The sequence below is a fragment of the Pseudomonas sp. GV047 genome (assembly GCF_003058245.1).
In the GTDB taxonomy this organism is placed as follows: domain Bacteria; phylum Pseudomonadota; class Gammaproteobacteria; order Pseudomonadales; family Pseudomonadaceae; genus Aquipseudomonas; species Aquipseudomonas marginalis.
Window position 1 is genome coordinate 346030 of record NZ_QCWA01000003.1, and the last position, 57671, is coordinate 403700.

At 61.9% G+C, this 57671-nt stretch carries 47 protein-coding genes and 2 pseudogenes (2 of these 49 only partly in view); 18 read left to right on the forward strand and 31 right to left on the reverse strand.

The genetic code is table 11. The annotated features are described in order from the left end of the window. From ubiE to C8K58_RS09970, 12 genes and pseudogenes are all read left to right on the forward strand, one after another. Nucleotides 1-184: the final stretch of a bifunctional demethylmenaquinone methyltransferase/2-methoxy-6-polyprenyl-1,4-benzoquinol methylase UbiE gene (gene ubiE / locus C8K58_RS09920; protein WP_003171186.1), read on the forward strand. Its footprint begins 587 nt before the window's first position; only the last 184 of its 771 coding nucleotides appear in the window; its start codon lies beyond the left edge, outside the window; it ends in the stop codon at nt 182-184. Next, entirely contained in the window at nt 184-807 is a 624-nt protein-coding gene (locus C8K58_RS09925) for an SCP2 domain-containing protein (protein WP_027605030.1), read from the forward strand. The genes ubiE and C8K58_RS09925 overlap by 1 nt, the downstream gene beginning before the upstream one ends. Then, nucleotides 804-2408 (forward strand): ubiquinone biosynthesis regulatory protein kinase UbiB, encoded by a 1605-nt coding sequence (ubiB, locus tag C8K58_RS09930; protein WP_027605031.1) that lies wholly within the window; start codon nt 804-806, stop codon nt 2406-2408. The genes C8K58_RS09925 and ubiB overlap by 4 nt, the downstream gene beginning before the upstream one ends. 41 nt (nt 2409-2449) lie before the next feature. Further along, nucleotides 2450-2842, forward strand: a complete 393-nt coding sequence (gene hisI, locus C8K58_RS09935; protein WP_012721796.1) for a phosphoribosyl-AMP cyclohydrolase — start codon at nt 2450-2452, stop codon at nt 2840-2842. Nucleotides 2843-2844: 2 nt separating this feature from the next. After that, nucleotides 2845-3177, forward strand: a complete 333-nt coding sequence (locus C8K58_RS09940; RefSeq protein WP_027605032.1) for a phosphoribosyl-ATP diphosphatase — start codon at nt 2845-2847, stop codon at nt 3175-3177. Between the two features lie 26 nt (nt 3178-3203). Beyond that, on the forward strand, nt 3204-3482 hold the full coding sequence (locus tag C8K58_RS09945; protein WP_108573666.1) for a twin-arginine translocase TatA/TatE family subunit: 279 nt from the start codon (nt 3204-3206) through the stop codon (nt 3480-3482). 10 nt (nt 3483-3492) lie between these two features. Continuing rightward, nucleotides 3493-3909: a Sec-independent protein translocase protein TatB gene (tatB, locus tag C8K58_RS09950; protein ID WP_098480521.1), complete on the forward strand. Its 417-nt coding sequence runs from the start codon at nt 3493-3495 to the stop codon at nt 3907-3909. Next, a complete protein-coding gene (gene tatC, locus C8K58_RS09955; protein ID WP_027605034.1) occupies nt 3906-4697 on the forward strand; it encodes a twin-arginine translocase subunit TatC in 792 nt (263 codons plus the stop codon). Before tatB ends, tatC begins: the two co-directional genes overlap by 4 nt. Continuing rightward, nucleotides 4694-5401, forward strand: a complete 708-nt coding sequence (locus C8K58_RS09960) for a 16S rRNA (uracil(1498)-N(3))-methyltransferase (protein WP_092358737.1) — start codon at nt 4694-4696, stop codon at nt 5399-5401. Before tatC ends, C8K58_RS09960 begins: the two co-directional genes overlap by 4 nt. A gap of 278 nt (nt 5402-5679) precedes the next feature. Beyond that, nucleotides 5680-6648 (forward strand): annotated as a pseudogene (locus C8K58_RS33065) (methyl-accepting chemotaxis protein); the annotation flags it as partial. Between the two features lie 144 nt (nt 6649-6792). Continuing rightward, a complete protein-coding gene (locus C8K58_RS33070; RefSeq protein WP_371921651.1) occupies nt 6793-7506 on the forward strand; it encodes a methyl-accepting chemotaxis protein in 714 nt (237 codons plus the stop codon). Between the two features lie 165 nt (nt 7507-7671). Further along, a complete protein-coding gene (locus C8K58_RS09970) occupies nt 7672-9579 on the forward strand; it encodes a methyl-accepting chemotaxis protein (protein WP_027605037.1) in 1908 nt (635 codons plus the stop codon). Nucleotides 9580-9591: 12 nt separating this feature from the next. Here C8K58_RS09970 and C8K58_RS09975 read toward each other — a convergent pair whose 3' ends face one another. From C8K58_RS09975 to hutC, 22 genes and pseudogenes are all read right to left on the reverse strand, one after another. Next, nucleotides 9592-10326, reverse strand: a complete 735-nt coding sequence (locus C8K58_RS09975) for an amino acid ABC transporter ATP-binding protein (protein WP_027605038.1) — start codon at nt 10324-10326, stop codon at nt 9592-9594. Then, nucleotides 10319-11278, reverse strand: coding sequence for an amino acid ABC transporter permease (locus C8K58_RS09980; protein WP_065925730.1), 960 nt, complete (start codon nt 11276-11278; stop codon nt 10319-10321). The genes C8K58_RS09975 and C8K58_RS09980 overlap by 8 nt, the downstream gene beginning before the upstream one ends. Before the next feature lie 94 nt (nt 11279-11372). Continuing rightward, nucleotides 11373-12170: a transporter substrate-binding domain-containing protein gene (locus C8K58_RS09985; RefSeq protein ID WP_108573668.1), complete on the reverse strand. Its 798-nt coding sequence runs from the start codon at nt 12168-12170 to the stop codon at nt 11373-11375. Between the two features lie 210 nt (nt 12171-12380). Further along, nucleotides 12381-13190: a transporter substrate-binding domain-containing protein gene (locus C8K58_RS09990; RefSeq protein ID WP_027605041.1), complete on the reverse strand. Its 810-nt coding sequence runs from the start codon at nt 13188-13190 to the stop codon at nt 12381-12383. A 175-nt stretch (nt 13191-13365) separates the two neighbouring features. Next, a pseudogene (gene mdoH / locus C8K58_RS09995) lies at nt 13366-15938 on the reverse strand (glucans biosynthesis glucosyltransferase MdoH); the annotation flags it as partial. Then, on the reverse strand, nt 15931-17610 hold the full coding sequence (locus C8K58_RS10000) for a glucan biosynthesis protein G (RefSeq protein ID WP_222935589.1): 1680 nt from the start codon (nt 17608-17610) through the stop codon (nt 15931-15933). The gene C8K58_RS10000 and the pseudogene mdoH, both read right to left, overlap by 8 nt. A 323-nt stretch (nt 17611-17933) precedes the next feature. Further along, nucleotides 17934-18371: a D-aminoacyl-tRNA deacylase gene (dtd, locus tag C8K58_RS10005; RefSeq protein WP_027605044.1), complete on the reverse strand. Its 438-nt coding sequence runs from the start codon at nt 18369-18371 to the stop codon at nt 17934-17936. After that, a complete protein-coding gene (gene pip, locus C8K58_RS10010; protein WP_027605045.1) occupies nt 18368-19339 on the reverse strand; it encodes a prolyl aminopeptidase in 972 nt (323 codons plus the stop codon). Before pip ends, dtd begins: the two co-directional genes overlap by 4 nt. Nucleotides 19340-19442: 103 nt before the next feature. After that, nucleotides 19443-20372, reverse strand: a complete 930-nt coding sequence (locus C8K58_RS10015; RefSeq protein ID WP_027605046.1) for an alpha/beta hydrolase — start codon at nt 20370-20372, stop codon at nt 19443-19445. Between the two features lie 337 nt (nt 20373-20709). After that, entirely contained in the window at nt 20710-21657 is a 948-nt protein-coding gene (locus C8K58_RS10020) for a choline ABC transporter substrate-binding protein (RefSeq protein WP_108573669.1), read from the reverse strand. 131 nt (nt 21658-21788) lie between these two features. Next, nucleotides 21789-22589, reverse strand: a complete 801-nt coding sequence (hutG, locus tag C8K58_RS10025) for an N-formylglutamate deformylase (RefSeq protein ID WP_027605048.1) — start codon at nt 22587-22589, stop codon at nt 21789-21791. A gap of 11 nt (nt 22590-22600) precedes the next feature. Then, a complete protein-coding gene (gene hutI / locus C8K58_RS10030) occupies nt 22601-23806 on the reverse strand; it encodes an imidazolonepropionase (RefSeq protein ID WP_108573670.1) in 1206 nt (401 codons plus the stop codon). Between the two features lie 15 nt (nt 23807-23821). Continuing rightward, a complete protein-coding gene (locus C8K58_RS10035; protein WP_027605050.1) occupies nt 23822-25231 on the reverse strand; it encodes an amino acid permease in 1410 nt (469 codons plus the stop codon). Between the two features lie 160 nt (nt 25232-25391). Then, nucleotides 25392-26930: a histidine ammonia-lyase gene (hutH, locus tag C8K58_RS10040; protein WP_092358727.1), complete on the reverse strand. Its 1539-nt coding sequence runs from the start codon at nt 26928-26930 to the stop codon at nt 25392-25394. A 33-nt stretch (nt 26931-26963) separates the two neighbouring features. Next, nucleotides 26964-28472: a histidine ammonia-lyase gene (gene hutH, locus C8K58_RS10045; RefSeq protein ID WP_108573671.1), complete on the reverse strand. Its 1509-nt coding sequence runs from the start codon at nt 28470-28472 to the stop codon at nt 26964-26966. Between the two features lie 117 nt (nt 28473-28589). Further along, complete coding sequence (locus C8K58_RS10050) at nt 28590-29414, reverse strand: glycine betaine/L-proline ABC transporter ATP-binding protein (protein ID WP_108573672.1); 825 nt, start codon at nt 29412-29414, stop codon at nt 28590-28592. After that, the gene (locus C8K58_RS10055; protein WP_027605053.1) at nt 29411-30262 is read right to left on the reverse strand and encodes a proline/glycine betaine ABC transporter permease; all 852 of its coding nucleotides are present in this window, start codon (nt 30260-30262) and stop codon (nt 29411-29413) included. Before C8K58_RS10055 ends, C8K58_RS10050 begins: the two co-directional genes overlap by 4 nt. Nucleotides 30263-30333: 71 nt before the next feature. Beyond that, nucleotides 30334-31299, reverse strand: coding sequence for an ABC transporter substrate-binding protein (locus tag C8K58_RS10060; protein ID WP_027605054.1), 966 nt, complete (start codon nt 31297-31299; stop codon nt 30334-30336). A 70-nt stretch (nt 31300-31369) separates the two neighbouring features. Then, the gene (locus tag C8K58_RS10065) at nt 31370-32818 is read right to left on the reverse strand and encodes a cytosine permease (RefSeq protein ID WP_108573673.1); all 1449 of its coding nucleotides are present in this window, start codon (nt 32816-32818) and stop codon (nt 31370-31372) included. A 69-nt stretch (nt 32819-32887) separates the two neighbouring features. Beyond that, on the reverse strand, nt 32888-34558 hold the full coding sequence (gene hutU / locus C8K58_RS10070; RefSeq protein WP_108573674.1) for a urocanate hydratase: 1671 nt from the start codon (nt 34556-34558) through the stop codon (nt 32888-32890). 406 nt (nt 34559-34964) lie between these two features. Beyond that, entirely contained in the window at nt 34965-35525 is a 561-nt protein-coding gene (locus C8K58_RS10075; protein WP_027605057.1) for a HutD family protein, read from the reverse strand. Beyond that, on the reverse strand, nt 35522-36232 hold the full coding sequence (hutC, locus tag C8K58_RS10080) for a histidine utilization repressor (RefSeq protein WP_223841674.1): 711 nt from the start codon (nt 36230-36232) through the stop codon (nt 35522-35524). Before hutC ends, C8K58_RS10075 begins: the two co-directional genes overlap by 4 nt. 147 nt (nt 36233-36379) lie before the next feature. Between hutC and C8K58_RS10085 the strand changes: the two genes are divergently transcribed. Continuing rightward, on the forward strand, nt 36380-37744 hold the full coding sequence (locus tag C8K58_RS10085) for a formimidoylglutamate deiminase (protein WP_027605059.1): 1365 nt from the start codon (nt 36380-36382) through the stop codon (nt 37742-37744). 54 nt (nt 37745-37798) lie between these two features. Here C8K58_RS10085 and C8K58_RS10090 read toward each other — a convergent pair whose 3' ends face one another. The 6 genes from C8K58_RS10090 to C8K58_RS10115 all read right to left on the reverse strand — a co-directional run bounded on the left by C8K58_RS10090 (nt 37799) and on the right by C8K58_RS10115 (nt 47424). Next, nucleotides 37799-38368 (reverse strand): lipocalin family protein, encoded by a 570-nt coding sequence (locus tag C8K58_RS10090; protein ID WP_027605060.1) that lies wholly within the window; start codon nt 38366-38368, stop codon nt 37799-37801. Between the two features lie 30 nt (nt 38369-38398). Next, nucleotides 38399-38653 carry a hypothetical protein gene (locus C8K58_RS10095; RefSeq protein ID WP_027605061.1) on the reverse strand — a complete coding sequence of 85 codons (255 nt, stop codon included), beginning with the start codon at nt 38651-38653 and terminating at the stop codon, nt 38399-38401. 176 nt (nt 38654-38829) lie between these two features. Next, nucleotides 38830-39840 carry a class 1 fructose-bisphosphatase gene (locus C8K58_RS10100; protein ID WP_027605062.1) on the reverse strand — a complete coding sequence of 337 codons (1011 nt, stop codon included), beginning with the start codon at nt 39838-39840 and terminating at the stop codon, nt 38830-38832. A gap of 108 nt (nt 39841-39948) precedes the next feature. Continuing rightward, on the reverse strand, nt 39949-41301 hold the full coding sequence (locus tag C8K58_RS10105) for a DUF3999 domain-containing protein (protein ID WP_108573723.1): 1353 nt from the start codon (nt 41299-41301) through the stop codon (nt 39949-39951). After that, on the reverse strand, nt 41301-44816 hold the full coding sequence (locus C8K58_RS10110) for a DUF2339 domain-containing protein (protein ID WP_108573675.1): 3516 nt from the start codon (nt 44814-44816) through the stop codon (nt 41301-41303). Before C8K58_RS10110 ends, C8K58_RS10105 begins: the two co-directional genes overlap by 1 nt. A 157-nt stretch (nt 44817-44973) precedes the next feature. Further along, on the reverse strand, nt 44974-47424 hold the full coding sequence (locus C8K58_RS10115; protein ID WP_027605065.1) for a glycogen/starch/alpha-glucan phosphorylase: 2451 nt from the start codon (nt 47422-47424) through the stop codon (nt 44974-44976). A 240-nt stretch (nt 47425-47664) separates the two neighbouring features. On the opposite strand from C8K58_RS10115, the gene C8K58_RS10120 reads away from it, so the two are divergent. Beyond that, nucleotides 47665-48099, forward strand: coding sequence for a YkgJ family cysteine cluster protein (locus tag C8K58_RS10120; protein WP_024072902.1), 435 nt, complete (start codon nt 47665-47667; stop codon nt 48097-48099). Nucleotides 48100-48292: 193 nt separating this feature from the next. Here the strand turns inward: C8K58_RS10120 and typA are convergent, their stop codons facing one another. Both typA and thiI read right to left on the reverse strand, forming a co-directional pair. Further along, entirely contained in the window at nt 48293-50113 is a 1821-nt protein-coding gene (gene typA / locus C8K58_RS10125; RefSeq protein ID WP_098480533.1) for a translational GTPase TypA, read from the reverse strand. Nucleotides 50114-50252: 139 nt separating this feature from the next. After that, nucleotides 50253-51707, reverse strand: coding sequence for a tRNA uracil 4-sulfurtransferase ThiI (gene thiI, locus C8K58_RS10130; RefSeq protein ID WP_065940748.1), 1455 nt, complete (start codon nt 51705-51707; stop codon nt 50253-50255). A gap of 334 nt (nt 51708-52041) precedes the next feature. On the opposite strand from thiI, the gene glnA reads away from it, so the two are divergent. The 4 genes from glnA (at nt 52042) to ntrC (ending at nt 56891) form a co-directional block, all read left to right on the forward strand. Next, nucleotides 52042-53448, forward strand: a complete 1407-nt coding sequence (glnA, locus tag C8K58_RS10140) for a glutamate--ammonia ligase (RefSeq protein WP_024072899.1) — start codon at nt 52042-52044, stop codon at nt 53446-53448. An 85-nt stretch (nt 53449-53533) separates the two neighbouring features. Then, entirely contained in the window at nt 53534-54070 is a 537-nt protein-coding gene (locus C8K58_RS10145) for a chorismate mutase (RefSeq protein ID WP_027605068.1), read from the forward strand. Between the two features lie 302 nt (nt 54071-54372). Continuing rightward, a complete protein-coding gene (gene glnL, locus C8K58_RS10150) occupies nt 54373-55458 on the forward strand; it encodes a nitrogen regulation protein NR(II) (protein ID WP_024072896.1) in 1086 nt (361 codons plus the stop codon). Next, nucleotides 55455-56891 carry a nitrogen regulation protein NR(I) gene (ntrC, locus tag C8K58_RS10155; RefSeq protein WP_027605069.1) on the forward strand — a complete coding sequence of 479 codons (1437 nt, stop codon included), beginning with the start codon at nt 55455-55457 and terminating at the stop codon, nt 56889-56891. The genes glnL and ntrC overlap by 4 nt, the downstream gene beginning before the upstream one ends. A gap of 529 nt (nt 56892-57420) precedes the next feature. On the opposite strand, the gene C8K58_RS10165 is transcribed toward ntrC, so the two are convergent. Beyond that, nucleotides 57421-57671, reverse strand: the 3' portion of a protein-coding gene (locus tag C8K58_RS10165; protein ID WP_092358719.1) for a hypothetical protein. Its footprint extends 190 nt past the window's final position; only the last 251 of its 441 coding nucleotides appear in the window; its start codon lies off the right edge, out of view; its stop codon occupies nt 57421-57423.

A 57671-nucleotide genomic window follows, 5' to 3' on the forward strand; every position in this document is an offset into this window, starting at 1 on the left:
GCCGTTGATGGGCAAGCTGATCACCAATGACGCCGAAAGCTACCGCTACCTGGCCGAATCGATCCGCATGCACCCCGACCAGGAAACCCTGAAGTCGATGATGGTAGAAGCCGGTTTCGACCGCGTGACCTACCACAACATGACTTCGGGCATTGTCGCCCTGCACCGTGGCATCAAGCCCTGATGCTGCTCAAAGGCCTTCTCGCCAGCGTCGAACACGGGATCAACCGTGTACTGCGCCTGGACAGCACCGCCCTGGCACGGCTCGCGCACTTGAACGGCAAGGTCATCGCCGTGGACTGCAGCAGCCCCGCCCTGCAGCTGTTTATCCTGCCCAGCGATGAAGGCCTGCTGCTCGCCACTCAATGGGCTGCCGAAGCCGACTGCACCCTGCGTGCACCCGCCTCCAGCCTATTGCACCTGGCGCTGAGCCGCAACAAGACCGCCATCCTCCACGGCCCCGAAGTGCACCTGGAAGGCGACAGTGCGGTCCTGATGGACCTGGCCGCCGTGCTGCAGGACCTGGAACTGGACTGGGAATACGAGCTGTCCCGCTGGATCGGCCCCGTCGCCACCCAACTGATCAGCGGGCACCTGCGCAGTCGCACGCGCTGGTACCAGCAGGGGTTCGCCAGCCTCAACCAGAACCTTGCCGAATACTTGAGCGAAGAATCGCGCACCCTGGTCGGCGAACGAGAAGCGCAAGCGCGCTTTCGTGAGCTCGACAAGGCCAAAATCGACCTGGAACGCCTCGAGGCCCGCTTCGAGCGCCTGAGCCGTTCCCTTGATCCAAGCGATAACGCATGAAGCTGCTCGCCGTCCGCCGTTTGTTCCGTATCCAGCGCGTCGTAATCCGCTACCGCCTCGATGACCTGCTGTTCGCCCTGCCCTTGCCATGGTTCCTGCTGGCGGTGCGCTATGTGCTGCCTTGGCGCTGGTTCCCGCGCAAACAGCTGGAGTTGAGTCGAGGCGCGCGCCTGCGCCTGGCGTTGCAGGACCTGGGGCCGATTTTTATCAAGTTCGGGCAGATCCTCTCCACGCGCCGCGACCTGCTGCCCGAAGACATCGCCGACGAACTGATGCTGCTGCAGGATCGCGTGCCGCCGTTCGATTCCCAGCAGTCGATGAAGCTGATCGAAGAGCAACTGGGCAAGAAGATCAGCGAGGTGTTCAGCCGCTTCGACGTCGAACCGCTGGCCTCGGCCTCGGTGGCGCAAGTGCACGCCGCGCAGTTGAAGAGCGGCGAAGAAGTGGTGGTGAAGGTGATTCGCCCGGGCCTCAAGCCGATCATCGGCCAGGACCTGGCGTGGCTGTTTATCCTGGCCCGCGCCGCCGAACGTTTCTCTGCCGATGCGCGCCTGCTGCACCCGGTGGACGTGGTCGCCGACTACGAAAAAACCATCTACGACGAACTCGACCTGCTGCGCGAAGCGGCCAACGCCAGCCAGCTCAAGCGCAACTTCGAAGGCTCGCCGCTGCTGTACGTGCCGCAGGTGTACTGGGACTGGTGCCGCCCGAAAGTGCTGGTGATGGAGCGCATCTACGGCGTGCAGGTCACCGACCTCGCGACCCTGGCCGACCAGCGCACCGACATGAAGATGCTTGCCGAGCGCGGCGTGGAGATCTTCTTCACCCAGGTGTTCCGCGACAGTTTCTTCCACGCCGACATGCACCCCGGCAATATCTTCGTCAGCACCGTCAACCCGTGGAGCCCGCAGTACATTGCGATCGACTGCGGCATCGTCGGCAGCCTGACCCCGGAAGACCAGGACTACCTGGCGCGCAACCTGTTCGCCTTCTTCAAGCGCGACTACCGCCGCGTGGCGCAGTTGCACATCGATTCGGGCTGGGTGCCGGCGGAAACCAAGCTCAATGAATTCGAAGCGGCGATCCGCACCGTGTGCGAGCCGATCTTTGAAAAACCCCTGAAAGATATCTCCTTCGGCCAGGTGCTGATGCGCCTGTTCCAGACCGCGCGGCGCTTCAATATGGAAGTGCAGCCGCAACTGGTGCTGCTGCAAAAAACCCTGCTCAACATCGAAGGCCTGGGCCGTCAGCTGTACCCGGACCTCGACCTGTGGAACACCGCCCAGCCGTTCCTGGAACGCTGGATGCGCGAGCGGGTCAGCCCGAAAACCCTGCTGGGCAACCTGCACAGCCAGTTCGAACAGCTGCCGCACCTGGCCAACATGACCCGCGACCTGCTGGAGCGCATGTCCCAGCCCCATGCCAAAGACCCCGCACCGCCCTGGCAGAAGCGCAAGGACGACTGGTTCCTGCGCCTGCTGGGGGCCGCGCACCTGGTCGGTGGCGTGATGCTGGCCATTGGCGGGCCGCTGAACCAACTGGGCCACTGGCCGGCCGGCATCATGGTCGCCGTGGGTGTTTATCTGATCGTGCGTCGATAGCCAATCCGGTTATACACTGTCGCAAATTGCCGGAGCCGAAAATGAAAGACTGGCTGGACGAGATCAAGTGGGACAGTGACGGCCTGGTGCCGGCCATTGCCCAAGACTACAAGACCGGGCGCGTGCTGATGATGGCCTGGATGAACCGCGAGGCCCTGAGCCTCACCGCCACTGAGCAGCGCGCCATTTACTGGTCACGTTCCCGTGGCAAACTGTGGCGCAAGGGCGAAGAGTCCGGGCACGTGCAGACCCTGCACGAGATGCGCATCGACTGCGACGCCGACGTGGTGATCCTCAAGGTCGAGCAGATCGGCGACATCGCCTGCCACACCGGCCGCCACAGCTGCTTCTATCGCGTGTTCGAGAACGGCGAATGGAAGGTCGTGGAGCCGGTGCTCAAAGACCCGCACGCCATCTACTCGGCAGGACACTGACCATGAGCGATACCCTCAACCGTGTGGCCCAGGTGCTGGAGGACCGCAAAGGTGCGGACGCCGACAGCTCCTACGTCGCCAGCCTGTACCACAAGGGTCTGAACAAGATCCTGGAAAAACTCGGCGAAGAGTCCATCGAGACCATCATCGCGGCCAAGGACGCGCAAATCAGCGGCGATTGCAGCGATGTCATCTATGAGACCGCCGACTTGTGGTTCCATAGCCTGGTCATGCTCGCCCAACTGGGGCAGCATCCACAGGCCGTGCTGGATGAACTGGACCGTCGCTTCGGCTTGTCCGGGCACGCCGAAAAGGCATCGCGCCCGTCCGCCTGAATAACTTTTACTAGAGGATTTGCAGCATGGGCATTTTTGACTGGAAACACTGGATCGTCATTCTGGTAGTGGTGGTACTGGTATTCGGCACCAAGAAACTCAAAAACCTCGGCACCGACGTGGGCGAGTCGATCAAGGGCTTCCGTAAAGCCATGAACGACGATGATAAGCCTGCCGACCCGGCCGCCAACCCGGTGCCACCGGCCCAGCCTGTACACCCCCAGGCCACCCAGCCGATCACCGAGCGTCGCACCTTCGACGTGCAGGCTGAAAAAGTCGAAGAGCCGACCCGCAAAGACTCGTGAGCACTGACTAATGTTTGGTATCAGCTTCTCTGAACTGCTGCTCGTCGGCCTGGTTGCCTTGCTGGTACTGGGGCCGGAACGCCTGCCCGGTGCCGCACGCACGGCCGGCCTGTGGATCGGGCGCCTGAAACGCAGTTTCAACGCCATCAAACAGGAAGTTGAACGGGAAATCGGCGCCGACGAGATCCGTCGCCAACTGCACAACGAACATATTCTGTCGTTGGAACAGGAAGCCCGGAAGATCCTGTCGCCGGTGCAGGAGCCCGCCAAACCGGTGGAGCCTGTGGCCGAGCACAGCATCGCGCCTGCGCCAGCGGTGGATACCCAGCCCGCCGCCCCGACCCCGACCGCTCCAACCGAGCCTGCGCCGACGCCCGCTGCGTCGCCCGCGCCCCATGACCCTACATTGCCGCCGCGAGCCCCATGAGCGCTGATAAACCGGAAAACGACCAGCATATGCCGCTGGTCTCGCACCTGACCGAGCTGCGGACCCGCCTGCTGCGTTGCGTGGCCGCGATCTTCGTGATCTTTGCCGGGCTGTTCGCCTTTACCCAGCAGATCTACACCTTCGTCTCCACGCCGCTGCGCCAGTACCTGCCGGCCGGCGCGACGATGATTGCCACCGATGTGTCATCGCCCTTCCTCACACCGTTGAAGCTGACGATGATGGTCTCGCTGTTCCTGGCGATCCCGGTGATCCTGCACCAGATCTGGGGCTTTATCGCGCCGGGCCTGTACAAGCATGAGAAGCGCATCGCCGTGCCCTTGCTGGTGTCGAGCATCCTGCTGTTCTACACCGGCATGGCCTTCGCCTACTTCCTGGTGTTCCCGTTGATCTTCAAGTTCTTCGCCGCCGCCACCCCGGCCGGCGTGGAGATGATGACGGACATCACCAGCTACCTCGACTTCGTGATGACGCTGTTCTTCGCCTTTGGCGTCGCCTTCGAAATCCCCGTGGCCGTGGTGTTGCTGGTGTGGATCGGCGTGGTCAACGTGCAGTACCTGAAGAAGATCCGCCCGTACGTGATCATCGGCTGCTTCGTGGTCGGCATGATCCTCACGCCGCCGGACATCTTCTCCCAGACCCTGCTGGCCGTGCCGATGTGGATGCTGTTCGAGATCGGCATCCTGTTCAGCGGCCTGATCAGCAAGCGTGGCGATCACCCGGATGACCAACCCGCAGACGACGACCAGCCGCCAGCGACCCAGCCGTGAACCTGCTGCTGCTGTTCGATGCCGACTTTATCGCGGCCGACCGGGTGATCCTGCGTGATCGGCGCCTGGTGCATATGCAGGAAGTCCACCGCGCCGCCGTAGGCGACAGCCTGCGGGTCGGGCGCCTTGGCGGGTTGATGGGCAACGCGCAATTGCTGCGCCTGGAAGCCCGTGAAGCCGAACTGCAAGTGAGCTTCGACCAACCACCGCCGGCCAAACTGCCCCTGACCCTGCTGCTGGCCCTGCCACGTCCGAAGATGCTGCGCCGGGTCCTGCAAACCGTGGCGGCCATGGGCGTGCCGAAAGTGGTGCTGGTCAACAGCTACCGGGTGGAAAAAAGCTTCTGGCAGACCCCCTTCCTGGAGCCCGAGGCCATTCGCGAACAACTGATCCTCGGCCTGGAACAGGCGCGGGACACGGTACTGCCGGAAATCCTTATCGAAAAGCGCTTCAAGCCCTTCGTCGAAGACCGCCTGCCGGCCATGACCGCAGGCACCTTTGGCCTGATTGGCCATCCCGGCGACTACCCACCCTGCCCACGCGGCCTGGACGAACCGGTCACCCTGGCCATAGGCCCGGAAGGTGGCTGGATCCCCTATGAGGTGGACCTGCTGGCCAAGGCCGGCTTGCAGCCGGTGCAATTGGGCGCCCGCATCCTGCGCGTCGAAACGGCCGTCACCGCCCTGCTCGCCCGCCTTTTCTAACCACACCGCATAACCCTTTGGGAGGGGGCTTGCTCCCGATAGCGGCGGGTCAGTCAGCATTTCTGATACTGAACCACCGCTATCGGGAGCAAGCCCCCTCCCACAGGGGACAGCGTCGCTACAGAATTCCGTATGCAAGCCGATAACCCGTGAATAAGTCCAAGCCTTGTTCCAGGGGAGTTCGCAACATGTATCGTTGGTTAGCCGAAAAGCTGGGGAATGTCAGCGTCAAAACCAAGCTGGCGGTGGGCTTTGGCCTGGTATTGCTGTTGACACTGATGATCACCTTCACCGGCTGGAGCGGCCTGGGCGACGTGATCAGCCGTGGTGACAAGCTGGGTTACATCTCCAGCCTCAACGGCTTGACCAAAGACCTGCGCCTGGCACGCCTTGACTACGAGATGCGCCGTGGCGAACAAGGCCCGACCGCCGTCAGCGAACTGCTGAACAAGCTGGACACTGGCCTGAAGACCGCACGCAGCCTGATCGAACAACCCACGGATGCCGCCCTGGTCGATGAGCAATTGGTCGCCGTGGACCAGTACAAGCGCGCGTTCAACGATATGGTGCAGGCAGGCACCAACCGCGAAAATGCCCGCAGCAAGCTGGGCGATACCGCCGATAATGCGGTACTCAAGGTCAGCGAAGTGGAGAAATCCCTGCTGCAAGGCGACAGTGTCACGCTGTTCAACAGCGTGGTGGACCTGAGCAAACTGATCCAGCAAGCACGCTTCCAAGTACGGGGCTACACCTACAGCGGCAAGGTGGAGGCCGAGCAGCCCGCGCTGGATGCCATCGACAACGCGCTGAAAAAAATCACCAGCCTCACCAGCCAAATACCTGATCAGTATTCAGCCAACCTGCAACAGGCCAGCGTCTCACTGCAAGCCTACCGCGCCGCCGTCAGCCAATACCGCGACTCTCAAGTGGCCAGCGCAGCGGCACTCAAGACCATGTCTGCCCAGGGCGATATCCTGCTGGGCCACAGTGACAAACTGACGGTTTCCCAGACCGCGGTACGCGATGCGGATGCCGCGCAAGCCAAATACTTGCTGCTAACGGCCACCGTGCTGGCGCTGATCTTCGGCCTGGTTGCCGCCTGGGCCATCACCCGCCAGATCATCCTCCCCCTGAACCAGACCCTGCAGGTCGCCGAGCGTGTCGCGTCGGGCGACCTGAGCCACAACCTCACCTCCTTGCGCCAGGATGAGCTGGGCCAATTGCAACGCGCCATGCAAAGCATGACCGTGGGCCTGCGCGAGTTGATCGGCGGCATCAGCGAAGGGGTCACCCAGATCGCCAGCGCTGCCGAGCAACTGTCGGCCGTGACCGAACAGACCAGCGCCGGGGTCAACAGCCAGAAAGTCGAGACCGACCAGGTGGCCACCGCCATGAATGAAATGGCCGCTACCGTGCAGGAAGTGGCGCGCAATGCCGAGGAAGCCTCCGAAGCCGCAGTGGCCGCCGACCAGCAGGCCCGCGAAGGCGACAAAGTGGTCGGCGAAGCGATCGCCCAGATCGAACGCCTCGCCACTGAAGTCGGCAACTCCACGGTCGCCATGGCCGATCTGAAGCGCGAAAGCGACAAGATCGGCAGCGTGCTCGATGTGATCAAGTCCGTGGCCCAGCAAACCAACCTGCTGGCGCTCAACGCAGCCATTGAAGCGGCACGGGCCGGTGAGGCCGGACGCGGTTTCGCGGTGGTGGCCGATGAAGTACGCAGCCTGGCCCAGCGCACCCAGAAGTCCACCGAAGAGATCGAAGAGCTGATCGTCGGCCTGCAAAGCGGCACCCAGCAGGTAGCGAACATCATGGACAACAGCCGTGGCCTCACCGACAGCAGTGTCGAGCTGACCCGCCGCGCCGGCAGCGCCTTGGAGAACATCACACGTACGGTCTCGACCATCCAGGCGATGAACTCCCAGATCGCCACCGCCGCCGAGCAGCAAAGCGCCGTGGCGGAAGAGATCAATCGCAGTGTGTTGAACGTGCGCGATATCTCCGAGCAGACGGCTTCGGCCAGTGAAGAGACCGCCGCATCGAGTACCGAACTGGCGCGCCTGGGCACTCATCTCCAGGCGCTGGTCGGCCGCTTCAGGGTCTGACCCCTTCCCCGCGTGGCGACCCGCCCTGGGTCGCCGCCTGCAATCTGTGAAATTTCCTACGCATTTATCAGCCCCACCTCTGCGCCGAGAGAACTAGCGTTCAATTCAGCTCAATGTGCCTGCGCACGTTGAGAACGCCCACTGTTCACTTGTCGGAGGTTGATCATGCTTCGTCGAATGACTTACCTGCTGGGTGACGCCAGTGTCACTCTCAAACTGGCCCTGGGCTTCTCCCTGGTCCTGGCATTGAGCCTTGTGATTGCCGTGACTGGCTGGCAAGCGCTGGCCGCGTCCCTTTACCGCTCGCAGACCCTGACCGTGCTCGCGCAACTGGCCGTGACGGGTGAAGAACTGCGGGCCGACAGAATCGTCTACCGAACCCTGGACGATACCAACAGCCTCAACAAATTGAGCGTGAGCATAGAAAAAATCGACGGATTCCTGAGCGAGCTTTCCAACCGGCTCAAAGTCCCCAAATCCATTCAATACCTGCAGGAGATGACCCGCCTCTCCGCAACGTTCAAAACCACGCTCAAGGAGGTGCCCGCCCTGGTCGAGAAACGTGAGAGTGCCCGTGAACAACTGAAGCAGAGCTCCGTACGCACCGGCGACGTGCTGGCACAACTGGCCAGCGACTTACCCGACCAGGAGGATGAAAAAGCCCTCGATGCCATCGAAAACCTGCGCCAGGCCATAGAGCAGGCGGAGGATCGCGCCCAAACCCCTGCCTGGGCCGCCAGCTCGCTGGATGCCTACGCCCAGGCCGTCAGCGACGCCGAGCGCAACCTCGAACTCGCCCAGGCTGGCGTAGCAAAATTGCCGGTCGACAGCGGCGCCCTGAAAAATACCGTGCTCAGTATCCGCACCCACCTCACACGCCTCAAGGACACGCAACTCACAACCGAGGGCGCGCAAAAGCAATTGGAACAGCAACTGGACGAACTGCTCGCCCAGAGCGACCTCTTGAGCCAGGACCAGACTCAGCGGCGCGAACGCGAAGCCGAACAGGCCCGCACCCAAACCCTTGGTACGACCGCTGCCGCCTTGCTGCTGGGCACTCTGGCAGCCTGGCTGATTGCCGGGCAAATCGTGAAACCGCTGCGCAAAGCGCTGTCCGCTGCCAATCGCATTGCCCAAGGCGACCTGAGCCAAGATGTGCAGTCCCGACGGCGTGACGAGTTGGGTCAACTGCAACGCAGCATGAGCCAAATGACGCTGAACCTGCGGGGGCTGATTGGCAACATCAGCGACAACGCGCGGCAAATTGCCAGCGCCGCCGAGGAGCTCTCCACCGTGACCGAACAAACTCGCGCAGGGGTGAATAATCAGCGCGATGAAACCGAGCAGGTCGCCGCCGCCATGAATCAGATGCTCGCCACCGCCCAGGAGGTTGCACGCCACGCCGAGCAGGCTTCGCTCGCCGCCGGACAGGCCAATCAACAGACTGAGCTGGGCGATCAGGTGGTGACGGATGCCGTGGCGCAAATCGAGCACCTTGCCCATGAAATGGCGCGCGCAGGCCAGGCCATGATTGGGCTGCAACGGGAAAGCCAGAAAATCAGCAGCGTGCTGGATGTGATCAAGTCCGTGTCACAGCAGACCAACCTGCTGGCGCTCAACGCCGCGATAGAAGCCGCACGGGCCGGCGAGGCCGGTCAAGGCTTCGCGGTGGTCGCCGATGAGGTGCGCGGTCTCGCCCAACGGACCCAGCAGTCCGCCGAGGAGATCGAAGAGCTGATTGGCGGCCTGCACAGCGGTACACAACAGGTGGCCGACATCATGGACTACAGCCGCACCCTGACCGACAACAGCGTCGGCCTGGCCCGTAATGCCGGGGACTCCCTGACGGAGATCGCCCGCACGGTGTCGGTCATCCAGGAAATGAACCCGCAGATCGCCGCTGCCGCCGAGGAGCAAAGTGCGGTGGCCGAAGAGATCAATCGCAGCGTATTGAAGGTACGCGACGCCTCGGAGCAAACCGCCGCCGCCAGTGAGCAGACGGCAGCGGCCAGTATCGAACTGGCGCGGCTGGGAACGGATTTGCAGCAATGCGTGGGGCGGTTCAAGGTATGAACGCCCCGCGCCCTATAGCACCTGGCGCAGGAACGCCTGGGCGCGCGGGTCTTTGGGCGCCGCGAAGAACTCGGCCGGGGCCGCATCTTCCAGCAACTTGCCATGATCGAAGAACAGCACCCGGTCCGCCACTTCACGGGCAAAACCCATTTCGTGAGTGACGCAGACCATGGTCATGCCTTCCAGGGCCAGGGTCTTCATCACGTCCAGCACTTCGCCGACCATTTCCGGGTCGAGGGCCGAGGTGGGCTCGTCGAACAGCATCACCTTGGGCTCCATCGCCAACGCCCGGGCAATCGCCACGCGCTGTTGCTGGCCGCCGGAAAGCCTTGATGGAAACTCGTTGGCTTTCTGCGCAATGCCGACCTTTTCCAGCAGCGCCAGGGCCTTGGCTTCGCGCTCCTTCTTGCCGCGCTTGCGCACGACTTTTTGCGCCAGGCACAGGTTTTCCAGCACGGTCATGTGGGGGAACAGGTTGAAGTGCTGGAACACCATGCCGACTTCACGGCGATAGGCATTCACATCGGTTTTCGGGTCGGCCAGTTGCAGGCCATCGATGCTCACCGAGCCCGAATCGAATTCTTCCAGGCCATTGAGGCAACGCAGGAACGTGGACTTGCCGGAGCCGGACGGGCCGATCACCACCAGCACTTCGCCCTTGGCCACCTGGGTGGTCACATGGTCCACCGCGCGCACCACATGCCCGCGGGTATCGAAGACTTTTACCAGATCGCGGACTTCAATCACTTTGGGCGAGCCTCCGCTCAAGCCGGCTGGCCATTTTCGACAGCGGCAGGTTGATCAGCAGGTACAGCCCTGCGACGCAGAACAGGATTTCAAACGGCGAGAACGAGGTGGTGATCACTTCGCGACCGCTTTTGAGCAGCTCGGTAATCGCGATCACCGAGACCAGCGAGGTGTCTTTCACCAGGCTGATAAATTGCCCGGCCAGCGGCGGCAACACGCGCTTGAAGGCCTGCGGCAGCACCACATGACGCATCGACTGGCTGGCGCTCAGGCCCAGGGAGCGAGCCGCCTCGTTCTGGCCACGGGTGATGGACTGCACGCCGGCACGGACGATTTCCGCCACATACGCGCCGGTGAACAGCGACAGCGCGGCGATCCCGGCGAATTCCCGGGACAGGTTGAGCACCGTGCCGATAAAGAAGTAGAAAATAAAGATCTGCACCAACAGCGGCGTGCCACGCACCAGCTCGACGTAGATCGTCGACAGATCGCGCAGGGTCGGGTTATTGGACAGTCGGCACAACCCGGTGGCAAGACCGATCGCCAGGCCGAGAATCCCGGATACCACCGACAGCCACAACGTGGTCCACAGGCCCCACATCAAGGGGCCCAACGCCCAATGGCGGTTAACCCCGATGACGTCGCCTTCGGCCACATCATCGCCGCGCGCCACTTGCAGGCTGTTGTCGGCCACGCTCACGCGCTGTTCGACGCCGGCATCGTTGCGCAGGGTGACTTCGGCCACATCGCCCTTGCGGACCAGCTCCACGACAGTGGAGATGTCCGCAGCGCGCTGGGACTCTTCGGCCTGGTAGGCGAAGTATTGCGGGACCCGGTTCCAGCGCCACTCGTAGGACATCAGCGAGGTGGCGTAATACAAGGCGCCGGCCAGGCCGACCAGCACGACGACGGTCAGCAGGTGCCAGGGCCATTGGGCTTTTTTCTGTTTCATCTACTCAGCATCCAAAAAAATCGAGGCCCGCACACCTGAGGTGGCGAGCGGGCTCCCCACAGCAAGCCCTCTCACACCAGAAAACAGTCCCGCTTTATTCCATGTCCTTGAGCCACTCGGAGCTCTTGAACCACTTGTCATGGATGCGATCGTAGGTGCCGTCGTTCTTGATCTGGTGCAGGAAGTTGTTGATGAAGTTGATGCTGTCGTAGTCACCCTTCTTCAGGCCGAACGCCAGGGGTTCAAAGGTGAAGGGTTCTTCGAGGAACACCAGCTTGCCGTTACCGACTTTTTTCTCGGCGACCACGTTGTACGGCGCGTCATACACGAAGGCATCGGCCTTGCCGTTGACCACGTCCAGCACACCTTCCTGCTCGTTGTCATAGCCGTGGTACTTGGCCTTGGAGATCAGCTTCTTGGCGACCATCTCACCGGTGGTGCCGAGCTTGGAGGTCAGGCGGTACTTCTCGTCGTTCAGGTCTTTGTAGGACTTGATGGTGCCTTCCAGCTCCTTGCGGATCAGCAGGGTCTGGCCAACCACAATGAAGGGTTCGCTGAAGTTCAGGCGCAGGTTGCGTTCCTGGGTCAGGGTCATGCCACTGCCGATCATGTCGAACTTGCCGGTGAGGAACGCCGGGATGATGCCGTCATAGCCGGTGGACACCAGCTCCAGCTTGACGCCCATGGACTTGGCCATGGCCTTGAGGATATCGACCTCGAACCCAATGATTTCGCCGCGTTTGTCGGTCATTTCGAACGGCATGTAGGTCGGGTCCATGCCGACTTTCAGCGTGCCGCGCTTGACCGCATCATCGATGGCACCGGCCTGGGCGGCATTGGCCGAAACCAGCGCGGCGACGCCGAGCAGCAGCATCGAAAGATACTTTTTCATCATCAAGTCCCCTGAACGATTCTTATACGGTCGGCGCGCAAAAGGGCTGCACCAATTCGGGGTGCGATCCTAACCCACTCATTGCCTGTCACAAAGGTTTCACGGGTATTTGTTATCTGCGTATGTCGGAAAAGTCCCACAACAACGCAGCCAGCTGCTGGGATAGACGCTTGCGTTGGCAGCGCTGGCAACGGATTGATGTGTAAGAAGTTATGACTTCCAGTCGACCTCTACCAGCCAGTCCATGTCCTTGAACCACTTGTCGTGCAAGCGATCGTAGGTCCCGTCCTGGGCGACTTGATTGAGGAAATGGTTGATCCAGTTGAGGCTGTCAAAATCGCCTTTCTTCACGCCAAACGCCAAGGGCTCAAAGGTGAACGGCTGTTCAAGCGCCAGCAGCTCGCGGTTTTCCGGCAGGCTCAGGGCGATCAGGTTGTAGGGCGCATCATAAATAAAGGCATCGGCGGCACCGTTCACCACTTGGCGCACAGCTTCCCGGGGCGTTGCAAAACTGCTCAAGCGCGCCGCCCCCAGGAAGCGTTGCGCCGCCGCCTCGCCAGTGGTGCCCTGGACGGTGGTGACACGGTAAGTGGCGTCGTCCAGGTCTTCGACACTGGCGACCTTGTCCTTCAGGCTGGGGTGCAGCAACACGGTTTGCCCCACCACGATAAAGGAGTCGCTGAAATTCAGCTTCAGGTTGCGCTCCTGGGTGACGGTCATGCCGCTGCCGATCAGGTCGAACTTTTTCGCCTGCAGCCCAGGCAGCAACTCGGTATAGGGCACGCTGACCAATTCAAGCTCAACGCCCAGGGCCTGGCTCATCACCTTGAGCAGGTCGATTTCAAAGCCAACGATACGACCCTCTTTATCGGTCATTTCAAAGGGGACATAGGTGGGCGTAGTACCCACTTTCAACACACCACGCCGAACCGCATCGTCGATGGCACCGGCCTGCACCAGACCAGCGTGAATCAATGCAATAACGCCGATCAGCAATGCCGAACAATACCTTTTGATCATGAATCCCCCTGTGACCGAGTCAAATTTGGGGGGCGATCCTACCCCACTCGCGGGCACGCAAATACGCCTCGGACAAGGGACTTTTGTTTCGAAATAACAAGGAGTTAGGGCGGTAGAAAAACGCTGTAGGACCAGCGCTTCGAACGCCCCCGAAGTGAACCCTCGGGGGCGTCTGAATCAGGCCGGTTGGGCCTGGGACGACAGCGGTTGCAGCGGCAGTAACGGCGCGTGCGGGTCGGCCTTGATCGAGTTCCGCCAGGCAGCGAGCCACTCGGCATGCCCTTCGCTCCAGACCTGCTCATGCAAGCGGGCCAGGGCTACCGGGTCGCTGAGCAACGCCAGGCGTTCGCCGTTGTTGAGGCCGGCAGGGCCGACTTTCAACGCGTGGCGCACACGTTCGGTACGCAGGTACTCGATGGGCTCGGCCTGACCGTGACGCGAGGTCGCCAGGGCACAGGCCAGTGCGTTCTGCTGCGGGTCGACCACCGAGCGCACAAAGCCGTCTTTCAGCGCGTGCCAACGGTTTTCGTGGGTGTACTTGTCGGTGGACAGCAACGCTTGCGGCGGATTGTATTCCTCAGGGATCAGGAACAGGCTCTCATCGCGGGACTTCAGTCCGAGGTTGACCCGGCTGGAGATCACCGACACCGGGATCGACAGCATCAACGAACCCACGATCGGCACCAGCCACCACAGGAAGCTCGGGTTCAACCACACCACCAGCAGGGCCCAGAAGAAGCCAAGCAGGGTCTGCGTGCCGTGACGCTTGATCGCTTCGCCCCACGGGGTGGAGTCGTCGTCACGCTGCGGCGAGTTCCAGGTCGCGGCCCAGCCGAGGAACGCGGCGAGCACGAAACGGGTGTGGAAAATCATCCGCACCGGCGCCAGCAGCATGGAGAACAGCATCTCCAGCAGCATGGACATCGTCACCTTGAACTTGCCACCGAACTCTTTCGCGCCCTTGGCCCAGATCAGGATGATGCTCAGCAATTTCGGCAGGAACAGCAGCACGATGGTGGTGGAGAACAGCGCCACCGCCTTGTCCGGGTGCCATTGCGGCCACAGCGGGTACAACTGGCGTGGCGCCATGAAGTACTGCGGCTCCATCAGGGTGTTGACCGCCAGCAAGGCCGTCGACAGCACCAGGAACAGGAACCACAACGGCGCCGACAGGTAGGACATCACACCGGTCAGGAACACCGCGCGGTGCACCGGGTGCATGCCCTTGACCAGGAACAGGCGGAAGTTCATCAGGTTGCCGTGGCACCAGCGACGGTCACGCTTGAGTTCATCCAGCAGGTTCGGCGGCAGTTCTTCGTAGCTGCCCGGCAGGTCGTAGGCAATCCACACGCCCCAGCCGGCACGGCGCATCAGCGCCGCTTCAACGAAGTCGTGGGACAGGATGGAGCCGGCGAATGCACCTTTACCCGGCAATGGCGCCAGGGCGCAGTGCTCGATAAACGGTTTCATGCGGATGATCGCGTTGTGACCCCAGTAGTGGGATTCACCCAACTGCCAGAAGTGCAGGCCGGCGGTGAACAGCGGGCCGTACACCCGGGTGGCGAATTGCTGCATGCGCGCATACAGGGTGTCCATGCCCGACGCACGCGGCGCGGTCTGGATAATCCCGGCATCCGGCGTGGCTTCCATCAGGCGCACCAGGCTGGTCAGGCATTCGCCGCTCATCACGCTGTCGGCGTCGAGAACCACCATGTACTTGTAGTCGCCGCCCCAACGACGGCAGAAGTCGTCGAGGTTGCCGCTTTTACGCTTCACGCGACGGCGACGGCGGCGATAGAAGATCTTGCCGAAGCCGCCCGCCTCTCGGCAGACGTCGAGCCAGGCTTGCTGCTCGGCGATGCAGATGTCGGCCTCGTTACTGTCGCTGAGCACGAAGAAGTCGAAACGATCGAGGTCACCGGTGGCGGCCACCGATTCGAACGTCGCGCGCAAACCGGCGAATACCCGCGGCACGTCTTCGTTGCAGATCGGCATGACCAGCGCGGTGCGCGCGTCTTTCGGGATCGGCTCGTCGCCGGCACTTTTACCGGAAATCCGGTATTTATCGTGGCCGGTGAGCAGTTCGAGGAAGCCCATCAATGCAGTCCAGAAACCGGCCGAGACCCAGCAGAACAGGATCCCGAACATGATCAGGATGCTGGTCTGCAGGGCGTAAGGCAGCACCTGGGTGGCGGTTTGCAGCAGGGTCTGGTTGCGGATCTCGTCGAAGTCGACCAGCGACCAGCCCTGGTAGGGCATGATGCCTTTCATGTACCAGCCGGCCACGATGGTCTGGCCGAGCATCAGCACCAGCAGGATATAACGACGAATCGAACCCACGGTACGCCAGCGGGCCGCCGGCAATACGCGCTCATCCTTCGGCGGGGTCGGCGGGTTGCTGCGGCCGGTGATCCGCCGCCAGCCGCGCACCAGGATATTGGTGCGCCACGGTTCAGGCACCACGCGGGTACGGCGGATGGGCGGCGTGGCCTTGAGGCACACGCGCCCACTGGCGTCGAGCCCGAGCATTTCGGCGTCTTGCAGCTCTTCGGCCGTGCTGAGGGTCAAGCGGGGACCCACCGACGCCTGGGCGGCGTCGACGGGTGCATCGAACGCCTTGGACGACAAGCGCTCGTGCAACTCGGTGAAGGATGTGCAGCCCGCCAACTCGGCGCGCTGCTCAGCGGTCATCGGAAGATGCGCCAGGTACTCGGAGAGAGTCTCTGGCTGGACTTGAGAATTACTCATCGGCAGGCAACTGATAGCTCCAGGTTTCGGTCAGGACTTGCTCGGTCTTGATCGGCTCCGGTGTGGCTGGGGCAGCTTCTGGCTGCTTGGCTTCCTTGTCTTTCGCGTCTTTCTTGGCCTGTTTCTCGTGTTGCTTGGCCAGGACCTTGTCGGCCTTCAGCACCTGGGTCGAAACATGCTCAGGCTCAGGCGGCGTGATGTCCTGGACCAGGGCTGCACGCATCTCGGTCGGCTTGCCTGCGTCCTTGATCTTCATACGCAGGGTCAGGCGCCAGCCTTTGGTGTGTTCGTTGTAGCGCACGCTGTTTTCTACCAGCTCGGCATTGTCACTCACGCTCACCTGGCTGCGCACCGGGGCGTCCGGCAGCAGTTTCTTCAGGGACGGGCCCTCGAAGTCCACCAGGTACGCCACGCTGCCATCCGGCTGACGGATCAGGTTGGATTGCTTCACATCACCGGTGGAGCGCAGGGTCTGCTTGACCCAGGCGCTGTCCGGCGAGTGGAACGCGGCATCATCGAGGGTCCAGTGCAGGCGGTAGGCCACTTCCAGCGGCTTGCCGACTTCCGGCAACTCCGCCGGGCTCCAGAATGCAACGATGTTGTCGTTGGTTTCGTCGGCAGTCGGGATCTCGACCAGGTCGACGGAGCCCTTGCCCCAGTCGCCTTCAGGCTCGATCCACGCGCTTGGACGCTTGTCGTAGTTGTCGTCGAGGTCTTCATAGTGGCTGAAGTTGCGACCCCGTTGCAGCAGGCCGAACCCACGCGGGTTCTCCACGGTGAAGTTGCTGACCGACAGGTGTTTAGGGTTGTTCAGGGGGCGCCAGATCCACTCGCCGTTGCCGGCATGGATCGACAGGCCGCTGGAGTCATGCAGCTCGCGACGGTAGTTGAGCACCTTGGACGGCTGGTTGGCGCCGAACAGGAACATGGAGGTCAACGGGGCAACGCCCAGTTTGCTGACCTTGTCACGCAGGAACATCTGGGATTTCACATCGACAACCGTGTCGGTGCCCGGACGCAGGATCAGGCGATAGGCGCCGGTCGCACGTGGGGAATCCAGCAGGGCAAAGATCACCAGGTGCTTGTCACCCGGTTTTGGACGCTCGATCCAGAACTCGGTGAAACGCGGGAATTCTTCACCCGACGGCAGCGCGGTATCGATCGCCATGCCACGGGCGGACAGGCCATAGACCTGGTCCTTGCCGACGACGCGGAAATAGCTGGCGCCGAGCATGGTCATGATTTCGTCTTGCTTGTCGCCCTTGTTGATCGGATACAGCACACGGAAACCGGCGTAACCCAGCTGCTCGGTGGCTTTAGGATCAAACTTCACGTCACCGAAATCGAAGCGAGTCGGGTCGTATTTGATTTCCTGGACGCTGTCGGCGGTCACTTCGTTGATTTTCACCGGTGTATCGAAATGCATACCCTGGTGATAGAAGGACAACTTGAACGGGGTGTTCTGATCGGCCCATTCGGCTTTTTCGTTGCGGAAACGAATCTTCTGGTAGTCCGCGAACTTCATTTCGCGGAATTCGTTCGGCAGATTGCTGCGCGGAGCTTCGTATTTCTGCCCGGCCAGCTCTTTTGCCTTGGCCGACACATCATCCAGACTGAATGCCCACAGTTGACCCGCGCCGAACAGGCAAAACAGGGCAGAGCCCGTCACCAGTGCGTTTCGTAACCGTTTGGCAGACAATTTTGGTGCATTACAGGGACTAACAATCACGAGCAACCCTCGCCGAAAACAGATCAAAAAACCAACGGCCAGCTATCTATATGCCAGGTTGGCGAGCATTGTTCCGACTCCCCTGGGGCAAAATGATTCCCCAGTGGTTACCGGACAAGTCTCTACCTAAGTCAAAAATGGACCAAACAACGCTGATCCCCGTAGCGCGCGATTATCTAGTAGCCCGCGAGACAACGCATCAGGGACAACGAAGTATTTGTAGCGAAACCCTACGTTTTTAGGCATTAAAGTCGTTTTTAATACATTCATGTCTGTAAGAGAAAGGTCACAGGGCCATCATTGACCAAATGCACCTGCATATCCGCACCAAAACGCCCCGAGGCCACCTTGCCATGCAATTGTTGCGCTTGTAACAGCAAGTGATCAAAAAGCGCCGCTCCCAGGGCCGGCGGCGCAGCGGTTGAGAAGCTTGGCCGCAGGCCGCTCTTGGTATCCGCCGCCAGGGTGAACTGCGACACCAGCAGCAATCCCCCATCGATATCCTTCAACGACAGGTTCATCTTGCCCTCGTCGTCGCTGAATACCCGGTAGTTAAGCAGCTTGTGCAGCAGTTTGTCGGCACTCTCGGGCGTATCTGCAGGTTCGACGGCCACCAGCACCAGTAAACCCTGGTCGATAGCCCCGACGATTTCGCCCGCCACTTCGACCCGGGCGCCACGCACCCGTTGCAGCAAGGCCTTCATGCTTCTTCTGGCGGAAGATCAAGCAGGCGCCGTGCCATTTCGCCGGTCGCGCGCACCAGTGCATCGGTAATCCCGGGCTCGGACGCCGCATGGCCTGCTTCACGGATGACCTGCAGTTCGCTGTTCGGCCAGGCCTGATGCAGCTCCCAGGCGTTATCCAGCGGGCAGATCATATCGTAGCGGCCATGGATGATGACGCCAGGCAGATGGGCGATCTTGTGCATATCGCGAATCAGCTGGTTGGGCTCCAGGAAGGAGTTATTGGTGAAGTAGTGGCATTCGATACGGGCGATGGACAGCGCGCGCTGAGGCTCGGAAAAGCGCTCCACGTGCTGCGGGCTCGGGCACAGGCCGAGCATGCGCCCTTCCCAGCCGGACCAGGCCTTGGCGGCGTGCATCTGGGCGATCTGGTCGTTGCCGGTCAGGCGCTTGTGGTAGGCCGCGATCATGTCGTGACGCTCATCGGCGGGAATCGGCGCGATGTAGTCCTGCCAGTAGTCCGGGAACAGGCGGCTGGCACCGGCCTGGTAGAACCATTCGATGTCCTGGGGGCGGGCGAGGAAAATACCGCGCACGATCAGGCCATGCACACGCTCGGGGTGGGTTTGCGCGTAGGCCAGGGCCAGGGTCGAGCCCCAGGAGCCGCCGAACAGCACCCATTTGTCGATGCCAAGATGTTCGCGGATGCGCTCGAGGTCGGCGACCAGGTCCCAGGTGGTGTTGTTTTCCAGGCTGGCGCGCGGGGTGGAACGGCCGCAGCCACGCTGGTCGAAGGTGACGATGCGGTACAGGTTGGGATCGAAATAGCAGCGGCTCTGGGCATCGCAACCGGCGCCAGGGCCACCGTGGATGAATACGACAGGCAAGCCTTCGGGGGAGCCACTTTCATCGACATACAGCGTGTGGGTGTCATCGACGGCCAGATCGTGCCGGGCGTAGGGTTTGATCTGCGGGTACCAAGTCTGCATTGCGCGCTCCGTAGGGGGTCGGGTTCATCCCTGGGGGGACGTCTTTTATTTTGCCGTCTGGCACTATAAACCCGAATTGTGCAATGAGCATGTCCTTGAGCGCTTAGAGCTGCGTCAGCAGTTCGCTCCTCAGGTAATCCAACAGGTAGCCGTACAGCCGATCCACCTCCGGGGCCTGGCCCTTTGCGCGTAGACAGCCGTGGACCAGGCCTTTGCCCGGATACAACAGTGCAGGCACACCGGCCTGTTGCAGGCGCTCGGCGTACAGCATGCCGTCGTCGCGCAGCGGGTCGAATTGGGCGACTGCGATCAAGGCCCTGGGCAAACCACTGAGATCCTCGGCCAACAGCGGCATGGCATAGGCCGATGGTTTATCCAAACCGCGCAGGTAGAGCGCCAGGTAGTAGTCGGTGTCGGCAGTGCTGAGCAGCGGCGCGTCCATGCAGTCACGGCGCGAGGGCAAATCGGCCGGGCCGCCCAGCCCGGGGTAAATAAGGACCTGGGCCCGCGGCATAGGCTGGCCATCATCGCGCAACCCCAGGCACAACGCCGCCGCCAGGTTGCCGCCCGCACTGTCACCGACCACTGCCAGGCGTTGCCGATCGATGGCGTGTGGCGCCTGTCCTTTCTGGATCGCCTGCCACACTGCGCGGCAATCGTCGTAGGCGGCCGGGAATGGGTGCTCGGGCGCCAGGCGGTAGTCGATGGCGATCACCAGCACCCGGAGGGCATTGGCCAGCTCGAAGCAGATGAAGTCATGGGAATCCAGGCCGCCGACCACCCAGCCACCGCCGTGTATATAGAGGAGACATGGCCAGCCATCGGCGGGTGGCGGTGCAGGGGGCAGATAACTGCGCACGTCCACGCCGGCCAGGGTGAAGTCCGTGAGCTGCAAGCCTTCCGGTTTCGGCGGGGTGAATGCCTGGCACATGCGCTGGTAACTTTGGCGCTGGCTCGTCAGGGAAGAGTCGGCGCAGGTGAAGGACTCGGTTTTTGCGACGAAGGCGGCGAGTTGCGGGGATATCGGGTACATACGCGATGATCTCTGGCGCGGCAGGTTCAAGGTCGGGGGTTTCCGATTGCGATGGATCAGTCACTTGATAGGTTGCCCGGCATGGCGCTATCGGGGCAGTCGTATCTACACATCTTCGGTGAAAGAATAATCTAAGGTAATGAAGTCCTTGTGGTGAGCGGGCTTGCCCCGCGCTGGGCTGCGAAGCAGCCCTAAAACCCCACACGCTGAGTACTAACAGAAAATCCCGGCGCCTTTATTGGGGCTGCTTCGCAGCCCAGCGCGGGGCAAGCCCGCTCACCACAGCGTTATGCGTCAACCCTCAAGATACCCATGGCTATCGGGGGCTGCACTTGGCTTAGGGTTTGAGGTAGGCCTGGAGCGACGCCAAGCCGTCGCTGCCATCAAATGCTGTAACCCCGGCCAACCAGCGCTGCAAATCCTCGGGGTGGTCGCGCAGCCATTGCCTGGCCACGTCCTGCGGTGACTGGCGCTCCATGATCGGCACCATCAACTGGCTTTCCTGGGCGGCGGTGAAGGTCAGGTTCTCGAGCAATCGGTTAGCGTTGGGGCAGCGTTCGGCAAAGTCCGGCGCGGTCACGGTGGAGACCGTGGCGCGCCCTTCGTCAGGACCGAACACGTCTTCGCTGCCAGTGAGATAGGCCATTTTCATATTGATGTTCATGGGGTGCGGGGTCCACCCGACAAATACCACGAACTCCTTGCGGTTCACTGCGCGCTGCACCGCCGCCAACATGCCAGCCTCACCGGAAGCCACCAGCTTGAAGCCGCCCAGGCCGAAGTGGTTGGTGTCGATCATTTTCTGGATATCGGTATTGGCGCCGCTGCCGGGCTCGATGCCGTAGATCTTGCCGCCCAGCTTGTCCTTGAAGCGGGCGATGTCGGCAAAGGTCTTCAGCCCGGCGTCAGCCACGTATTGCGGCACGGCCAGGGTGGCCTGGGCATCGGCGAGGCTGGGTTTATCAAAGACCTTGACCTGCCTGGCGGCCAGAAACGGCGCGATGTTGTTGTCCATCGCCGGCTTCCAATAGCCGAGGAACACGTCCAGGCGTTTATCGCGGATACCGGCAAAGATGATCTGCTGCACGGCGCTGGTCTGCTTGCTGTCATAGCCCAGGCCGCTGAGCAGCACGTCGGCCATGCCCGAGGTGGCGACTACATCGGTCCAACTGACCACGCCCATGCGAATGGATTTGCAGGAGACCGGTTCGGCGGCCATGGCTTGGGCACTGAGGAGTGCGGCGCCGGTGAGGGTCAACAGGCAACGGTTGAACAGTCTTTTCATGAAAGAGGTCTCACTCGGCAGCTTTTATTATGGGAAGTGGCGTCTGGTGCGCCATAACCACAACCTTACCGAGCGAGGCCTCTCCCAACACGACCTGTGGCGACTGTGAGTTGCACAGGGGCGACCGTTCGTCACTCGTAGCGCTTGCGCCCCCACGCCAGCAAGCCTTCCAGCAGCTGCTTCAACACCACTTGCGTCGGCTCGGCCAGATCCGGGCGATAGCGGAACGGCTCGAACTCTTCCATATACGTGCTCTGGCACAATTCCAGCTGCACCGCATGGATATCCTGCGCCGGATTGCCGTAATGGCGAGTGATATGCCCGCCCTTGAAGCGCCCGTTCAGCACATGGGTGTACTGAGGATGGGTGGCACAAATGGCCTCGAGCTGGCTCGCCAGTTCCGGATCGCAGGCGGCGCCGTTGAAGGTGCCGAGGTTGAAGTCCGGCAGTTTGCCGTCGAACAGGTGCGGGATCACCGAGCGGATCGAGTGCGCATCGAACAGCAGCGCATAACCGAACTCAGCCTTGAGCCGCGCCAGTTCCTCTTGCAGCGTGCGGTGATACGGGCCCCAGATCTTTTGCAGGTAACTGGCGCGCTCTGTCTCGCTCGGCTCCAGACCTTCGCGGAACAACGGCACGCCATCGAACAGGGTCGCCGGGTACAGGCCGGTGGTGGCACCGGCGTACAGCGGCTTGTCGTCCGAAGGCCGGTTCAGGTCAATGACAAACCGCGAGTACTCCGCCGACAGGGTGCTGGCGCCCAGTTCATCCGCGAAGTCATACAGCGTGGGGATGTGCCAATCGGTGTCCGGCAGGCTTTGCGCTTCGGGGATCAACCCGGCTTCCACCGCAGGCGTCAGGCGCAGGCCGGCGTGGGGCATGCTGATCAGCAGCGGCACACGGCCTTGTTTGAAGTTCAGAACCTTATCCACAGCAGTGCTCCTTATACAGTGACGTCGACGCCGTGGCGCACGACGCGTTTATCCAGCTCACCGCCCAGCCAATAGGCGAGGTCGGCGGGGCGATCAATCTGCCAGGCGACAAAGTCGGCCACCTTGCCCACTTCCAGGGACCCATGGGTGTCGCCCATGCCCAGGGCAGTAGCCGCATGTTGTGTGACACCGGCCAGGGCTTCTTCCGGGGTCATGCGGAACAGGGTGCAGGCCATGTTCAGCATCAGGCGCACCGACAACGCCGGCGAGGTGCCGGGGTTGAGGTCACTGGCGATGGCGATCTTCACACCGTGCCTGCGCAGGGCGTCCATCGGCGGCAGTCGGGTTTCGCGCAGGAAGTAGAACGCCCCCGGAAGCAACACGGCGACGGTGCCGGCAGCGGCCATGGCGATGGCGTCTTCTTCGGTCATGAATTCCAGGTGATCCGCCGACAGCGCGTGGTAACGCGCCGCCAGGCTGGAGCCGTGCAGCGACGACAACTGCTCGGCGTGCAGCTTCACCGGCAGGCCGAGTTGCCGGGCGACCTTGAACACCCGCTCCACCTGCTCGGTGGAAAACGCCAGGTATTCGCAGAACGCATCCACCGCGTCCACCAACCCCTGCGCCGCCAAAGCCGGCAGCATTTCATTGCAGATGTGCTCGATGTAATCGTCGGCGCGGTCCTTGTACTCCGGCGGCAATGCATGGGCCGCCAGGCACGTGGCACGCACGCTGACCGGCAGCGCTTCGCCCAGGCGCCGAGCCACCCGCAACATCTTGCGCTCGTTGGCCAGGTCCAGGCCGTAGCCGGACTTGATCTCCACGGTGGTCACGCCGTCACGCAGCAGGCTGCGCAGGCGCTTATAGGCGCTGGCGAAGAGTTCATCCTCCGTGGCGGCGCGGGTGGCACGCACGGTGCTGGCAATACCGCCGCCCTTGGCCGCGATGTCGGCATAGCTCACGCCCTCGAGGCGCTGCTCGAATTCGCCGCTGCGATTGCCGCCAAACACCGCGTGGGTGTGGCAGTCGATCAGCCCGGGGGTGACCCACGCGCCTTGCAGGTCATGCACCTGGGCGTAATCCGCCGTCGGTACTTCGCTGCGCGGACCGATCCACTCGATGAGCGAACCGGCGGTGACCAGGGCGGCATCCTCGATGATCGAGTATTTGCCCTGGGCCATGGTTGCGACGTGGCAGTGTTGCCAAAGGGTTTTCATCAACGCCTCCCTAAGTTATCGATGAGACAAGGCCGGGTCGTAATGGACCTTGGCCGCTTGCCCGGCGGCGGGCTTGACCCACAGCAGGTAGGCAACGACCAGCAACACGATCCACACCGCACCGACCAGCAAGGCCGCCTGGGTGTCCGGGAAGTAACCGAGCACGCCAAACACAAACAGCATGAACACGATGGCCGCAGCCGGCGCGCAGGGCCAGAACGGCACCGGGAATTTCAATTCGGCCACCTGCTCTTTCGTCATCGAGCGGCGCATGGCGACCTGGGTGAACAGGATCATCAGCCACACCCATACGGTGGCGAAGGTGGCAATCGACGCGATCAGCAGGAACACGTTTTCCGGGATCAGGTAGTTGAGCAGCACACCGCCGAGCAAGGCGGCGCCCATCACCACCACCGTCATCCACGGTACGCCTTGCCTGGACAACCGGGCAAAGCCCTTGGGCGCCTGCCCTTGCTGCGCGAGGCCGTACATCATGCGGCCGGCACCGAAGATGTCGCTGTTGATGGCCGACACGGCCGCCGAAATCACCACGATATTGAGGAGGGTCGCCGCCGAGCCTATCCCGAGGTTGCTGAAAATCTGCACGAACGGGCTGCCCTGGCTGCCGATCTGCGGCCATGGGTAGATGGCCATCAAGACAAACAACGTCAGCACGTAGAACAACAGGATGCGCAGCGGCACGGCGTTGATCGCCTTGGGGATCACGCGCTGCGGGTCCTTGGCTTCACCGGCGGTGATGCCGATGATCTCGATGCCGCCAAACGCGAACATCACCACGGCAAACGAGGCGATCAGCCCACCAATGCCGTTGGGCATGAAGCCGCCGTGGGCCCACAGGTTGCTCAGGCCGCTGGCCTGGGTTTCGCCGGCAGAATGAATGCCGAACAGCATGATGCCGAAGCCGCCGAGGATCATCGCCACGATGGCGCCGACCTTGAGCAGCGACAGCCAGAACTCCATCTCGCCAAAGACCTTGACGTTGCACAGGTTCAGGCCGCCGATCAAAAACACGATGCCGAGCACCCAGACCCAACGCGCGACCTCGGGAAACCAGAAGCCCATGTAGATGCCGAAGGCGGTGACGTCGGCGAGACAGACGATGATCATTTCAAAGGCGTAGGTCCAGCCCAGGATAAAACCGGCCAACGGGCCCAGGTAGGTGCTGGCGTATTGGCCGAAGGAGCCGGAGACCGGGTTGTGCACGGCCATTTCACCGAGGGCGCGCATCACCATGAACACCGCGGCGCCGCCGATCAGGTAGGCCAGCAGCACGGCGGGGCCAGCCATCTGGATGGCCGAGGCGGACCCGTAGAACAGCCCGGTGCCGATCGCGGAACCGAGGGCCATGAAGCGAATATGTCGGGCGCTCAGCCCGCGTTTCAAACCCTTTTCTTGCTGGTGCATTTCTCGTCCCTAATTATTTTTATCCTGAGAAAGTTGTTTGTGGTGAGCGAGCTTGCTCGCGCTCGAGTGGGAAGCGCTCGCGGCCTTTTTTGGGGCTGCTGCGCAGCCCGGCGCGAGCAAGCTCGCTCACTACAGAGAGCCATGCCGTCCTCCGAGCCGCTTACAGGCTCGGCAGCAACGTGGCCGGCACCAGCTCATTCAGGCAGCGGCTGGCGAGCAGTTCGCTGGCGGCGATGATGTCCGGGGCGAAGAAGCGGTCCTTGTCGTAGAACGCTACTTTGTCGCGCAACAAGCCACGGGCTTTTTCCAGTTTCGGCGAGGTTTTCAGGCCTTCGCGCAGGTCCAGGCCCTGGCACGCGGCCAGCCATTCCACCGCGAGGATGCCGCGGGTGTTCTCGGCCATTTCCCACAGGCGCTTGCCGGCAGCCGGGGCCATCGACACGTGGTCTTCCTGGTTGGCGGACGTCGGGATGCTGTCGACGCTATGGGGATGAGCCAATGCCTTGTTCTCACTGGCGAGGGCGGCGGCGGTCACCTGGGCGATCATGAAACCGGAGTTCACCCCGCCATTGCCCACCAGGAACGGCGGCAGTTGCGACATGTGCTTGTCCATCATCAGCGAGATGCGACGCTCGCTCAGGGAGCCGATTTCGGCGATGGCCAGGGCCATGTTGTCAGCGGCCATGGCCACCGGTTCGGCGTGGAAGTTGCCACCGGAGATCACGTCACCCTCAGCGGCAAATACCAACGGGTTATCGGACACGGCGTTGGCTTCGACCACCAGTACCTCGGCCGCCTGGCGCAACTGGGTCAGGCAGGCGCCCATGACTTGTGGCTGGCAGCGCAGGGAGTACGGGTCCTGCACCTTGTCGCAGTTCTGGTGCGATTGCGACACCTGGCTGCTCTCACCGAGCAGGTCACGATAGGCCGCCGCCGAATCGATCTGCCCACGTTGACCGCGAGCCGCATGAATACGCGCGTCGAACGGCGAGCGCGAGCCCAGCACCGCTTCCACGGTAAGGCCGCCGCACGCCAAGGCGCCGGCGAACAGGTCTTCGCCTTCGAACAGGCCACGCAGGGCATAGGCGGTGGACACCTGGGTGCCGTTGAGCAGTGCCAGGCCTTCCTTCGCGGCGAGGGTCAGCGGCGTCAGGCCGGCGACTTTCAGCGCGTCGGTGGCTTCCAGCCATTCGCCCTTGTAGCGCGCCTTGCCTTCGCCCAGCAGCACCAGGGACATATGCGCCAATGGCGCCAGGTCACCGGAAGCACCAACGGAGCCTTTCAGGGGAATATGCGGGTACACCTCGGCATTGATCAGCGCGATCAGTGCGTCGATCACCTGCCGGCGAATCCCGGAGAACCCACGGCTGAGGCTGTTGACCTTGAGCACCATGACCAGCCGCACCAGCGCATCGCTGATCGGCTCACCGACGCCGGCGGCGTGGGACAACACCAGTGAACGCTGGAGGTTTTCCAGGTCTTCGCTGGCGATGCGGGTCGAGGCCAGCAGGCCGAAACCGGTGTTGATGCCATAGGCGGTGCGGTTCTCGGCGAGAATCTGTTCCACGCAGGCCACACTCGCTTCGATCTGGGCCGAGGCACTGTCATCCAGACTGAGGGTTACCGGCTGCTGGTAGATGGCCCGCAGTTGGGCGAGGCTCAGTTGGCCTGGAATCAGGTTTAGCGCAGTCACATTCATACTCCTTGTGAATTATTCTTTTGAAATAAGTGTTCAGTGCAGATTCGGTAATGCGGTGTCCTTGAGTACCTTGGCGGCGGCCGCAATATCCGGCGCCAGCCAACGGTCCTGCTCATAGGCCGGCACCACTTCACGCAACAGGCGCCAGGCGCGAGCGGTACCCGCGCCGAAGCGCTGGTCTTTCAGGAATTCGAAGGCCTGGGCCGCCAGCAGGTACTCGATGGCGAGGATCTGGGTGACGTTGGACACTACCTGGTGCAGCTTGAGCGCGGCGTTGGTGCCCATGCTCAGGTGGTCTTCCTGCAGCCCCGAGGTGACGAAGTTGTCGAGCACCGCCGGTTGCGCCAACTGGCGGTTCTGTCCGCACAGCGAGGCGGCGACGTACTGCACGATCATCATCCCGGAGTTGACCCCGGGGTTGCTCACCAGGAACGCCGGCAGGCCACTGACGTGGGGGTTGATCAGGCGGTCGAGGCGGCGTTCGGCGACCGAGCCGATTTCGGCCAGGGCAATCGCCAGCAGGTCGGCGGCCAGGGCGACGGACTGGCCGTGGGGGTTGGCCTGGGACACCACGCGGTAGTGGTCCGGTGTGCCGAGCACCAGCGGGTTGTCGGTGGCGCTGTTGAGTTCGGTCTCGATCTGGCGAGTGGCGTGTTCCACCTGGTCGCGCGCCGCGCCGTGGATCTGCGGGATCGAGCGCAGGCTCAGGGCGTCCTGGGTGCGGATGCCTTTGCTGCTCGCAATCACTTCACTGCCATCGAGCAACGCACGCAGGTTGCGGCCGACATGCTGCATGCCCGGGTGCGGCTTGAGGGCGATGATTTCTTCGTCGAAGGCATCGATCTGGCCGCGCTGGGCCTCGAAGCTCATGGCACCGATCACGTCGGCCCATTGCAGCAAGTGATGGGCGTCGGCCAGGGCCAGGCAGCTCAGACCGGTCATGCACGGCGTGCCGTTGACCAGGCACAGGCCGTCCTTGGCGCCGAGGACCACAGGCTGCAAACCTTCTTCGTCCAGGGCTTGTTGCGCCGGCACGATCCGGCCGCCATAGCTCACATTTCCGACACACAGCAGCGCCACGCCGACATGGGCCATATGGGTCAGGTAACCCACCGAGCCCTGGGACGGTACTTGTGGCGTGATGCCGTGGTTGAGCAGCGCCAGCAGCGAATGCACCACCTGCGGATGCAGGCCGGATTTGCCGTGGCTGTAGTTGATGACCGCCGCGCAGATGATCGCGCGGGTCTGCTCGTCGCTGAGGACCGGGCCGACGCCACAGGCGTGACTCAACAGGGTATTGCGCGACAGCTGGCTCAGTTGCTCGCCCTCAAGGGACACGTTGCACAGCGCGCCCAGCCCGGTGTTCACGCCGTAGGCACGTTCGCCGCTGGTGACGATGCGCTGCACGATGGCCTGGGCATTGTCGATCCGCGCCCAGGCCTGGCCCGAGAGTTCGAGCACCGCACCGTGACGGGCCACGGCGACCACGTCCTGCCAGCGCAGGGGGATGTCGGCGATGATGATTTTTGCTGCCTGGGACATTGTTGACCTCTTCATATTCTCTACAGCTTTGCCGGCCTCATCGGGGGCAAGCCCCCTCCCACAGGGGAATGCATTGCAAATGTGGGAGGGCGCTTGAGCCTCACCACAGAACCTGGGTCAGACCACCGCCGCACGCCGCTGGACAAACCGATCCACGTACTCATCCGCCGGCGAATGCAGGATCTCCCTCGGCGTGCCGACCTGGATCAGCCTGCCGTCCTTGAGAATCGCAATGCGGTTGCCGATACGCACGGCCTCGTCGAGGTCGTGGGTGATGAATACGATGGTCTTGTGCAGGGTCTTTTGCAGCTCGAGCAACTGGTCCTGCATCTCGGCGCGGATCAGCGGGTCGAGGGCGCTGAAGGCTTCGTCCATCAGGATGATGTCGGTGTCAGCGGCCAGGGCGCGGGCCAGACCGACACGCTGGCGCATGCCACCGGAAAGCTGGTGCGGGTACTTGTTTTCGTAGCCCTTGAGGCCCACGGTTTCGATCCAGTGCAGCGCGCGTTCGGCGCAGACCTGCTTGGTTTCGCCACGCACCTTGAGGCCGTAGGCGACGTTGTCGAGCACGCTCTTGTGGGGCAGCAGGCCGAAGCTCTGGAACACCATGCTGATCTTGTGCCGACGGAATTGGCGCAGGGCGTCCATGTCCAGTTGCAGGATGTCTTCGCCGTCCACCAGGATCGCGCCGCTGGTGGGGTCGATCAGGCGGTTGAAGTGGCGCACCAGCGTGGATTTGCCCGAGCCCGACAGGCCCATGATCACGAAGATCTCACCGGTGCCGATGCTCAGGGACAAATCGTTCACGCCGACCACGCAGCCGGTCTCGGCCAGCACCTGGTCCTTGGTCTTGCCCTGGCCGACCATGGCCAGTGCGTCCTTGGCGCGGGCGCCGAAGATCTTGAAGACGTTTTTAACTTCGATTTTGCTGACAGTAGTCATTTGCTCGCCTCATGCCGTGGACGACCATAGGCCTGGGTAATGCGGTCGATGACCACGGCGAGAATCACGATCGCCAACCCGGCTTCGAGGCCACGGCCGACGTTGAGGGTCTGGATGCCGACCAGGACATCTTCACCCAAGCCACGGGCGCCGATCATCGAGGCGATCACCACCATCGACAACGCCATCATGGTGGTCTGGTTGATACCGGCCATGATGCTCGGCAGCGCCAGCGGCAATTGCACGCCGAACAGCTGTTGCCAGCGGTTGGCACCAAAGGCGTTGATGGCTTCCATGACTTCGCCGTCGACCTGGCGAATCCCCAGGTCGGTCAAGCGAATCAGCGGCGGCGCGGCATAGATCACCGTGGCGAAAATCGCCGGCACCTTGCCCAGGCCGAACAGCATCAGCACCGGGATCAGGTACACAAAGCTGGGCATGGTCTGCATGATGTCGAGCAGCGGCATCAACACCGAACGCAGGCGATTGCTGCGCGCCGACAGGATGCCCAGCGGGATGCCGATCAACACCGAGATCACCGTAGCGACCATCATCAGCGCCAGGGTCTGCATCAGCTTGTCCCACAGGCCGACCGCGCCCACCAGGAACAGCAGACCGACGATCACCGCCGTGGTCAGCACCTTGCGGGTGGCATGCCAGGCAACGGCGCCGACGATGGCCAGCATCAGCCACCATGGGGCGGCGCGCAGCAGCCCTTCCAGGTTGACGATGGCCCACAGCAGGGTGTCGGAGATGTGCCGGAACACATCGCCGTAATTGGTAACCAGTGAATCCACCCAACCATTGACCCAGTCGGCGATGGAAAACGTAAAACTCTCAGGAAACATAGCGTGCTCTCGATCCAGTGGGTTGTGGCCAGGCGCCCGGCCACCCCTGAGGGTAGCCGGGCACACTTGACCTACAAGGCCGCGTCGATTTTCTTGGCTGCCTCGTCACTCACCCAGGCGTGCCAGACTTCAGGATGTTCCTTGAGGAAAATTTTCGCCAGTTTCGGCGACTCAATGCGCTCCTTGGCCATGCGCCCCAGGTTCTGGTTCAGCAGGTCGATGGGCAGGTTGACTTTTTCCAGCACGGCCACCAGTTCCGGGGCTTGCTCGTGGAAGGTCTTGGACAGGCCGACCTTGATGCTCACGGTCTTATCCACACCGGGTTTTTCTTCCAGCTTGACCAGGTCGACCTGGCCCATCAGCGGGGTTGGCGACCAGTAGTAGAACAGGATCGGCTCGCCACGCTTGTAGCTCGACAGCACCGCCGCATCCAGCGCCGGGCCGGTGCCTGGGCGGAAGTTGGTGTAGGTGCTTTCCAGGCCGTAGCTCTTGAGCATTTCGCTGTTGTCCAGCTCGCAGGTCCAGCCGGCCGGGCAGTTGTAGAAACGGCCCTTGGACGGTTCTTCCTGGTCCTTGAACACCGCGGCGTACTTGGCCAGGTCGGCGATGTTTTTCAGGTCCGGCGCCTTGGCTTCCAGCTTGCGCTTGGCGTCGCCTTCGATCACGTAGCGCGGTACGTACCAGCCTTCGACGGCGCCCACCACCGGGGCACCGACACCGACGACTTTGCCGGCCTTCTCGGCCTTGTTCCAGACTTCGCTGCGGCCGACCCACTCTTCGGCAAACACTTGGATGTCGTTGCTGCTCAGGGCGTTTTCCATGGTGATGGAGTTGCCCGGCAAACTGTCGGTTTTGCAGTCGTAGCCTTTTTCCAGCACGGTTTGCAGGATGTCGGTGAGCAACATGCCGCTTTCCCAGTTCAGGCCGGCGAATTTCACCGGTTTGCCGGATTCACACCAACCGGCCGCCTGGGCGCCAGCAGTGGCCAGCAAGCCCGCGGAAAACACGGTGGCCAACAGGGTCTTATGCATTTTCATTGTTGTGACGCTCCCAAATCTTGAAATGGATTACGGCAGTCAGTAGGCATCCTGCCCTGTCCACGTCCCATCAGGCCTGTGCAACCAGCCCGTTTGTCGTCGTCGGTGCAGCGCCCTGCTCTGTCGGCAGGGTCAGGTGTTCAGGCGTTGCGCGAGGCCACTTTTTCGCCGCCCAGTAATAGAGCGCGGCGGGAAGGACCAGGCCGATGATCCAGGAAATATCCACATCCCCCAGGGCCGCCACCAGGGGACCGGTGTAGAACTTGGTGGAGATGAACGGCAATTGCACCAGCACACCGAAGACATACACGCTGATACCGAGCAGGTTCCAACGGCCATAGCGCCCGTTCGGATCGGACAGCGCCGGCACGTCGTAGCGATCGCGGGTGATGCAGTAGTAGTCGACCAGGTTGATCGCGCTCCATGGGGTAAAAAACGCCAGCAGGAACAGGATGAAGGACTTGAACGCCCCCAGGAACGAGTGCTGCCCGAGCAAGGCGATCAGGGTCGCCGTACCGACGATGGCCAGTACGAAAAACAGGCGCTGCAAGCGCGTGACCTCGAGGCGACCGCGGAAGCCGCTGATGATCGTGGCAATGCACATGAAGCTGCCGTAGGAGTTCAGCGTGGAGATGGTGACCTTGCCGAACGCGATGCTGAAATACAGCAGCGCCGCAGTGGCTCCGGTACCGCCCAGGCCGACGATGTAGGCCACTTCGTGACCGGCAAATTGCCCGTTGGACATGGCCGCGGCAAACACGCCGAGGATCATCGCCACCTGCGCGCCAACCACCGAACCTGCGCCTGCGGCAAGAAAGGTTTTCAGCGAGGACGTGTTGCTCGGCAGGTAGCGTGAATAGTCCGCCACGTAAGGGCCGAAGGCGATTTGCCAGGATGCCGCGAGCGACACCGCCAACAGGAAGCTGCTCCAGCTGAAGTGGCGGATTTGCAGGAGCGCGCCTACGTCGGCCTGGCTCATCAGACGGCTGAACAGGTAGACAAAGGCAATCACGCCAATGACGCTGGCAACGCGGCCGATGAAGTGGATCACCCGGTAACCGAGCACCGTGACCAGCACGATGACACTGGCGAAGATCAGGATCCCGACGCTGTCGCTGACACCAAACAACTGGCCCAGGGCCTGGCCGGAAAGCACGGTGCCGGTTGCGGTGAAACCGAGGTACATCAGGCACACCAGCACGATCGGAATCGCCGCGCCGTACACACCGAACTGCACCCGGCTGGAGATCATCTGCGGCAGGCCCAGCCTGGGCCCTTGCGCCGCATGCAACGCCATCACGCCACCGCCCAGCAGTTGACCGAGCAACAGACCGAGCAACGACCAGAACACATCACCGCCCAGCACCACGGCCAGGGCCCCGGTGACGATCGCGGTGATCTGCAGGTTGGCACCCAGCCACAGGGTGAACTGGCTCAATAGACGACCGTGTCTTTCCGCTTCCGGGATGTAGTCGATCGAACGCCTTTCGATCAACGGGGTGGTGTCGTTTGCAGCCATGTGTATTCAACCTCTGATGGATTGTCCTGGGTTCGCCGCCATCGGGGGCAAGCCCCCTCCCACATCGGGTTACTTGATCATTGGAAGATTGAGGCCCTGCTCTTTGGCGCAGTCGATGGCGATCTGGTAACCGGCGTCTGCGTGACGCATCACACCGGTGGCCGGGTCGTTGTGCAGCACGCGGGCAATGCGCTCGGCCGCTTCGTCGGTGCCGTCACAGACGATGACCATGCCGGAGTGCTGGGAGAAGCCCATGCCCACACCGCCGCCGTGGTGCAACGAAACCCAGGTCGCGCCGCTGGCGGTGTTGAGCAAGGCGTTGAGCAACGGCCAGTCGGACACGGCGTCGGAACCGTCCTGCATGGATTCGGTTTCGCGGTTCGGGCTGGCGACCGAGCCGGAGTCCAGGTGGTCACGACCGATCACCACCGGCGCCGACAGCTCGCCGCTGCGCACCATCTCGTTGAACGCCAGGCCGAGCTTGGCGCGCTGCCCCAGGCCAACCCAGCAGATACGCGCCGGCAGGCCCTGGAAGCTGATGCGCTCGCGCGCCATGTCCAGCCAGTTGTGCAGGTGGGCGTCGTCGGGGATCAGCTCTTTGACCTTGGCGTCGGTCTTGTAGATGTCCTGCGGGTCGCCCGACAGCGCAGCCCAGCGGAACGGGCCGATGCCACGGCAGAACAGCGGGCGGATGTACGCCGGTACGAAGCCTGGGAAGTCGAAAGCGTTTTCCACGCCCTCTTCCTGGGCCATCTGGCGGATGTTGTTGCCGTAGTCGAAGGTCGGGATGCCTTGCTTCTGGAATTCCAGCATGGCTTTGACGTGCACCGCCATCGACTGCTTGGCGGCCTTGATCACGGCAGCCGGTTCGGTCTTGGCGCGGGCGCGGTATTCGTCCCAGGTCCAGCCGGCCGGCAGGTAACCGTTGAGCGGGTCATGGGCGCTGGTCTGGTCGGTGACCATGTCCGGGCGCACGCCACGCCTGACCAGTTCCGGCAGGATTTCCGCGGCGTTACCCAGCAGCGCGATGGAGATGGCCTTGCCTTCCTTTGTGTACTTGGCGATGCGGGCCAGGGCGTCGTCGAGGTCGGTGGCTTGCTCATCGACGTAGCGGCTGTTGAGGCGGAAATCGATGCTGACCTGCTGGCATTCAATGTTCAGCGAGCACGCGCCGGCCAATGTCGCGGCCAGAGGCTGGGCACCGCCCATGCCACCGAGGCCGGCGGTGAGGACCCAGCGGCCCTTGAGGTTTGAATCGTAGTGCTGGCGACCGGCTTCGACGAAGGTTTCGTAGGTGCCCTGGACGATGCCCTGGCTGCCGATGTAGATCCAGCTGCCGGCGGTCATCTGGCCGTACATGGCCAGGCCCTTGGCGTCCAGCTCGTTGAAGTGTTCCCAACTGGCCCAGTGCGGTACCAGATTGGAGTTGGCGATCAGCACACGCGGGGCATTGCTGTGGGTCTTGAACACGCCGACCGGCTTGCCGGATTGCACCAGCAGGGTTTCATCGTCATTCAGGTGGGTGAGGCTCTCGACGATCTGGTCGTAGCACTCCCAGTTGCGCGCTGCACGGCCAATACCGCCGTACACCACCAGCTCCTTGGGGTTCTCGGCCACTTGCGGGTCGAGGTTGTTCATCAGCATGCGCAGCGGCGCTTCAGTCAGCCAGCTTTTGGCGGTGAGCTTGTTACCGCGGGCGGCGCGGATTTCGACGTCACGGTATTTTGTAGGCTTGGTCACAACAAGAACTCCTCGGCGATCGATGCGCGAACATGGATGGTGCGAAGGAGAGTCTTACGCACACATCTTTACTTGTACATACAAGCATATGCAATCAAGCGGCCAACTTTCCGAGGGAGGTGTTAGGATTTTTCCGAAAAGCGTGTGCGAGCCTTGGAAATTAAGGCTTCGAGCCGTGATGAAATTTCTTGCGAAGGGGGTTTATAGCGAAGGAGGTGTGTCACGACAGCGCGGTTTTGCGCCGAGCTGGGGCGTTCGGTAACAAATTGGTGCAGGGACTGGAAACAGATTCTATAAGCGACACAAAAACAAATGTGGGAGGGGGCTTGCCCCCGATTGCGGTGTGTCAGCCCAGGATATACCGACTGATCCACCGCTATCGGGGGCAAGCCCCCTCCCACATTTTTTAATCGCGCTGAGTCAGTTCGATGATGCAGCTACGGCCAGTGATAGAGATGTCCAGCAAGCCAGCGTTACCGTCCACTTGCAGGCAATCGTGATGGCCCAGTACCTCGTCCAGCACCTTCACTTCATCCGCCACGCTGAACACCAGCACCGTCTGCGCCGTAGTGAAGAACCGCTGCACACCATCTACCCATTGCAACCGCGCATGGTAACGCTGGGGTGAGTAGATCAGGTTGAAGTCGCGGATCGGCCCGGTAATCAAGCGGCATGAAACCTGGCTGTCGCCTTTGAAGGCGAACGGTTGCAGCGGTAACAACCCGCGCTGCTCCTCGCCATCCACGGTCAGCACCATGCCTGCGCCTTTGATCACGGTGATCACGCGCTGGTAGCCGGCAAAGGTGGAAAACCCGCCAGACTCGCCGATATCGGCAATCGACAGGCGCCAGCCGAAGCCTTCCAGGCCCTCGCCGGCATCGCGGGTGATTTCTTCGGTACTGCCGCCGCCGTTTTTCCACGGCATGCGCACGTAATCGGCGGCGCGCCAGACTTTTACTGCACTCATTTACTGAACCGTCCTTCCAGGCTGTGGCGGGAACCGGGGTGGATCAAACGCGCGGCAGTCACCGGCTGACGGCCGGACCAGGTACGCCGGCGAATCAACAGGCACGGCTCGCTCGGCTCGATCTGCAGCAACTTGCACTCGGCAACGTCGGCGAGAATCGCCTCGACCACGTGCTCGCCTTCGGTCAACGGCGCCACTTGGTTGAGATAGGCATAGGGGGTTTGCAGGGTGAAGTCCTGTTGCAGGTATTCCGGCGCGACCAGGGCGTTGACGAAACGGTCCTCGATTTGCACGGGAATATCGTTTTCGTAATGCACGATCAGCGAGTGGAACACCCGCCCGCCTTCACGCATTTCCAGGGCGACGGCGCGTTCGGAACCGGCAGCCTCTTCACCCAGGGTGATGACCTGGCAGGTATGCCGATGACCGCGGGAGGCGATCTCATCGGCAATGTTGTGCACTTCGAACAGCGCCGACTGGCTCTTGGGCTCGGCGACGAACGTGCCGACGCCTTGCATGCGCACCAGCAAACCTTCGGCGGTGAGCTCGCGCAGGGCACGGTTGATGGTCATGCGGCTGAAGCCCAACTGGCTGACCAGTTCGCTCTCCGACGGTACGCGATAATGGGGCGGCCAGTTGCCGTTGAGGATCTGCTGGCTGATCATCTGTTTGACGCGGGCATACAAGGGCGCCGGACTTTCGTCCATGTGGGCAGCCAGTGAAGACTTGGCGGGCGGAGTCGGCACAGGGAATCCTTGCAAGGGGAAAAGATGCATAGATTGCCGGAGTTTACCGAGCAGGCAAACGTCTGTATATGTATATACAAATAAACACACGACCGGGGTGCTCTAATCATGTCCGCTTTCTTTGCCGAACGCGCGCTGCTGCCTAGTGGATGGGCCAACGATGTACGTCTTGAAGTCAGCGCCGATGGCCTGCTGACACAGGTTGAGGCCAACGCCAGCGCAGCCGGTGCCGAACGGCTCAGGGGCCCGGTATTGGCGGGCATGCCGAACCTGCACTCCCACGCCTTCCAGCGCGCCATGGCCGGGTTGGCCGAAGTGGCCGGCAACCCGAATGACAGTTTCTGGACCTGGCGCGACCTGATGTACCGCATGGTCGGCAAGATCAGCCCGGAGCAACTGCAGGTGATCGCGCGGCAGTTGTATATCGAGATGCTCAAGGCCGGCTACACCTCGGTGGCCGAATTCCACTATGTGCATCATGACGTCAGCGGCCAGCCGTACGCCGACCGTACGGAACTGTCGCGGCAGATCAGCCAGGCCGCAGCGAGTAGCGGCATCGGCCTGACGCTGGTGCCGGTGCTCTATACCCACTCAGGGTTTGGCGGCCAGGCGCCGAATGAGGGGCAGCGACGGTTTATCAACAGCACCGAAAACTACCTGGACCTGCAGGCGCGCCTCAAACCGATTCTGGCGGCGCAGCCGGCGCAGCAACTGGGGCTGTGCTTCCACTCCCTGCGCGCGGTTACACCACGGCAGATCAATGAAGTATTGGCCGCCAGCGACAAGACGTGCCCGGTGCATATCCATATCGCCGAACAGCAAAAGGAAGTCGACGACTGCCTGGCCTGGAGCGGCAAACGCCCGTTGCAATGGCTGTACGACAACGTCGAGGTCGATGAACGTTGGTGCCTGGTGCACGCGACCCACGCCAACCCGGAAGAAGTGACGCGCATGGCCAAGAGTCGCGCGATTGCCGGCTTGTGCCTGACCACCGAAGCCAACTTGGGCGACGGGATTTTCCCGGCGGTGGATTTTCTCGCCCAGGGCGGACGCCTGGGCATCGGTTCCGATAGCCATGTGTCCCTGAGCGTGGTGGAAGAACTGCGCTGGCTGGAATACGGCCAACGCCTGCGCGATCAACGGCGCAATCGCTTGTATCGCAGCGACCAGCCGATGGTCGGCCGTACGTTGTTCGATGCGGCGCTGGACGGCGGCGCACAAGCGCTGGGGCAGCCGATAGGTCGACTGGAAGTGGGCAAGCGTGCGGATTGGATCGTGCTGGACGGTGACGACCCTTACCTGGCGACAGCGACACAGGACGGCATCCTCAATCGCTGGCTGTTTGCCGGCGGTGATCGGCAGGTGCGCGATGTGCTGGTCAACGGCAAGTGGGTCGTGCGGGATGGGCGACATGCCGGCGAGGAAGAGAGTAGCCGGGCGTTTACACAAGTATTGAAAGACCTACTCGGTTAAACATGCGGAAGGGGGCTTGCCCCCTCCCACCATTGGATCTGTGGCGATCCAGAATTACTGCGAAGTCTTCGCCATCTGCTTATCCGACGTGCGCCAGATCAACCGCGTGGTGTCATACCCTTGCTGCCGCGCCCTGCTCAACAGGTCTTCACGGGTGTCCGCACTGACCGTCGGCGTGCGCGACAGGATCCACATATAGCGCCGGCTCGGGCTGCCGACGATGGCGGTCTTGTAGTCATCGCTGACGTACAGCACCCAGTAATCGCCCTTGGCGACGCCTGGCAGCAGTGACGTAAACCAGTTGTTGAATTCCACCCAGAGCTTGTCGGTCTTGCCAGGCACCTGCGGCGTGGCCGTGCCCTTGGCTTCTTCCCACTTCCACTCGGTGGTGAGGCAGCGGTTGAATACCGACATATCGCCATCAGGCAGCAATGTGTAGCGGGCTTCGGACTGCGCGCAGTTGCGCTGGAAGTACATCGGCAATCGAGCCAACTCATACCAGGTGCCCTGGTAACGCTTGAGGTTGACGTTGCTCGCTGTCTTGGGTTGCAGATCATCGCCAGAATGGCTGGCGCAGCCCGCCAAAAACAGGCTGGCGCAAAGGAACAAAACAAAACGCATCATTCTTCTTCTCCCGCAGGCTTTCGCCCCGGTTTACTTCAGGCCTTGCCCGGAAAACATCAGAACTTTGTCACCGGCATATTGAACGCTGATAAAGCTGTTTTTATCGCCCCATGTGCAGCTGGACATGCCCAGTGCGCCGGAACAATCGGTCGGCTTGCCCAGCAGCGACTCCACCTCGGCCTTAGGCATGCCGGCCGACAACTTTGCGTAGTTTTCTTGATTGACCTTGCTGCAAGCGGCCAACAGCACGCAAAAAGCCAGCAAAGCGAGACGGCGTAACGACATGGAATAACTCCTGGAGGGACGAAGCAGCTTGGGTATCTGCCAGAAGCTTAGAAGGGAAAAGAGGTGTCTGGTTCCCGACGAACGAAAACAAAAAAGCCCCGAAAACGCTGAAACGTTTCGGGGCTTCTTTAAGGGTGAACCGGCTCACAACAACGCCGTTCACTTATCGCCGCAGCTTACTTCTTGTGGTAGGCGGTCACACGCTCAACTTCTTCCTTGGAACCCAGGAACACCGCCACACGCTGGTGCAAGCCGTCGGGCTGGATGTCGAGGATGCGCTGGTGGCCATCGGTGGACGCACCGCCCGCCTGCTCTACCAGGAAGGACATCGGGTTGGCTTCGTACATCAGGCGCAGTTTGCCCGGCTTGGACGGCTCGCGGCTGTCGCGTGGGTACATGAACAGGCCGCCACGGGTCAGGATACGGTGTACGTCGGCCACCATCGCCGCGACCCAACGCATGTTGAAGTTCTTCTTCAACGGACCTTCTTCGCCTTCCATCAACTCGTTCACATAGCGCTTGACCGGTTCTTCCCAGTGGCGCTGGTTGGACATGTTGATCGCGAATTCCTGGGTGGAAGCCGGAATGGTGATGTCTTCATGGGTGAGGACGAAGCTGCCCATTTCACGGTCCAGGGTGAAGCCTTTGACGCCATCGCCCAGGGTCAGCACCAGCATGGTCTGTGGGCCGTAGATCGCGTAGCCGGCAGCGACCTGCTCGGTGCCTGGCTGCAGGAAGGCCTTTTCGTTCAGGGCTTCGTTCTGGCTCAGGTATTCGTTCGGGCAACGCAGTACCGAGAAGATGGTGCCGACCGGGGCGTTGATGTCGATGTTGGACGAACCGTCCAATGGGTCGAACACCAGCAGGTAGGCGCCTTTCGGGTATTTGCCCGGGATCTGGTAGGCATTGTCCATTTCTTCGGACGCCATGCCGGCCAGGTGACCGCCCCATTCGTTGGCTTCGAGCAGGATCTCGTTGGAAATCACGTCGAGCTTCTTCTGCACTTCGCCCTGCACGTTTTCAGTGCCCATGCTGCCCAGGACACCACCCAATGCGCCTTTGGACACGGCGTGGCTGATTTCCTTGCAAGCACGCGCCACCACTTCGATAAGGAAGCGCAGATCGGCAGGCGTGTTGTTGCTGCGGGTCTGCTCAATCAAATAGCGACTCAAGGTAACGCGGGACATGGAAGGCTCCGATGAAGGGGGGGCTAAAAACCCGCGCAGTTTAACGCGAGTCGGGGCGTATTTCCTCCTATCAGAGGATTTAAACCCAATAGAGTTCATGGACTTTATTTAACGTGCCTCCGGCGGCTTGCGCAGCAAACTGTAGGCCATGGCTCCCAGCGCCGCCACGCCGAGCAGTAATACGGCCCAGAGTCCGAATTTTTTCCAGTTCGGCCCGCTGTCGACAGCCGCCGGCACCGGTGGCGAAGTGACCGCGACGGCCCCGGCCACCTTGGCCTGTCCCAAGGTGTTGAGGCGCTCGGAGGTGTAATCCGGGATCAGCGTCGACAACGGCAGGTTCGCCGCCTTCACCGAGGCATTCCCCAGCGCCAGCGTGAACGGCGGCTCGCCCCGCGCCAGGAACACCAACTGCGTGGCGCGCACCGCGAAGCGCAGGGCCGGCGCTTCGACGCCCAGGCCGCCGCCGCGCTCGTCGACCTGCAACTTGAGTTCGGCGACCGTCTGGCCGGGCAGTTGCAACTCGTCCTGCACCACGTCCTGGCCATTCTGGGTCAGGCGGTAGAGCAGACCGTTGCTCAACGGCTGCCAGGCTTGATTGCCATCGCGTCGCCCCGCCAAGGTCACCGGCGCCAGCGTATTGGCCTGCTTCAGCTCGACACGCAAGCGTTCGACACCCAGCCCGGTGGGCAACTTCCAAGTGTACTCACCCGCCTTGAGCCGCGTGCCCGAGAGCGGCTGCGACCAAACCAGCGGCAGCGGCAGGCTGCTGCTGGTGGCACTGGCCAACCTGGCCGAGGTCAGCAACGGCGCTGCCTGCCCCTTCCACACCAGGCGCAGGTAACGCGCGGACTGGCCCGGCAAACTGACGTCATGCTGCTCGACCCGCTCGTCGGCAAACGACAAACGCGCCACTTGTCCATCGCCCCAGGATTGCCAGTGCTGCAAGTCATCACTGGCTTCAATGCTGAAGCGCTGGAAGCCCTCCTGCTCGCGGCTCCAGTCCAGGCTCAACTGCTGCAACGGCGCCTTGATTTTACTGGCATCGAGCACCCAGCCACGCAGCACCTGCTTGCCGGGCTTGGGTGCGGTGGACGGTTTGATTTCCACCAGGGTGCCTTCGGCCGTGGTTTTCATCACCACACCGGGCAAGGTTGCCTGGGTGTCGGCGGCATACAGCGGGAACCACTTCACGTCGGTGACTTCACGACTTTCGGTGCGTTGCGACGCTTGACGCGCCAGCGCGTAGGCCTGGGGTTCACCGGCGGCGTTGAACACGCGCACATCGCTGAGGTCAGCCTGGCGCGCATTCAGTTGCACGGCCAAGGGCAACTCAAGGCGATACCAGGGGCCGTTGCCGCTGACGCTCAGCGCCACCTGGCTGCTGAAGTCGGCCGGCGTTTCCAGCGCCCACGCCGACAATGTCGTACAGATGCCCAGCACGACCACGCTCAACTTACCGATCAAGAGGATGCTCCTTCAGTGTCCAACACAGGTTCGGCACGCTTGGGCGGCAGCGGCGCAAAGTAGCCCACCACCAGCAACAACCCGCCCACGCCGATAAACGACACGATCCGCGCCAGGCCGCCACGGTTGCTCAGCTCGACAAAGAACAGCTTGGCCACCACCACCGCGATCAGCGCCGCGCCGATCAGCCACACTTCGCGGCGATGGCGCAGGTGGCCGCCGATCATCAGGCCGAGGGCGATCAGGGTCCAGACAATCGACAGGCCGGCTTGCACCAACATCGATTCCAGCAACCCATCCAGATGGAACGGTACGCCGCCCCAGTGATGTGCGGTGCGCATCACCAGGGCCGTAAAGAACGCGAACAGCGAAATACCGGCAATGCCCTGGGCGATCAATTCAGCACGCGGCCCGCGTTGCGGCGCCACGCTGCGCGACCACAGGTACACGCCCAGCAGCGCAAACAGCAAGCCCAGGTCCAGCGGGTTGAGCAACGGCACATAGGGCAATGGCCTGGCCGTGCCGTCACTGAAGGTATTCGCCAGCCAGAACCAGCCCAGCATCAGCACCGCCAATGGGAGTGCCGCCAGCACTCGATATTCCCGTGGGTACGCCGACACCGGCCATGGCCAGTTGCGCGGTGCAGCAGCCAGCACCAGGTACAGACTTGGCAGGATCGCCCAGCCCAGCCAGCGCCAGGCGTTGTATTCGCTCGACAGCAACAACAGGCCGTAGCGCAGCTCCAGCGCCAATACGCCGATCAACATCCAGCAACCCAACACGTGAGCAACGCTCAGGACGGTGGCCGGCACCAGCGTCGCCAAACGCCGCAGCGCGATGAAATGCACCCCGAACACCGCCAGCCAGGCCAGCCAGCCGTAGTGCGCTGCCGGGTGGTAATAATTATGCGCAGACACCAGCAAAACCATCCCCGCCGCCAGCATCAACAGGGTGCAGAGCATACCCAGGGACGCCCAACGCAGGCGCGTCGCGAGCAACGCCCAGATCGCCACGCTGACCGCCGCACTACCCAGCAGGCACGCCCCCCGCAGCTCATCGGGGATAAACCGCAGCACTTCAGCGATCAGCGCCAACGCCCACCAGGCCGCGCCCCACACCAGCAGCAGGTCAGACAGGCGTTGCAGCTTGAGCACGGCAAACACCGGCGCATGGGGTTCACGCTGCAGGCGCCAGGCACCGATCAAGGCGGCCAGGCCCAGCACCATCGGCGTCCAGAACCCGCTATGTCCCAGGGGACGCAGGCCTTCGCTGGCCAAAGGCCCGAGCAGCTCCGGCACCGCCAGCAGGAACGACGCGCCGCCGATCACTTGCAGCAGCAACCCAAATACAAAACTGACGCGCTGTTGCAGGTACAGGCTCAACCAGATGATCAACAACCCACTGGCCGCCCACACACCGCTGGCGCTTTCCCATGGCAGTACAAACAGCACGGCGAGGTTGATCAGCACCAACCCGGCCAGCAGCACCACGGACAGCCCGCGCAACAGCCGTACATCGCTACGCACCATGTCGTCGCGCGCCGCCAGCAGCATGCCGCCGATCAACGCCAGGCCGATCAACGACGCGCTGAGCAGGCCGCTCCAGCCGGCGTTGAATACCGCTGCCGAGTCGCCGCCTTGCAAGCGCAGCAGGAACAACGCCCCGCCCAGCAGTTGCACGGCGAACGCCGTGAACAGGAACGTGCGCGAGCCAATCCGCAAGCCGATGAACAGGGTCGCCAGGCCGGCGAGCGCCCAACTGATGGCAGTGCCTTGAGTCAGCAACAGCAGCGGCGCGAGCAGGTACACGAAAGTCAGGCCGAGGCTGGCCAGAACCGGCAGGCCCTTGCGCTCCCACTCCGCCGCCTGCTGCGTCGCGGCCCTGCGCAGTTGGTCGAAGCTGAACAGCAAGGCCGCGCCCAGCAGCAACGCCCCCAAGGGCGCCCCCTCCAGCAGCGTGTGCTCGCCGATGCGCAGCTCACTGAGAAACGCCAGCGCCGAGCCCAATTGCAGCAACAGGCCAAATGCCCGCGCCAACGGCCGCTGCTGGCGCAAGCCGAGCCAGAAGATCCCGGCACCTTCCACGGCCCAGGCAGCTGCGGTCCAACGCGCATCGAGCCCCAGGGGAATCGCCAGGCTGGCAAAGATCACCCCCAGGGCCAGGCAGGTTTCCGCCAGCAGCAAGGCGCGCCCGCCACTGAGCACGCGGGCCAGGCCCATGTAGAGGATGCCCAGGCCCAGCGCGCTGAATGCTGCGGCGAACTCAAGGTGCTGCACCAGCGCGAACTGCAGGCCAAACCCCACCAGCGGCGGGCCGAACAGCATGCTGCCGTCGACGTAGTCGCCTTTGGATGCCGACCAGCGCAACAACGCATCACGGCCTTCGGGCGCGTCGCCCATCTCCCGCAATTTGCGCCGGGCGAACAACAGGCCGATAGCCAGGTACATCAGGAAAAACAGGATCAGGAACGGCTCGGTACTCCACAGCAGTTCCGGCGTGTAGGAGCGCATGCCCCAGGCAAAGCCGATGCCGAAGGTGCCGACAAAGCCGATCAGGTTGAGCAAGCGCCAGGCCTTGAACCAGGCGATGGCGAGGATACCGGCGTTGAGCAGGGCAAAATAACTGAACAGCGCGACATGATTACCGGCGCCGGTGGACGTGAGGATCGGCGCCGCGAAGCCGCCGAGCGCGGCCGCACAGGCCAGTCCCAACGCATCCTGGGTAATCGCCAGGATCGCCGAGAACACCGTGACCGCCACCAGCAGGCCCAGCGCCGCGCTCGGGTCGATCAACGGGTGCAGGCGCATCGCGGCAAACACCGTCAGGTACAGCACCGCGATCCCGGTGCCTTGCAGCATCAAGCCGTAGTTGCTGTTACGCAACCGCAGCCACCAGCCCAGGCCCAACAGGCCAAGGGCCGCCGCGGCAACGCCGGCGTAACGCAGTTCGATCGGCACCACCATGCCTTCGGTGGCGTAGCGCAACAGGAAGGCCAGGCCGAGAAACAGCAGCACCACACCGACACGCAGCACGGTGTTGCCACCAAACAGCCAATTGCGTGCGCCGCTGATGGCGCGTTCGATCAGGTTTGGGTCACGGGGAGCAGCAGGTTCTTGAGGCGGACGTGGCGTCGGGGCAGGCGTCCAGACGTCATCCGGCAATGGCTGGCTCGGTTCGGCGACCATGGCGACAGGCGCCAATTCAGCCGGCAGCTCCCACACCAGTTCAGGCGCCTTGGCGACAGGTGCCGCCTCAGGCACAGGCGGCTCGACGATGACAGTGCGTGTCGGCGTGGGTACTTCCAGTTGCCGCAGGCGCTCACCCAGGGCGATCAACGCCTTCTGCGTGGTTTCCAACTGAACAGCCTGCTGCTGCGCCTGGGTCGCCAGCTTCGACAGGCGAATCGCCTGGCCGATGCCCAACCCCAACAGCGCACCGATGCCCGCATCATAGAACGACTCATCGAGCGTCCAGCCGAGCACCAGGCCAATCAGCATGAAAATCCATTGCATGGTCGATATTCCCTAAGCAAACCGGCGCTCAGTATATCGACGCGCAACTAATGTGGGAGGGGACTTGCTCCCGATAGCGGTGTACCAGTCGACATATTTGTCGACTGACACTCCGTCATCGGGGGCAAGCCCCCTCCCACATTTTGTATTGCGGTGTTTAGTCGAGGGCTTTCCAGATTTCAGTGGCGTACTCGCGGATCGTCCGGTCCGACGAGAACCAGCCCATCCGTGCGGTATTGAGCACCGCCGAACGCCACCACGCCTTGGAATCATGCCAATGCGCTTCGACCCGCGCCTGGGCGTCCCAGTAGGAATCGAAGTCGGCGCAGACCAGGAAGCGGTCGTAGTCGATCAACCCGTCGATCAAGCCCACATAGCGGCCCGGATCGTCCGGCGAGAACACCCCGCCGCGAATCGCTTGCAGCACATCGCTCAGACGATGGGACGCCGCAATATCGGGCCCGGCGTTGAATTCACCGGCATGTTTACGTGCCTCCACCTGTTGCGCACTGAGGCCGAAGATAAACATGTGATCGGCGCCCACGCGCTCGTGCATCTCCACGTTGGCGCCGTCCATGGTGCCGATGGTCAGCGCGCCGTTGAGGCCGAACTTCATGTTGCTGGTGCCCGAGGCTTCAAAGCCGGCGGTGGAGATCTGCTCCGACAAGTCCGCCGCCGGAATGATGCTTTCCGCCAGGCTGACGTTGTAGTTGGGCAGGAACACCACCTTGAGCAGGCCGCGTACGGTCGGGTCGTTGTTGACGGTGCGCGCGATGTCGTTGGTCAGCTTGATGATCAACTTGGCCTGGTGATAGCTGGCCGCCGCCTTGCCCGCGAAGATCTTCACCCGTGGCACCCAGTCGGTGCCCGGCTCGGCACGGATTGCCTGGTACAGCGCCACGGTGTGCAGCAGGTTGAGCAACTGGCGCTTGTATTCGTGGATACGCTTGACCTGCACGTCGAACATCGCCGCCGGGTTCACCGAAATGCCCAGGCGCTCATGGATGATCTCGGCCAGCGCACGCTTGCTGTGCAGGCGCTGATCGGCGAAGGCTTTGCGGAAGGTCTGTTTCTCGGCGAAGGTTTCCAGCTCGCCCAGGCGGGTTTCGATGGTGTCGAGAATGTCCGGGCCCAAGGCTTCCACCAGCATATCGGTGAGCTTGGGGTTGGCCTGGTACAGCCAGCGGCGGAAGGTAATGCCGTTGGTCTTGTTGTTGATGCGCTCCGGGTAGAGCTTGTGCAGTTCGGAGAACACGGTGCTGCGCATCAGTTGGGTGTGCAGGCCGGACACGCCGTTGACGCTGTGGGAGCCGAGGAACGCCAGGTTGCCCATGCGCACACGGCGGCCGTTGTCTTCTTCGATCAGGGACACGGCGCGCAGCACGTCGAAGTCATGGATGCCCTTGGCGCGCAACGCATCGATGTGCTGGGCGTTGATCAGGTAGATGATCTGCATGTGCCGGGGCAGCATGCGCTCCATCAGGCCGACCGGCCAGGTTTCCAGAGCCTCGGGCAACAGGGTGTGGTTGGTGTACGACAGGGTTTCGACGGTGACATCCCACGCGGCTTCCCACGGAATGTCGTGCAGGTCGACCAACTGGCGCATCAACTCGGCCACGGCGATCGAGGGGTGGGTGTCGTTGAGCTGGATCGCCGCGTGTTCGCCCAGGCTCAGGACCGAGCCGTGCATGTTCTTGTGGCGACGCAACAGGTCTTGCAAGGAGGCGGCGACGAAGAAGTATTCCTGGCGCAGGCGCAGCTCCTGCCCCGCTTCGGTGCTGTCCGCCGGGTAAAGCACTCGGGAGATGCTCTCGGCGCGGGCCACTTCGGCGACGGCGCCCAAGTGGTCACCGGCGTTGAAGCGCTCCAGGTGCAGGTCTTCCACCGCCCGGGCACGCCACAGGCGCAAGGTATTCACGCTGGCGCCGCGCCAACCGACCACCGGGGTGTCGTAGGCAACGGCGCGCACGGTTTCGTTGGGCGTCCACACCTGGATCAGCTTGCCGGAGGCATCCGGCAGGGTCTCGACGCTGCCGCCAAAGCCAATCGGGTAAATCACCTCGGCCCGCTCGAATTCCCACGGGTTGCCGAAATCCAGCCAGCGTTCGGTCTGTTCCTGCTGCCAGCCATCGACAATCGCCTGGCGGAACAAGCCGTGCTCATAACGAATGCCATAACCGTGACCGGCGATGCCCAAGGTCGACATGCTTTCCATAAAGCATGCGGCCAGACGGCCGAGGCCGCCGTTGCCAAGCGCCGCGTCGGGCTCCAGCAGGCGAATGCGTTCGAGGTCCACACCCAGCTCGGACAAGGCTTCGCGAGCGATCTCCAGCACGCCGAGGTTGCTCAGGCTGTCGTAGAGCAGGCGGCCGATAAGGAATTCCAGGGAGAGGTAATACACCCGCTTCTGGCCTTTGCGGTAGATACGCCGCGTGTGATCCATCCAGTGGTCGACCATCTGGTCGCGGGCGGCCAGGGCAATGGCTTCGAACCAGTCGTGGTCGAAGGCATGGTCCGGGTCTTTGCCCACCGCGTAGGTGAGTTTGGTCAAGACAGCATCGCGGAATGCGGCTACCTCTGCTTCTCGTGCAAGCGGTTCCTGAGACATCGGTGTGACCTCGGGCGAGATTGAAGGAGTTGCTAGAGCCTAGTCGGTCTGACAGACGGTAGACGCTCTGGTTCGGCAGTTTTTTAACTCATTCACCTTTAATACGCTTTTGATGCAGGGGTCGTGCCCGATCAGCCCTCATCCGCGCCTTTGAGCTGAAATCCGTAAAATATTGTTCAAAAAACCACCAATCCCGGTATGATCGCGCGCCCGGATACCGCCCCACCTTTTGGAACCCTGATGAAGCCTCAACTGATCGCCGCTGCGGAACTCGACCGTCTCGAGACTTGGCAGAAATACTCCGCCCATATGTGCGGCGGCTGCGTGTCCAGCTGCTGCACGCTGCCGGTTGAGGTGAAGATCAAGGACCTGATCCGCATTGGTATCGTCGATGAATTCGAGCGCGGCGACCCGCCGAAGAACATCGCCAAGCGGTTGCAGAAGGAAGGCATCGTCGAGCGCTACAACAACAAATCCGAGATTTTTACCCTGCAGCGCATGAGCAACAACGACTGCCTGTACCTGGATCGTAAGACGCGCTTCTGCACTATTTATGACAAGCGCCCGGATACTTGCCGCAACCACCCGAAGATCGGGCCGCGCCCGGGGTATTGCGCGTACAAGCCGAAGGAAGTGGTGCGCGAGACCAAATTCAAGACCCTCGACAAGTTCTGATTCGGGTTTTGTGGGGCTCTCAAGGGCCCTATCGGGGGCAAGCCCCCTCCCACATTTTGATCTGTGAACACATTCAAAGGTGGGAGGGGGCTTGCCCCCGATGAGGCCAGTACAGCCACCACAGAAACTGCAGGCATAAAAAAACGCCCCCGGCCTTTCGACCGGGGGCGTTTTTCATTCAGCCTGAGTTAACTCAGTTCTTGGCTTTCTTGGCAGCGCGGGTACGCTCGCCTTCGTCCAGGATCTTCTTACGCAGGCGGATCGACTTCGGCGTCACTTCGCACAGTTCGTCGTCCTGGATGAATTCCAGGGCCTGTTCCAGGGTGAAGCGAACAGGTGGAACCAGGGCGATGGTTTCGTCTTTACCCGAAGCACGCATGTTGTCGAGCTTCTTGCCTTTGGTTGGGTTGACGCCCATGTCGTTGTCACGGCTGTTCAGGCCAACGATCTGACCGTTGTAGATCTCTTGACCGTGCTCAACGAACAGCTTGCCACGCGCCTGGAGAGTTTCCAGGGAGTAGGTCAGCGCCTTGCCGGTTTCTACCGATACCAGGACACCGTTCTGACGGCCGGACATGTCGCCGGACTTCATGGTGTCGTAGCGATCGAAGATCGAGGTCAGGATGCCAGCACCGTTGGTCAGGGTCAGGAACTGGTTACGGAAACCGATCAAGCCACGAGCAGGGATGTTGTATTCCAGACGCACACGGCCTTTGCCATCCGGCACCATGTTGGTCAGGTCGCCCTTACGCAGGCCCATCTCTTCCATGACCTTGCCCTGGGATTCTTCAGGGGTGTCGATGGTGACGTTTTCGAACGGTTCCTGCTTCACGCCGTCAACCTGACGGATGATCACTTCAGGACGACCAACGCCCATTTCGAAGCCTTCGCGACGCATGGTTTCGATCAGTACCGAGAGGTGCAGCTCACCACGGCCGGAAACCTTGAACTTGTCAGCCGAGTCGCCTTCTTCAACGCGCAGTGCAACGTTGTACAGCAGCTCTTTGTCCAGACGTTCCTTGATGTTACGGGAAGTCACGAACTTGCCTTCTTTACCGCAGAAAGGCGAGTCGTTTACCTGGAAGGTCATGGAAACGGTTGGCTCGTCGACGGTCAGAGGCTTCATTGCCTCGACATTGTCCGGCTGGCACAGGGTGTCGGAGATGAACAGCGAGTCCATGCCGCTGACGCACACGATGTCGCCGGCGAAGGCTTCTTCAACGTCGATACGGTGCAGGCCGTGGTGACCCATCAGCTTCAGGATACGACCGTTGCGCTTCTTGCCGTCGGCGCCGATTGCCACAACCGGGGTGTTCGGCTTGACGCTGCCACGGGCGATACGGCCAACGCCGATCACACCCAGGAAGCTGTTGTAGTCCAGTGCCGAGATTTGCATCTGGAACGGGCCGTCACGGTCAACTTTCGGCGCAGGTACGTTGTCGACGATCGACTGGTACAGCGGGGTCATGTCTTCGGCCATGTCGGTGTGGTCCAGACCGGCAATGCCGTTCAGGGCCGAGGCGTAGACGACTTTGAAGTCCAGCTGTTCTTCGGTGGCACCCAGGTTGTCGAACAGGTCGAAGATCTGGTCCAGAACCCAGTCCGGACGCGCGCCTGGACGGTCAACCTTGTTGATGCACACGATCGGACGCAGGCCGGCTTCGAACGCCTTCTTGGTCACGAAACGGGTTTGCGGCATAGGGCCGTCTTGAGCGTCAACCAGCAGCAGAACGGAGTCAACCATCGACATTACGCGTTCTACTTCGCCGCCGAAGTCGGCGTGGCCCGGGGTATCCACGATGTTGATGTGGTAGCCGTTCCAGTTGATGGCGGTGTTTTTTGCCAGGATGGTAATACCGCGCTCTTTTTCCTGGTCGTTGGAGTCCATCACGCGCTCGTCGTTGAGCTCGTTGCGCTCCAGGGTGCCGGATTGACGCAGGAGTTTGTCTACCAGGGTGGTTTTACCATGGTCAACGTGGGCAATGATGGCGATGTTACGTAGATTTTCGATCACTTGTGTATCTCGATCAGAGGATTCGGTGTGCTGACAGGTCGTGGCAGCGATTAACAGTAGAGTCAGGCCTTGCCGTTACAGCTTGACGGCAGAGTCGGGGGGCCGGTGACGCAGGCCACAGGCAAACAGCCCCGGGCTCTTAGCTCGGTCGATAAACGCGCACATTGGCATGCCCCTCACTGAGCAAATGGTGGGCATGCAGGCGACTCATCACGCCTTTGTCGCAATACAGCAGGTACTGACGGCTGTTATCCAGTTCCTTGAAACGCGCGTTCAATGCATAGAACGGCAGCGTTTGTACGTCGATGCCGGCGATTTCCAGCGGCTCATCTTCAGCGGCATCCGGGTGACGGATGTCGATGACGATCTGGCCGGCCAGGGCTTCGCTGACTTCTTCGATCTGCACATCCTGGCCCAGTTCGTCGATAACACGATCGATCGGGACCAGCTTGGCGTTCTCGAGCGCACGCTCCAGAACCGCCATATCAAACTGTTGTTCTTCGTACTCCACGCGGTTGCGCTTGGCGTGGGTCTTGGGGTTCACCGAAATGACCCCGCAGTATTCAGGCATATGCTTGGCAAAGTCGGCGGTGCCGATTGTTTCTGCCAAGTCGATGATGTCCTGCTTGTGGCTGGCGATCAGCGGGCGCAGTACCAGCTTCTCGGTCACGCAGTCGATCAGCGACAGGTTCGGCAGCGTCTGGCTGGAAACCTGGGAAATCGCTTCACCGGTCACCAGCGCGTCGATCTGCAACTGATCGGCGATTCGGGACGCAGCGCGCAACATCATACGCTTCAAAACTACGCCCATATGACTGTTATCGACTTTACCGAGAATTTCGCCCAGCACTTCCTCGAACGGTACGCTCACAAATAGCACGCGCTGGGAGCTGCCGTACTTCTTCCAGATAAAGTGCGCAACTTCCATCACGCCCAATTCGTGTGCACGCCCGCCCAGGTTAAAGAAGCAGAAGTGGCTCATCAGGCCGCGGCGCATGATCTGGTAGGCCGCCACCGTGGAATCGAAACCGCCGGACATGAGGACCAGGGTCTGTTCCAGGGCGCCCAGCGGGTAGCCGCCGATGCTGTCGTGCTGGCTGTGAATCACAAACAACCGTTGGTCGCGAATTTCCATGCGCACTTCAATTTGCGGCGCCTTGAGGGAAATTCCGGCGGCGCCGCACTCGCGACGCAGCTTGCTGCCGACGTATTTCTCGACGTCCATGGAACTGAACGGGTGCTTGCCGGCACGCTTGCAGCGCACCGAAAAAATCTTGCCTTCAAGGCTGTCGCCGAAGTGCCGTTTGCATTTCTCGGTGATGTCGTCGAAGTCCCCCAGCGGGTACTCATCCACCTGCAGGAAATGCGCGATACCCGGCATGCAGCTCAGGCGCTCGGTCATGTCCTTCAAGGCTTTGGCGTCGGTCAGGCGGGTTTCCAGCTCGAGGTTGTCCCACACACCGTTCACCACCACAGCCGGGTCCAGATCGCGGAGCACGGCACGGATGTTCTTGGCCAACTGACGGATGAAACGCATCCGTACCGGTCGGCTCTTGATGGTGATCTCGGGAAAGACTTTAACGATTAATTTCATGGAAACAGCGCGCGCAGGGCCTGCCGAAAAAGGGGGGCGCGGATTATAGCGGAAATCGCTCAAGGTTTAACCAGTTAATATGCACAACACTCGACTCGCACTAAAGAGGTGCATTTGCACTCGCGCGCGCCACATTGCGGTGCGCTAATTTCCGGCATTTGTCGCAATGCACCTTTATAGGGGCGTTTTTGGAGCAAAAAACCCATGTTGGCGCACTGGCATGCAATTTGCTCTCTTGTGAGGCAGGTTGCCATGGCGGACTATCCGCGCCGGCATCACCCACATTCTAAGGGCTAACTCCACTACCCCAGCCCGAAGCCACCCGGAGGACACTATGTCGAAGTCGGTTCAACTCATCAAAGATCATGACGTTAAATGGATTGATCTGCGCTTCACGGACACCAAAGGCACTCAGCACCACGTGACCATGCCGGCTCGCGACGCGCTGGATGATGCTTTCTTCGAAGAAGGCAAAATGTTCGACGGCTCCTCCATCGCTGGCTGGAAAGGCATCGAAGCCTCCGACATGATCCTGATGCCGGACGACAGCACTGCCGTTCTCGACCCGTTCACCGAAGACCCAACCCTGATCATCGTCTGCGACGTGATCGAGCCTTCGACCATGCAAGGCTACGACCGCGACCCACGTGCGATCGCCAAGCGTGCCGAGGAATACCTGAAGTCGACCGGTATCGGCGACACCGTATTCGTAGGCCCGGAGCCGGAATTCTTCATCTTTGATTCGGTCAAGTTCAAGTCCGACATCTCCGGCTCCATGTTCAAGATCTTCTCCGAACAAGGTTCGTGGATGTCCGACCAGGACGTGGAAGGCGGCAACAAAGGCCACCGTCCAGGCATCAAAGGTGGCTACTTCCCGGTTCCGCCGTTCGACCACGACCACGAAATCCGTACCTCCATGTGCAACGCCATGGAAGAAATGGGCCTGGTCATCGAAGTTCACCACCACGAAGTGGCGACTGCCGGCCAGAACGAAATCGGCGTTAAGTTCAACACCCTGGTGGCCAAGGCTGACGAAGTCCAGACCCTGAAGTACTGCGTACACAACGTGGCTGATGCCTACGGCCGTACCGCTACCTTCATGCCTAAGCCGCTGTACGGCGATAACGGTTCGGGCATGCACGTTCACCTGTCCATCGCCAAAGAAGGCAAGAACACCTTCGCTGGCGAAGGTTATGCCGGCCTGTCCGACACCGCTCTGTACTTCATCGGCGGCATCATCAAGCACGGTAAGGCCCTGAACGGCTTCACCAACCCGTCGACCAACTCCTACAAGCGTCTGGTCCCAGGTTTCGAAGCACCGGTCATGCTGGCCTACTCGGCTCGTAACCGTTCCGCCTCGATCCGCATTCCTTACGTATCCAGCCCGCGCGCTCGCCGTATCGAAGCTCGCTTCCCGGATCCAGCAGCCAACCCATACCTGGCCTTCGCTGCCCTGGTCATGGCCGGCCTGGACGGTATCCAGAACAAGATCCACCCTGGCGACGCCGCCGACAAAAACTTGTACGACCTGCCGCCTGAAGAGGCCAAAGAGATCCCACAAGTGTGCGGCAGCCTGAAAGAAGCCCTGGAAGAGCTGGACAAGGGCCGTGCGTTCCTGACCAAAGGCGGCGTATTCAGCGACGACTTCATCGATGCCTACATCGAGCTGAAAAGCGAAGAAGAAATCAAAGTACGCACCTTCGTACACCCACTGGAATACGAGCTGTACTACAGCTGCTGATCCGGTAGCGCTGCTTGACGTAGCGTGCTGAAAAAGGCCTCCTTCGGGAGGTCTTTTTTTTGCCCGCACCCTAGGAGGTCACCTCTTGAAGCGTCTACTCGCATTCACTTTATTGTTCGCCAGCGCCAGTGCATTCGCTGCACCGCCGACACTGGCGCCATTGCTCAACAGCATCGCCGAACGCCTGGCCATTGCCGACCAGGTGGCCCTGAGCAAATGGGACAGTAAAAAACCGGTAGAAGACAAAAAGCGCGAGCAGGACGTGCTCGCCAGCGTCATTGCCCAGGCACCGAGTTACCAACTGGAGCCCGCCGCCGCCGAGCAATTTTTCTCGGCGCAGATCGAGGCAAACAAGCTGGTGCAGTACACCCACCTGTCCGACTGGCAGTTCCAGGGCAAGGCACCCGACGACCCGCGCCCGGACCTGGTGAAGCAGATCCGCCCGCAGCTGGATCAATTGCAAAAACGCCTGCTGCAACAGCTCGCGGACTTCACGCCACAACGCAGCGACCCGCAGTGCCCTCAATGGCTGGCTGAAGCGGTGCATGAACCGCTGAACGACCCGTTGCGGCAGCTGGCGATGATTCGCGCCACGGCCGAGCTATGTATCCACAAAGACTGAAGCTGTAACCCGAGCCGAACATGTGGGAGTTCCTCCCACATTGGATTTGTGTGAATTCGGCACTTCCTGAACAACCTTCACAAAACCGCACTATATTGGTGCGACATCCCGCACCCTTCCCACTGACTCACACCATTTTGGTTCGAAACTTCCCGAGCGGGCTGGCAGAACGCCACAGTTTCGCGCCTTAATCCCTTATTTCAGGGGATTCACGCTTCTTTTCGGAGCCTTGGTTTGGTTTTTGCATTTTCCTTGTATCAGCGTGTGCCTCAAGCCCGCGCCTTGCTCCAAAAGAGGTCCCGATGACCATCAGCGATGCACTGCACCGTTTGCTACTCGACAACCTGACCACCGCGACCATCCTGCTCAATGACGACCTGCGCCTTGAGTACATGAACCCGGCGGCAGAGATGCTCCTGGCCATCAGCGGTCAGCGCAGCCATGGGCAGTTCATCAGCGAATTGTTCACCGAGTCGGCCGAAGCCTTGAGTTCGTTGCGCCAGGCAGTGGAGCAGGCACACCCGTTCACCAAGCGTGAAGCGATGCTCACGGCACTCACCGGCCAGACGCTGACCGTCGACTACGCCGTGACCCCGATCCTGAGCAACGGCGCCACGCTGCTGCTGCTCGAAGTGCACCCCCGCGACCGCCTGTTGCGCATCACCAAGGAAGAAGCCCAGCTGTCCAAGCAGGAGACCAGCAAGATGCTGGTGCGCGGCCTGGCCCATGAGATCAAGAACCCGCTGGGCGGCATTCGCGGCGCGGCGCAGCTGCTGGCCCGTGAACTGCCGGACGAGCACCTCAAGGACTACACCAACGTCATCATCGAAGAGGCCGACCGCCTGCGTAACCTGGTGGACCGCATGCTCGGCTCCAACAAGCTGCCGTCGCTGGCGATGACCAACGTGCACGAAGTTCTGGAGCGCGTCTGTCAGTTGGTAGAAGCCGAAAGCCAGGGCTGCATCACCCTGGTGCGCGACTACGACCCAAGCATTCCCGACGTGTTGATCGACCGCGAGCAGATGATCCAGGCGGTGCTCAACATCGTGCGCAACGCCATGCAGGCCATCAGCAGCCAGAACGAGCTGCGCCTTGGCCGCATCAGCCTGCGCACCCGCGCCCTGCGCCAGTTCACCATCGGCCACGTGCGCCATCGCCTGGTGACCAAGGTCGAGATCATCGACAACGGCCCGGGCATTCCTGCGGAACTTCAGGAAACCATCTTCTTTCCCATGGTCAGCGGCCGCCCGGACGGTACCGGGCTGGGCCTGGCCATTACCCAGAACATCATCAGCCAGCACCAGGGTCTGATCGAATGTGAGAGCCATCCCGGCCACACCACATTCTCGATCTTTCTGCCTCTGGAACAAGGAGCCCCATCGACATGAGCCGTAGTGAAACTGTGTGGATCGTCGATGACGACCGTTCTATCCGCTGGGTCCTCGAGAAAGCCTTGCAACAGGAAGGCATGACCACCCAGAGCTTCGACAGCGCCGACGGGGTGATGAGCCGCCTGGCGCGCCAGCAGCCCGACGTGATCATCTCCGACATCCGCATGCCCGGCGCCAGTGGCCTGGACCTGCTGGCGCGGATTCGCGAGCAGCACCCGCGCCTGCCGGTGATCATCATGACGGCGCACTCGGACCTGGACAGCGCTGTCGCGTCCTATCAGGGCGGCGCCTTCGAGTACCTGCCCAAGCCGTTTGACGTGGACGAGGCCGTGGCGCTGGTCAAGCGCGCCAACCAGCACGCCCAGGAACAGCAGAACCAGGAAGCTCCGCCGACCCTGACCCGCACCCCGGAAATCATCGGTGAAGCGCCGGCGATGCAGGAAGTGTTTCGCGCCATCGGGCGCTTGAGCCATTCCAACATCACCGTGCTGATCAACGGCGAGTCGGGTACCGGTAAAGAGTTGGTGGCCCACGCCCTGCACCGCCACAGCCCGCGGGCGGCCTCGCCGTTTATCGCGCTGAACATGGCGGCGATCCCCAAGGATCTGATGGAGTCCGAGCTGTTCGGCCATGAGAAAGGCGCATTCACCGGCGCAGCCAACCTGCGTCGCGGCCGCTTCGAACAGGCGGACGGCGGCACGCTGTTCCTCGATGAAATCGGCGACATGCCGGCCGACACCCAGACCCGCCTGCTGCGCGTACTGGCGGACGGCGAGTTCTACCGCGTGGGCGGGCACACACCGGTCAAGGTCGATGTGCGCATCATCGCCGCGACTCACCAGAACCTGGAAACCCTGGTGCACGCCGGCAAGTTCCGTGAAGACTTGTTCCACCGTCTCAACGTGATCCGCATCCACATCCCACGGATGTCGGACCGCCGCGAAGATATCCCGACCCTCGCCCGCCACTTCCTCAGCCGCGCCGCCCAGGAGCTGGCCGTCGAGCCGAAGCTGCTGAAAAGCGAGACCGAGGAATACCTGAAGAACCTGCCGTGGCCCGGCAACGTGCGCCAGCTGGAGAACACCTGCCGCTGGATCACCGTGATGGCGTCCGGCCGCGAAGTGCATATCGGCGACCTGCCGCCGGAACTGCTGAGCCTGCCGCAGGATTCGGCCCCGGTGACCAACTGGGAACAGGCGCTGCGCCAATGGGCCGACCAGGCCCTGGCACGCGGCCAGTCGAACCTGCTGGACAGCGCCGTGCCGGCCTTCGAGCGGATCATGATCGAAACCGCCCTCAAGCACACCGCCGGCCGCCGTCGCGATGCCGCCGTGTTGCTGGGTTGGGGTCGCAATACCCTGACGCGCAAGATCAAGGAGTTGGGCATGAAGGTCGATGGTGGGGATGACGATGAGGGCGACGACGCCTGATCTCCAATCTACCGAGGTCTAATGTGGGAGGGGGCTTGCTCCCGATGGCGGTGGATCAGTCAGATAGATATCGACTGACACTCCGCCATCGGGAGCAAGCCCCCTCTCACATTTGGCCCCCCACACGGACTCAGAACCGTGCACCGCTTCAATGCACCCTGTTCTAGCATCGCGCACACGTTCCAAGCCCGAAACATGCGTTTTGTTAAGAAAATACTGAACCCCGAAAACACCAAAGCCCCGTATTGCGGGGCTTTGCGCTTTCTGGAGAAATTTTTTGGCACAACTCAGCCACTCTGGCACGCGCCCTGCAATAACCCCAGTACAACCCAGTTTCGGGGACCTTGGTACAGGCAGGCCGAGAATCCCCTCTTTACACCCGGGGTGCTTGATGCGAACCGCGTCGCGCTCCACACCGCTTTCGGGAACCTCGGTACAGGCAGGCCGGGGATTCCCTCTTTAACACCGAAGCCTCTGGCTTCACCCCGTTTTGGGAGCCCTGGTACAGGCAGGCCGGGAACTCCCTCTTTTATTGCTCTTGGAGATGGATCTCCAGCCGCCAGCGGTCATCCACCTCCTCGCCCTTCCACTCCCCGCGCAACGGCCGAGCCGCCACCAGGTTCAGCAGCAAGCCCGCATCGGTCTTGCGCACGCGCCAGTTCACATCCTTGTCGTTGACCTTGAGCTGCCCGCTGGCGGCCTTGCCTTGTGCATCGAACAACAGCGCCACGGTGCCGTCGATGTGCTCGCCGTGCAGCTTGGGTTCGCGGTTGAACCACA

Excerpts from the sequence above, each read along its gene's own strand:
- hutC (WP_223841674.1), bottom strand. The coding sequence starts at position 36,232 with ATGGACGAAAGTCCGGCGCCCTTGTATGCCCGCGTCAAACAGATGATC.
- hutH (WP_092358727.1), bottom strand. The coding sequence starts at position 26,930 with ATGAATGTGACTGCGCTAAACCTGATTCCAGGCCAACTGAGCCTCGCC.
- tatC (WP_027605034.1), top strand. The coding sequence starts at position 3,906 with ATGAGCGCTGATAAACCGGAAAACGACCAGCATATGCCGCTGGTCTCG.
- hutH (WP_108573671.1), bottom strand. The coding sequence starts at position 28,472 with ATGTCCCAGGCAGCAAAAATCATCATCGCCGACATCCCCCTGCGCTGG.
- C8K58_RS10060 (WP_027605054.1), bottom strand. The coding sequence starts at position 31,299 with ATGAAAATGCATAAGACCCTGTTGGCCACCGTGTTTTCCGCGGGCTTG.
- C8K58_RS09945 (WP_108573666.1), top strand. The coding sequence starts at position 3,204 with ATGGGCATTTTTGACTGGAAACACTGGATCGTCATTCTGGTAGTGGTG.
- glnA (WP_024072899.1), top strand. The coding sequence starts at position 52,042 with ATGTCGAAGTCGGTTCAACTCATCAAAGATCATGACGTTAAATGGATT.
- C8K58_RS09940 (WP_027605032.1), top strand. The coding sequence starts at position 2,845 with ATGAGCGATACCCTCAACCGTGTGGCCCAGGTGCTGGAGGACCGCAAA.
- C8K58_RS09985 (WP_108573668.1), bottom strand. The coding sequence starts at position 12,170 with ATGAAAAAGTATCTTTCGATGCTGCTGCTCGGCGTCGCCGCGCTGGTT.
- C8K58_RS10035 (WP_027605050.1), bottom strand. The coding sequence starts at position 25,231 with ATGCACCAGCAAGAAAAGGGTTTGAAACGCGGGCTGAGCGCCCGACAT.
- C8K58_RS10115 (WP_027605065.1), bottom strand. The coding sequence starts at position 47,424 with ATGTCTCAGGAACCGCTTGCACGAGAAGCAGAGGTAGCCGCATTCCGC.
- C8K58_RS10120 (WP_024072902.1), top strand. The coding sequence starts at position 47,665 with ATGAAGCCTCAACTGATCGCCGCTGCGGAACTCGACCGTCTCGAGACT.
- C8K58_RS10095 (WP_027605061.1), bottom strand. The coding sequence starts at position 38,653 with ATGTCGTTACGCCGTCTCGCTTTGCTGGCTTTTTGCGTGCTGTTGGCC.
- C8K58_RS09925 (WP_027605030.1), top strand. The coding sequence starts at position 184 with ATGCTGCTCAAAGGCCTTCTCGCCAGCGTCGAACACGGGATCAACCGT.
- C8K58_RS10055 (WP_027605053.1), bottom strand. The coding sequence starts at position 30,262 with ATGTTTCCTGAGAGTTTTACGTTTTCCATCGCCGACTGGGTCAATGGT.
- tatB (WP_098480521.1), top strand. The coding sequence starts at position 3,493 with ATGTTTGGTATCAGCTTCTCTGAACTGCTGCTCGTCGGCCTGGTTGCC.
- C8K58_RS33070 (WP_371921651.1), top strand. The coding sequence starts at position 6,793 with ATGAATGAAATGGCCGCTACCGTGCAGGAAGTGGCGCGCAATGCCGAG.
- thiI (WP_065940748.1), bottom strand. The coding sequence starts at position 51,707 with ATGAAATTAATCGTTAAAGTCTTTCCCGAGATCACCATCAAGAGCCGA.
- C8K58_RS09990 (WP_027605041.1), bottom strand. The coding sequence starts at position 13,190 with ATGATCAAAAGGTATTGTTCGGCATTGCTGATCGGCGTTATTGCATTG.
- ubiB (WP_027605031.1), top strand. The coding sequence starts at position 804 with ATGAAGCTGCTCGCCGTCCGCCGTTTGTTCCGTATCCAGCGCGTCGTA.
- C8K58_RS10100 (WP_027605062.1), bottom strand. The coding sequence starts at position 39,840 with ATGTCCCGCGTTACCTTGAGTCGCTATTTGATTGAGCAGACCCGCAGC.
- C8K58_RS10020 (WP_108573669.1), bottom strand. The coding sequence starts at position 21,657 with ATGAAAAGACTGTTCAACCGTTGCCTGTTGACCCTCACCGGCGCCGCA.
- C8K58_RS10050 (WP_108573672.1), bottom strand. The coding sequence starts at position 29,414 with ATGACTACTGTCAGCAAAATCGAAGTTAAAAACGTCTTCAAGATCTTC.
- dtd (WP_027605044.1), bottom strand. The coding sequence starts at position 18,371 with ATGAAGGCCTTGCTGCAACGGGTGCGTGGCGCCCGGGTCGAAGTGGCG.
- hisI (WP_012721796.1), top strand. The coding sequence starts at position 2,450 with ATGAAAGACTGGCTGGACGAGATCAAGTGGGACAGTGACGGCCTGGTG.
- C8K58_RS10065 (WP_108573673.1), bottom strand. The coding sequence starts at position 32,818 with ATGGCTGCAAACGACACCACCCCGTTGATCGAAAGGCGTTCGATCGAC.
- C8K58_RS10090 (WP_027605060.1), bottom strand. The coding sequence starts at position 38,368 with ATGATGCGTTTTGTTTTGTTCCTTTGCGCCAGCCTGTTTTTGGCGGGC.
- C8K58_RS10110 (WP_108573675.1), bottom strand. The coding sequence starts at position 44,816 with ATGCAATGGATTTTCATGCTGATTGGCCTGGTGCTCGGCTGGACGCTC.
- pip (WP_027605045.1), bottom strand. The coding sequence starts at position 19,339 with ATGCAGACTTGGTACCCGCAGATCAAACCCTACGCCCGGCACGATCTG.
- C8K58_RS09980 (WP_065925730.1), bottom strand. The coding sequence starts at position 11,278 with ATGAAACAGAAAAAAGCCCAATGGCCCTGGCACCTGCTGACCGTCGTC.
- C8K58_RS10085 (WP_027605059.1), top strand. The coding sequence starts at position 36,380 with ATGTCCGCTTTCTTTGCCGAACGCGCGCTGCTGCCTAGTGGATGGGCC.
- C8K58_RS10075 (WP_027605057.1), bottom strand. The coding sequence starts at position 35,525 with ATGAGTGCAGTAAAAGTCTGGCGCGCCGCCGATTACGTGCGCATGCCG.
- C8K58_RS09970 (WP_027605037.1), top strand. The coding sequence starts at position 7,672 with ATGCTTCGTCGAATGACTTACCTGCTGGGTGACGCCAGTGTCACTCTC.
- glnL (WP_024072896.1), top strand. The coding sequence starts at position 54,373 with ATGACCATCAGCGATGCACTGCACCGTTTGCTACTCGACAACCTGACC.
- ntrC (WP_027605069.1), top strand. The coding sequence starts at position 55,455 with ATGAGCCGTAGTGAAACTGTGTGGATCGTCGATGACGACCGTTCTATC.
- hutI (WP_108573670.1), bottom strand. The coding sequence starts at position 23,806 with ATGAAAACCCTTTGGCAACACTGCCACGTCGCAACCATGGCCCAGGGC.
- C8K58_RS10015 (WP_027605046.1), bottom strand. The coding sequence starts at position 20,372 with ATGTACCCGATATCCCCGCAACTCGCCGCCTTCGTCGCAAAAACCGAG.